Origin of the sequence: Aestuariivirga sp. (assembly GCF_044238155.1) — a bacterium.
In the GTDB taxonomy this organism is placed as follows: domain Bacteria; phylum Pseudomonadota; class Alphaproteobacteria; order Rhizobiales; family Aestuariivirgaceae; genus Aestuariivirga.
The window spans coordinates 1-42938 of sequence record NZ_JBIIDX010000007.1 but is presented as its reverse complement, the minus strand read 5'-3'; the positions used below and the strand labels follow the sequence as shown (position 1 = coordinate 42938).

The window sequence follows — 42938 nt, the reverse complement described above, 5'->3', positions numbered from 1 at the left end:
TCCGCGCCAGCTATGAGGCGCTGCGCGCCAGCCATGGCTTCCGGGTTGTCGACTACAAGGTCAACAGCGAGATCGCCCCGCCACGCGCCTGCTTCGAGATGTCGGAGCCGCTGTCGCGCACCCTCACAGACTTCACCGCCTATGTAACCCAGGAGCCCGGCCCCGTTGCCGCCGTCACCGCAGAGGGGACGCGCCTGTGTGTCGAGGGCCTGAAGTTCGGCGAGCGCTACCGCGTCGGCCTGCGCAAGGGCCTTCCCGCCGCCATCGACGACGTGACGGTGCAGGATGCCAGTTTCGAGTTCTATGTGCGTGATCGCAGCCCCGCCGTGCGCTTTGCAGGCAATGCCTATGTTCTCGCCCGCACCGGCCAGACCGGCATTCCGCTCGTCTCGGTGAACAGCAGCGCAGCCAGCCTCAAGCTTTACCGCATCGGCGACCGCAACCTGGTTGGCAGCGTCATGGGCAGCGATTTCCGCGCCCAGCTCAACGGCTACCGCGCCGAGGAAATCGCACGCAGCAGCGGCGCGCTGATCTGGCAGGGCTCGCTCGCCACCGCCTCGCCGCTGAACCAGGATGTCACCACCGCGGTTCCGGTTGAAGAGGCCGCCGGACGGCTGGAGCCGGGTCTTTATGTGCTGACGGCGCGGCCATCCTCGCGCCAGGCGGACGACTATGAGACCATCGCGACGCAGTGGTTCGTCGTTTCCGACCTTGGCCTGTCCACCATGAGCGGCAAGGACGGCCTGCATGTGCGCCTGCGTTCGCTGGCGACGGCCCAGCCGGTGACCGCGGCGCGCCTGCGGCTCATCGCCCGCAACAACGAGGTGCTGGCCGAGGCCACTCCCGATGCCGAGGGCCAGGTGCTGTTCGAACCGGGCCTGCTCAGGGGACAGGGCGGCGATGCGCCCGCGCTGCTGGTTGGCCAGTCGGATGTGGACGGCTACGGCTTCATCGATCTGCAGCAGCCCGGCTTCGACCTCACCGACCGCGGCGTCGACGGCCGCGCCGCTCCTGGCCCCGTCGATGCCTTCGTCTATGCCGAGCGCGGCGTCTACCGCCGCGGCGAAACCGTGCATGCCAGCGTGCTCCTGCGCAGCGACAGCGCCGTGGCAATGGCCGGCGCACCGCTCACGCTGCGGGTTGAGCGCCCCGACGGCGTTCGCTTTCTCGCGGCCAGCCTCACCGACCAGGGTGCAGGCGGCTACAGCCATGCCTTTGCCATTCCGCCAGGTGCGCAGGGCGGAACCTGGCGGATCAAGGCGCTCACCGATCCCAATGGCGATCCGGTGGGTGAAACATCCTTTCTCGTCGAGGACTATCTGCCCGATCGCATCGAGTTCGACCTGGTCTCGAAGCTCGCACGGCTGAGCGATGAGGCGCTGCTCGCCATTGATGGCCGTTATCTGTTCGGCGCACCCGGCGCAGGCCTCGCCATTGAGGCCAACGTTACGCTTGCGGCCGACGCCACCCCTTTTCCGGAATGGAAGGGGTATCGCTTCGGCCTCATGGATGAGCAGCCCGACCCCGTGCAGGTCGCAGTTGGCGATCTGCCGCTGACCGACATCAACGGTCACGCCGAACTCGCCCTGCCACTGCCCGCCCGGCCGGTCACCACGCGCCCGCTCAAGGCCGACATCGCCGTGCGCCTGCGTGAGCCCGGCGGCCGCGCCGTCGAGCGCAACCTCAGCCTTCCGGTCGCTGCCGGGCAGCCGATGATCGGCATCAGGCCAGAGTTTGGCGATGGCGCGGCGCCGGAAGGCCAGCCCGCCGGATTCCGCGTCATTGCCGTCGACGCCGAGGGCCGCCTGCTCGCCCGCACGGACGCAAGCTTCACCCTGAAGCGCCTCGAGCGTGACTGGCAGTGGTTCAACAGCAATGGCGAATGGCGCTGGGAAGCCGTCACCCGCAGTTCAAGGATCGCCAATGGCACCATCACATTGGAGGGCGACAAGCCGGGGACCCTGTCGCTCCCCGTATCCTGGGGCGAGTACCGCCTGGAACTCACCGCTGCCGGCATGACACCGGCGTCGATCGACTTTGCCTCGGGTTACTACACGCAGTCTTCCGCCCGGGCCGACACGCCCGACACGCTGAAGGTCGCACTTGATCGCACCGAGGCGCGCAGCGGCGAGACCCTCACCGTCAAGATCGAGTCGCGACAGCCCGGCAAGGCGGTGATCGATATCGTCGGCGAGCGTCGTCTCGCGACACGCACCGTTGATGTTCCAGCCGGCGGCATCTCAGTTCCCTTCACCGTCGGCGAAGACTGGGGCACTGGCGCCTATGTGCTGGCCACCCTCTATCGGCCGATGGACGTCGCTGCAAAGCGCATGCCCGCACGCGCCATGGGCGTGGCATGGTTCGGCATCGACCATGCCGCGCGCACCCTTGACGTACGGCTCGACCCGCCCGACCTCATCAAGCCGCGCAACCGCCTCACCGTGCCGGTCAGGATCGGCAATCTTCCGGCGGGTGAGGAGGCCTTCATCACCGTCGCGGCGGTCGATGTCGGCATCCTCAATCTCACCCGCTACGATCCGCCCGCACCAGAGAAATTCTACTTCGGCCAGAAGCGCCTCAGTGCCGAGCTGCGCGACATCTACGGCATGCTCATCGACGGCATGCAGGGCGAGCGCGGCGCATTGCGGTCTGGTGGCGATGGTGGTGCCCTGTTCAATGCGCCGCCCCCGGCGCAAAAGCCGCTGAGCCTGTACTCCGGCATCATCAGGGTGGCGTCCGATGGCACAGCTGCCGTCGACTTTGACATTCCCGCCTTCAACGGCACCATCCGCGTGATGGCCGTGGCCTGGACAAAGACCAGCCTTGGCCATGCCTCGGCAGACGTCCTCGCCCGCGATCCCGTCGTCGTCACGGGCAGCCTGCCACGCTTTCTGGCAGCTGGTGACATCTCGACCTTGCGCTTCGACATCGTCAATGCCGACGGTCCGGCCGGAGACTATACCCTCGGCCTGTCGCTTGACGGCCCGCTCAGCACCTCCCCGCAGGCAAAGATACAGACCTTCCAGCTCGGCGGCGCCGGGGCGCGCGCCAGTCTTTTGGTTCCGGTCACCGCCACTGCGCCGGGCGACGTCTCGATTGTTGCAACCCTCAAAGGGCCGGGCGATCTCCTGCTCGATCAACCCTTCACGCTTGGCGTGATGCCTGCCAATGCACCCCTCACGCGCCGCTTCACGCTGCCGCTCGCGGCAAAGGGTGGCGCACTCACGCTGAGCCGTGACCTGCTCGCCGAAATGCTGCCGGGAACCGGCGCGGTGGCGCTCTCGGTGAGCCCGCTGCCGCAAATCGATGCGGCGGGCCTCATCAAGGAACTCGACCGCTATCCCTATGGCTGCACCGAGCAGACAGTGAGCCGCGCCCTGCCGCTGCTGTATCTCTCTGACCTCGGCCTCGATCCGGCGGAGCTTGATGCCGACCTGGCGTCACGGCTGCAGCAGGCCATCGACCGGCTCGTCAACCGCCAGTCGGGCGCGGGCGCCTTCGGCCTCTGGTCCACCTATGGCGACGAGACCAGCCTGTGGCTGACCGCCTACGTGGCCGACTTCATGCTCAGGGCCCGCGAGAAGGGCTTCGCCGTGCCGGAGGACTCGCTGATCACGGCGCTCGACTACATCCGCAACATGGTGGGCAACGCACCCGACATTGCTCCCGGCGGCGGCCAGGACATGGCCTATGCGCTCTATGTGCTGGCGCGCGCTGGGCGAGCACCCGTGGGAGATCTCAAGTATCTCGCCGATACCCGCATCAATGACTTTGGCTCGCCGCTTGCGCGTGCACAGATCGGCGCCGCCCTCGCCATGCTGGGCGATACCGCACGCGCCGACAGCGCCTTCGCTGCCGCCGACACGGCGCTGGCGAACGACCTCGCCACTGGCGGCCCGACCGCCTGGCGCACTGACTATGGCAGTGTGCTGCGCGATGCCGCGGCCATCCTTGCACTTGCCACCGATGCCAGGGCGCAGCCGCAGGTGATCCGCGCGGCGATGACGGCAGTCGGGCGCGAACGCATGCGCTCACCCTATGCATCGACCCAGGACATGGCCTGGATGGTGCTCGCTGCGCGCTCAATCGCGCAGGAGGCGAAGTCGATCCGGCTGCAGGTCGGCAAGGACGCGCAGGAGGGCGCGCTCAACCGCGTGTGGAGCGAAGACGCACTCGGCAGCGAGGTGCGTATCGAGAATCTGGGGCCCGACGCGCTCACCGCTGCCGTGGCGGTGTCCGGCGCGCCGCGCGTGCCGGAGCCCGCCGCCAGCAATGGCCTGGTCATCGAACGCAGCTACTTCACGCCCGACGGCACCCCCGTCGACGTCGCAAGCATCAGGCAGAACACCAGGCTCGTCACCGTGCTCAGCGTGATGCGGACGGAAGGCGACATGCTGACCGGCAACTTCCTGCTGGTCGATCGCCTGCCCGCCGGCTTCGAAATCGAGAACCCCTCGCTCGTCGCCTCGGGGGGCCTTGCCAACATCGCCTGGCTGTCCGACACCACCTGGGCGCCCTATACCGAATTCCGCGACGATCGTTTCGTGGCCAGCTTCACGAGCTCCACCGCCAGGCTCGCCTATATGGTGCGGGCCGTCTCGCCGGGCACATATTCCCATCCAGGTGCCACCGTCGAGGACATGTATCGCCCCGCTCTCAATGCGCGGAGCGCGCCGGGCAGTGTCAATGTCACGCCACCCTGACCTGGCAAGTCGGCCCGGCATCTGGCCCCTGCGCTTCTATGCGGGTCTGCTCGCCATCCTGTTGCTGGTCAATGCAGCAGGCTTCACGGCAAGCGAGGTGCTGCGCCGCCTCGGTCCGGCCCCGCTCGGCGAGCGCCTCACCTATTCCACCCTCGTCACCGGACGCGATGGGCAGCTGCTCCGCCCCTTCCTGACGCGCGACGGCTACTGGCGTCTGCCGATGACAACCGCAGATGCCGATCAGCGCTACATCCGCATGCTCATCGCCTATGAAGACAAGCGCTTCTTCGACCATCACGGCGTCGACCCGCTGGCCCTGCTGCGCGCCGGCTGGCAGGCCCTGCGGCACGGGCAGGTTATCTCAGGCGGTTCGACTCTCACCATGCAGGTGGCGCGCCTGCTTGAACCGCGGCCCCGCCGCAGCCTCGCCGACAAGCTGGCCGAGATGATCCGGGCCGTGCAGATCGAGCAGCGCCTGGGCAAGGCGGAGATCCTCGATCTCTATCTGTCGCTTGCGCCTTACGGCGGCAATGTGGAAGGCCTGCGTGCAGCCACGCTCGCCTATTTCGGCAAGGAGCCCAGACGCCTGTCCACCGCCGAGAGCGCCCTTCTCGTGGCACTGCCACAAGCACCCGAGCAGCGCAGGCCGGACCGCCATGCCGCGGCAGCACAGGCTGCACGCAACCGCGTGATTGCACGGCTCGCACGGGCGGGCGTGGTCAACCGCGATCAGGCGGAAGCAGCGCTGCTCGAACCGGCTCCTGCGGGCCGCAAGCCCTTCCCTCTGCTTGCCGCGCACGTGGCGGAACGGCTGGCGGCGGGGGCCCCGCCCGGCCGTGTCATCCGCTCCACCATCGACGCCGCACTGCAGGCCTCGCTCGAACGTCTCGCGCGTGATCGTGCGCTCGCCATCGGCTCAGGTGTTGCCTCTGCCATTCTCGCGGTCGACAATGCCACCGGCGAGGTCATCGCCCATGTCGGGGGCACCGGCTATTTCGACCAGCAGCGCGCCGGCCAGCTTGATCTCGCCACCAGCCTGCGCTCTCCGGGCTCGACGCTGAAGCCCTTCATCTACGGCCTCGCCCTTGAAGACGGCATCGTCCACCCGGAGACGCTCATCGATGACCGCGCCATACGCTATGGCGCCTATGCGCCGGAAAATTTCGACGACAGTTTTCACGGCACGGTCACGGTCCGCACCGCTCTGCAGCAATCGCTCAACGTTCCCGCGCTTCAGGTGCTGAATGTGATCGGGCCGGACCGGCTGGTGGCGCGACTGGCCAACGCCGGCGTCCGGCTGGCCCTGCCGAAGGATGCCGCGCCGGGCCTCGCCGTGGGGCTTGGTGGCGCGGGCGTCCGCCTGACCGACCTCGCCGCTCTTTACCTTGCCCTCGCCCGCAATGGTCAGCCGCTGCGGCTTTCCTGGCAGGCTGATGCGCGGCAGGCGTCGCAGCCGCTGCGGCGCCTGTTCGAACCGCAGGCTGCATGGACGATCTCCGACGTCCTGAAAGGTGCGCCGGCGCCGCCCAATGCACTGGGCGGCCAGATCGCCTTCAAGACCGGCACCTCCTATGGCTATCGCGACGCCTGGGCGATTGGCTATGACGGCGCCACCACCATCGCTGTCTGGGCGGGCCGGCCCGATGGCGCGGCCGTGCCCGGCGTGGTTGGCCGCATGGCTGCTGCGCCGATCCTGTTCGAGGCCTTTCAACGGCTGGGCCGGGCCCGCACCCCGCTCGGCCCGCCACCGGCGGGAACGATCATCGCGCGCAGCGAGGACCTTCCTGCCGCGCTGCAGCGCTTCCGTCCCGACGGCCTGCCGGAAATGGCGAACACGGCCCGCGCCGACACACCGCCTGCCATTGCCTTTCCACCTGACGGCGCGCGCATCGACCTGGGCGATGAGACCTCCCCGGTGCTCAGCCTCAAGGTACTGGGCGGAACGCCTCCCTTCATCTGGCTTGCCGACGGAGTTCCGGTCGTGCCCGGGGAATTCCGCCGCGATGCGCTCTGGGAAGGTCCCAGCCACGGCTTTACCCGGCTGTCGGTGATCGATGCCCGCGGCAAGACGGCAAGCGCGCGAATCCGCATCGAATGAGGGCTTGCAGCCTCTGGCCACGTCGCGCAAAACTGCCACGCACACAGCAACGGACACGATCATGGCAGCCACGTCCTGGATAGACCGGCCCTATCATCGCAACTGGCTCATGCAAAGGGCGGATGCGCTGTTCGATCTGTTTCAGTCGAACGCCATCAATCCGAAGGGCGGCTTCTTCGATCTTGATGCCGCAGGCCGTCCGCTCGGCACGCTGCGCCAGATCCACGCCACTGGGCGCATGGTGCATTGCTTCGCGATCGGCGCGCGGCTCGGGCGGCCCGGCGCCGAGGACGTCGTCGACCACGGCATGCGCTATCTCTGGAACGCCCATCGCGACCAGCAGTATGGAGGCTACTGCTGGTCGTGTGACGATGCCGGCTACGTCGACACCAACAAGCAGGCCTATGGCCACGCCTTCGTGCTGCTGGCTGCGGCCGACGCCACCATGCTCGGCCACCCGCTCGGCGAGCAGCTGCTGGCCGACGTCACGGAGGTGCTCAACACCCGCTTCTGGGAGGAGCAGCACGGGGCCGTGTCAGAGGAATACGCGCGCGACTGGTCGCCCATCTCGGACTATCGCGGCCAGAACTCCAACATGCACCTCACGGAAGCCCTGATGGCGGCCTTCGAGGCAACCGGCGATGACGCTTATCTCGACAAGGCGCGGCACATCGCGCATCTGATCATCACCCGCCATGCCGCAGCGCTGGGCTATGTCGTGGGCGAGCATTTTGACAGCCACTGGAACCTCGACCGCAGCTACAAGGGCTCCGACATGTTCCGCCCGGCCGGCACCACGCCCGGCCATGCGCTGGAATGGTCCCGGCTGCTGGCCCAGCTCTGGGTTCTGGACGGCTATCGCGAGGGCCGCTTCCTCGATGCGGCGAAAAAGCTGTTTCAGGCTGCCGTGAAGCTGGGCTGGGATCATCAGTCGGGAGGCTTCTACTACACGCTGGACTTCGAAAACCGTCCGGCCATCACGCACAAGCTCTGGTGGCCAGCGGCAGAGGCCATCGCCGCAGCCGCTTTTCTGCATGCGCTGAAGCCCGACGACGTCTACGAACAGTGGTACCGCAAGGTGTGGAATTTCACCGCCAGCCACTTCATCGATCCGGCCAACGGGGGCTGGTTTCCGGAACTGGGCGATGACCTGCGCCCGGCCGACCGCTTCTTCACCGGCAAGCCGGACATCTACCACGCGCTCCAGGCCTGCCTCATTCCGCTCTATCCGGCGAAGGGCAGCCTGATGAAGGTTGTCGCCAGCTGAGCGCTGCCCGGTGGACCGGTCCCGAAGCGGGCGCGGCTGCACCTCATCTGTTGCAGGGATGAACGCCCGATGAACGCCGCCTTCTGACCGCGTTCAGCCAGCTTCCCCCAGTTTCACGGCCAACGAGACCGCCACCGGTTCGTTGCACTGGAACTCAATCAAGGGAGACCGCACATGTCCAGCACCACGCTTTCATTCGCCGCCGCAATTGCCGCCGTTGCCATGGCCGCCTTCGGGCCGGCGCCGGCCGAAGCGACGCCCCGCAGCTATCCGCTGATCTGCCAGGGCGCGGGCAACATGGTTGCCAGCATAAAGTCCAACGCCAGCATATCCCTGCGGTTTTCACCCGGGCGCGAAGCCAGCGTGGTCAGGGCTGGCGAATGCACCTGGATCGACCGCGGCTTTCGCGATGGCGAGCCCAATGTCCTGTCGCTGTCAGGCAACCGTCGCGGCGCAAACTACCTTCTTGACGGCATGCTGAGCGGCAACCGCTTCTATGTCCACGGCTACAATGACGGCAACGGCCGTCTGGTCATCACCCGCATCGGCCTGTGAGCGCGATGCGGTGCAGGCCGGCGCCGCCTCACCGGGCGGCGTTGGCCTTCATCCACCTGATGCCGCCGACGCCTGGGCACGCAGGTTTCAACTGAGATACATGCAGGTCTTGCAATGCAATTGAAAATTGCATGTGTTCGTCGCCAACCGACATCATGAGAGACCGGGCCTCGCATTTGCGAACTGTCAATTCCATGTTACACATCGCCAACTGACACGCCGCCGGATGGTTTCATGAGCGCCCGTTATCCGTTTTCTGCCATTGCCGGCCAGGAGGAGCTGAAGCAGGCGCTGCTCCTGACCGCCGTCGACCCTCTGATCGGGGGGCTGCTGGCCTTCGGCGACCGTGGCACCGGCAAGTCGACCGCCGTCCGCGCGCTTGCGGCGCTGCTCCCGGAGATTCGCGCCACGTCCTGCGCCTATCACTGCGACCCCGATACGCCTGCGGCCCAGTGCGATGCCTGCCGCAAGGCGGCCAGCCACAAGCTGCGCAAGATCCCGATCCCCGTCGTCGACCTGCCGCTCGGCGCCACCGAAGACAGGGTGCTCGGCGCCCTCAACCTCGAGCGCGCCCTGTCGCATGGCGAGAAGCACTTCGAGCCGGGCCTGCTCGCCCAGGCCAACCGCGGCTATCTCTATGTCGATGAGGTCAACCTGCTTGAGGATCACATCGTCGATCTGCTGCTCGACGTGGCAGCCTCGGGCGAGAACGTGGTGGAGCGCGAGGGGCTGAGTCTGCGCCACCCGGCGCGCCTCGTGCTGGTGGGCAGCGGCAATCCGGAGGAAGGCGAACTGAGGCCGCAGCTTCTCGACCGTTTCGGGCTGTCGGTGGAAGTCCGCACGCCCTCCGACGTGTCCGACTGGGTTGAGATCGTCAAGCGCCGTGATGCCTTCGAGCGCGATCCGGAGGGCTTCCGCGCGCAATGGGAAAAGGCCGAGGACCAGACCCGGCGCCGCATTCTCAAGGCACGCCGCGCGCTTGCCGCCGTGGTGGTGCCCGATGCCATTCTCGAGCGCGCCGCCGCGCTCTGCATCCATCTCAGGACAGACGGTCTGCGCGGCCAGCTGACCCTGATGCGCGCCGCCCGCGCCCTTGCCGCCTTCAACAGCGCCCGGCAGGTGACGCTCGATCATCTGCGCGCCATGGCCGCACCTGCGCTGCGGCACCGCCTGCGGCGCAACCCGCTTGATGAAACAGGCTCCACGGTGCGCATCGACCGCGGCGTTGCCGAGGTGCTGGGGGCCTGATGACAGCGGGCGATGCCGCCTTGGCCATGGCCCTGCTTGCGATCGACCCGCAACGGCTGGGCGGCGTCATACTGCGCGGTCGCGGCGGGCCCGCCCGCGACCAGTTGATTCACTCCCTGTGCAATTACTGCCCGGACCGGCGTCTGGTCCGCCTGCCGCCCCATACCGGCGAGGACCGTTTGTCGGGCAGCCTCGATGTTGCCGAAACCCTGCGCACCGGAAAGCCCGTCCATGACCGTGGTCTCCTTGCCCAGGCGCATGGCGCGTGGCTCCTGCTCGCCTCGGCCGAGCGGCTCTCGTCCGGCAAGGCGGCGCTGATTACCACGGCGCTCGACGAGGATGCCACGGCATTTGCGCTGATCATCTGCGATGAGGGCGGCGAGGACGAGCAGGCGCCGCCGGGGCTTGCCGAACGCACCGCCTTTCTGATCGACCTCGACACCGGTCATGACGATGAGCCTGTCACCCTCGATGCCGCCAACGATCTCGCTGGCGATATCGCCGTCGATGTCGCAGTCGATGTCACCGTCGATGTCACCGCCGCGCGCGCGCGGGTGTCCGGGGTCCGACTGCCCGATGCCATTCTCGAGGCCCTGTGCCGCACCGCGCTGGCGCTGGGGCTCGTGTCCCTGCGGCCCGCTGTGCTTGCAGCGGCTGCGGCATGCGCGGCAGCCGCGCTTGCCGGCCGCCAGACGGTGACCGACGCCGATGCCGCCTGTGCCGCGCGCCTCGTACTGGCGCCGCGCGCCCGTGTCATCCCCGCGGCCGAAACGGAGGAAGACGCCGCTCCGCCGCCGCCGCCCCCGCCACCCTCGAGCGAGGAGGCCGGCGACAGCGATGCCGCGCCATCCCCGGAGGAGATCAGCGAGCTGCTGCTGGCCGCCGTCAAGGCAGCGCTTCCGCCTGGCCTGCTCGCCGCGCTCGAGGCGGGGCTTCGCCAGGCATCGGGCAAGCCGGGCGCGGGCGCTGCTGCAACCAGGCTGGGGCTGCGCCGCGGCCGACCGCTCGGCTCGCGCCCCGGCCAGCCCCGCAACGGCGCTCGGCTGGCGCTGATCGACACGCTGCGTGCAGCCGCACCCTGGCAGCCCCTGCGCCGCCGCGAGCAGCCCGGCCGCAACGGGTTGATCGTGGCGCGCGGCGATCTCCGCATCCGGCGCTTCAAGCCGAAACAGGAGACGACGGCGATCTTCGTGGTCGATGCCTCCGGTTCGGCGGCCATGCGGCGCATGGCCGAGGCCAAGGGCGCCATCGAACTGCTGCTGGCCGACTGCTACGTCCGGCGCGACCGCACGGCACTGATCTCCTTTCGCGGCACGGGAGCAGACCTGCTGCTGCCGCCGACGCGCTCACTGCAGCGCGCCAAGAAGAGCCTCGCCGATCTTCCAGGCGGTGGCGGCACGCCGCTCGCTGCCGGGATCGAGCAGGCGATCAGCGTGGCCGATCAGGTTCGCCGCGCCGGCGGCACGCCCCTCGCCGTGTTCCTCACCGATGGCAAGGCCAACGTCACGCGCTCGGGCGGCGCTGGCCGCACCGAGGCGCTGCAGGATGCCGATGCGGCGGCGCGCGCCCTCCGGGCCAGCGGGCTCAGGGCCCTGATGATCGACCTCGCCGACGCGGGCCCTGGGCCTGCCCGCCGCATCGCCGAGGCGATGGGCGCGAGCTACCTGGCGCTCCCGCATGCCGATGCCGCGGGCATCTCGCGCAGCGTGTCGGCCGCCATGAAGGCCACACCCTGAGATGGGCTATTACCTCGACTGGGCAACCGACGGCGCCGACTGGCCCAACCGCGAGGCCAGCCGCTTCGTCTCGGCCGCAGGCATGCGCTGGCATGTCCAGGTGATGGGCAGCGGGCCGCCGCTGCTGCTGCTGCACGGCACCGGCGCCTCGACGCATTCCTGGCGCGATGTGATGCCGCGCCTTGCACCCTATTACACCGTGGTCGCGCCTGATCTTCCGGGCCACGCCTTCAGCGTGCCGGCAGCGCCGGCGAGCCTGTCGCTTCCCGGCATGGCGGCCGCGATCGCCGCCCTTCTGCGCAGCCTGCAACTCGATCCGGTGCGCGCTGCGGGTCATTCGGCGGGCGCTGCGGTGCTGGTGCGCATGGCGGTGGAGCGCCACATCGCACCGGCTGACCTGGTGAGTTTCAACGGCGCCTTCTTTCCGGTGGGCGGCGTGGCGGGCCAGTTCTTCTCCCCGCTCGCCCGCGCCTTCGCCAATGCCACGCTGGTGCAGAAACTGTTCGCGCGCATGGCCGACCGCAAGGCGGTTGAGCGCCTGCTGCGCGACACCGGCTCGTCGATCGATGCCGAGGGCGTCGCCCTCTACCAGCGCCTGTTCTCCAACGAGGGCCACGTCGCGGGCGCGCTCGGCATGATGGCCGCCTGGGACCTGCACTGGGTGCCGCAGGATCTGCGCAATCTTCCCCTGCCGATCACGCTGGTCGCCGCCGGCAATGACCGCACGGTGCCGCCGGCCAACGCCGCGGAAGCTGCGAGGCTCACCGCCCAGCCGCACCGGATCGACCTGCCCGGTCTCGGCCACCTCGCCCATGAAGAGGACCCTGCCACTGCGGCCGCCATCATCCTGGCGCCCGGGAGCTTCGCCCCCTTGCCAAAGCAGCCCTGACGGTTTCTACTGTCAGGAGATGTTTACAGAGACCGAACATCCCCCGCCGCCGGCCCGGACTGCGGACCAACGCCCGCATGCCGTGGTCATCGGCAGCGGCCTGGGCGGCCTTGCGGCGGCGATCCGGCTCGGCGCGCGCGGCTACCGGGTGAGCGTCCATGAGAAGCTGGAGCAGCCGGGCGGCCGCGCCTCGGTGTTCCGGCAGGATGGTTTCACCTTCGATGCCGGCCCCACCATCATCACCGCCCCCTTCATTCTGGAGGAACTCTGGTCACTCGCCGGAGCGAAATTCTCCGACGATGTCACCCTGAAAGCCCTCGACCCGTTCTATGACATCCGTTTCCATGACGGCACTGTGATGACCTGCTCGGGCGATCCGGCCCGCATGCGTGAGGAAGTGGCGCGCATCTCGCCCGGCGATGTGGCGGGCTATGAACGTTTCATGGCCGAGAGCGAAGCCATCTACCGCATCGGCTTCGAGCAGCTGGGCCATGTGCCGTTCGGGTCGCCCATGGACATGGTCCGCATCGCGCCGGACCTCGTGCGGCTCGGCGCCTGGCGCACCGTCTACCAGCATGTCTCGGCGCGCGTGAAGGACCCCAAGATCCGCATGGCGCTGAGTTTCCATCCGCTGTTCATCGGCGGCAATCCGTTCAAGGTCACGGCGATCTACAGCATGATCGCCTATCTCGAGCGCCAGTTCGGCGTGCATTGCGCCATCGGCGGCACCGGCGCGCTGGTCAGGGCCATGGCGCGGCTCATCGAACGCCAGGGCGGTACAATACACCTCAACAGCGAGGTGGCCGAGATCACGCTCGAAGGCCGCCGCGCCACCGGCATCCGGCTCGCCGATGGGCGCAGCGTGAAGGCATCGATCGTCGTTTCCAACGCCGAGACGGCGCACACCTACATGAAGCTCCTGGGCAAGGCGCCGCGCCAGCGCTGGTCGGATGCGAAGCTCGCCCGCGCCCGCTATTCGATGAGCCTGTTCGTCTGGTATTTCGGCACCAGCCGGCAATATCCCGCTGTGCGCCACCACACCATCATGATGGGCCCGCGCTACCGCGGCCTGCTCGATGACATCTTCACGAAGAAGCATCTGGCGGATGACTTCAGCCTCTACCTGCACCGGCCCACGGCGTCGGATCCGCAACTGGCGCCCGCGGGCTGCGACAGCTTCTACGTGCTCTCCCCGGTGCCGCACCAGGACTCAGAGATCGACTGGAAGGCCCGCGCGCCGTCCTACCGCGCCGCCATCGCCGCGCATCTCGAGGCCACGCTGCTCCCCGGCCTGTCCGGCAGCATCGTCACCGAGAAACTGATCACCCCGATAGATTTCCAGAACCGGCTCGGCTCCTACAAGGGCGCCGCCTTCGGGCTGGAGCCGGTGCTTTTGCAAAGCGCCTGGTTCCGGCCCAACAACAAGTCGGAGGACATCGACAACTTCTTCCTCGTGGGAGCAGGCACGCATCCCGGCGCCGGCCTTCCCGGGGTCATTTCCTCTGCCCGCATTCTTGATACCGTGGTGCCCGATGTCTCCGCCTTCGCCTGATCCCTTCATCGTGAGCCCGGCGGATCTGGCGCAATGCCGCCAGATGATCCGTGAGGGCTCGAAGACCTTCTACACCGCCTCGCTGCTGCTGCCGCAAAGGGTATGCGATGCCGCGCGTTCGCTTTATGCCTTCTGCCGCGTGGCCGATGACCTGGTCGACCGCACGCCCGACAGCCGTGCCGCCGTCGATGCGCTGCTGGCCCGGCTCGACCGCATCTATCGCGGCGCGCCCGATGACCAGCCGGCCGACCGCGCCTTCGCCGATGTCGCCCTGCGCTTCGCCATCCCGCGCGAGATCCCGGAGGCCCTGATCGAGGGCTTCGCCTGGGATGCGAGCGGACGCCGCTACCAAACCCTCGATGATCTCCACGCCTATGCGGTGCGCGTGGCGGGCACGGTGGGCGCCATGATGTCGCTCATCATGCAGGTGCGCGAACCCTACGCCATCGCCCGCGCCTGTGATCTGGGCGTGGCGATGCAACTCACCAACATCGCCCGCGATGTCGGCGAGGATGCGCGCAACGGCAGGCTCTATCTGCCGCTCGACTGGATGCAGGCCGAAGAGGTGGACGCCGAGGCATTTCTCCACACGCCCCGCCACTCTTCAGCCGTGGGCCGTGTGATTGCCAGAATCCTCGCCCAGGCTGACGTGCTGTATGCCCGCAGCCTCACCGGCATCGCCATGCTGCCCGCGGGCTGCCGCCCATCGATCCATGCCGCCCGGCTGCTCTACGCCGGCATTGGCCGGGCGGTGGAAAGCAATGGCCACGACAGCGTCGCAACGCGCGCCGTCGTCCCGGCGCGCCGCAAGCTGCAGCTTCTCGTCTCGGCCCTGTCCGCAAGCCTCGGCCGCCCGCCGCAGAGCGGCCTTGCGGCCTTGCCCGAGGCGCAGTTTCTCGTCGATGCCGTGGGCCGCGCCGGGGAGGCGCAACGCCCGCCCCGCACGCTCGATGAACGCGCGCAGTGGCTCACCGAGCTCTTCACCAGGCTGGAGAAGCAGGGCTCATGAGCAGCGGCGCCATCGCCTTTGTGGAAATGCTGCTGGTGGTGGGGCTGGTGGTGGGCTTCGGCGTCTGGGAATTGTGGAACCTGCGGCGGGATAAACGGAAGTAACCAATTCCGGTGAGGTTGCGCTTTATTGGGGTGGTCCAACGTCAAGCGCATCCAAGGCAGTTCCGGAAAAAGGTGCGCTGTCACCGAAATCTCGAAACCCTCAGAACCCCTCCGGATTGCCCTCCACGATCACGCCCGTGCCCTGCTCCTCTCCGTCATTGAGCCAGGTCACCTCGCCGCCATCAATCTTCACCTGCCAGCAGGATTCGGGATCATCCTCGTACTGGATGCACATGCTGTCGCCATCAATGCGCCATGTGCCGCTGAAGTTCTCGCCCTTGACCGCACCATCGGGGCCATAGAACTCCTCATAGGCGCCACTTTCGTTCATGCTGCCCTTCACCGTGTTGCCGGCGAGCGCCGCGGCGATCTCCTCGCCGCTGGAAATGGCGCTGCCGGCGGCAGCGCCGTCCGCCCCCGGCTCCGGCCCGCCGACGATCTCGAGATCAATGCCGTAGTTGCGCGCCTCCTGAAGCGGCAGCCACTGCATGTCATGCGGCGGCGCCGAGGTAAGATACACAATGGCCGACTGCGGCAAGGACAGCTGGTTCAGATAGGCCCCCACCAGGGCGTTTCCCGCCCCGGTCTCGGTGGCCTGTCCGTTGTTTTCGATATAGGCGGCGTGAAAGCCGATGCGGGCATCGGGATGCGCGTAACGCTTGATGCCGCCGAGCCAGGCAAGCCCGCAGGCCGAGGCGCATTCCACGCCAGCATCCACGGCGGTGGCGAATTCCTTCAGCCTGATGGCCCGGCCGATGTTGAGCCCGGCCAGCAGGTCGCCGCCCGGGCTTTCGAACAGCACCATGGCATTGTCCATGTCTAGGACGAGTGCCGTGAATTTCTTGTCATCGCCGTCCTCGAACACGCCGGAGATCAGGATCGCCGGAAACTCCTTGGGGCTTGCCGGATCGACCGTGATCTCGGCGCCAAGGGATGGCCCGCCGGAAAATGCCAGCCACGCCGCCGCGAGGGCCATGCCGGCCTGCAACCGGCCTCCAAAACCATCAACTTTCATCACTGCCTCTCTCGACCACCACCTGCACGGCGTCATCGCCATCATGAGCTTCACCCATTTAGCGCCCGGTTTCCAGTGCGCTTCGCCATCCCGCGCGAGATTCCGGAGGCCCTGATCCGGAGGGGGTGCCTGGGATGCAAGCGCACGAGACCCAAGTCATTGCCCGCAATGTCGGCGTGGATGCCCGCAGCCGCAGCCTCAGCCGCTCGCCTGCTGATCGAGCAGCCGGTCGACCACCAGCGCCATCCTGGCATCGATCACATGCAGATAGGCCGTCCAGTCGCTGATGTGCGTGAGCTCCGCCGCGCCATCCGATATGCCGCGCAGGCCGACGAGCGGCAGATCATGGCGCATGCAGGCCCTGGCGATCGAGAAAGTCTCCATGTCCACCATGTCGCTGTCGATCCTGTCATAGGCAGCGCCACTGACGATGTTGGCGCCGGTGGACAGCCGCTTGGCCGGAACATCCGGCAGGGGGGCCAACAGTTCAAGCTCGGCAGGAATGTCCAGAAACGGGGTGAGCCCGGGGGCAAAGCCCAGCGCCGAGGCATCCATGTCGCGATAGCTGACCCTCGCCACCTGATAGACCTCCGCCTGCTGCAGCCTGGCCGAACCCGCCGATCCGAGGCTCACCACCAGGTCCGGCAGGCGGCTCTCTGCGGCGAGACGGGCGAGCGCGGCAGAGGCCACCACGGCGGCCTCGACCGGCCCGACGCCGGTGAACAGCGGCTCGAAGCGCCGGGCCAGTTCCGGCCCGTATTCAGCCTCCACCGCCATGACGAACAACACGCGCCGTCTGCCCGCCTCAACGATCTTCATGCAGCAATCCCCCGCCTCTTCGATGTGCGCTCACTTAGACCAATATTCTCTCGGCTGGAAACTCGCTCAGATCAGCCCCGCCGCGGCATGCGGAACGGCAGCATGCACTGCACGATGGGATTGCGGAAGCGCGCAAGCGACAGGCTCTCGTGAAAGGCGTCGGCGCCGCCATCGCCGGTTCGCATCCGCAGCAGCGTGCGCGCATAGAAGGGCGAGTCCTCAAGCAGCGAGACCGCCTCGAAGGGCACGCCGGACCGCGTGTGCCGCGCCATGCGCCAGAAGGTCTGCGGCATCTCTGCGCGTGGTGGCACGGCGTCCTCGCGCACAGTGCCGTCCGCTCCGATGTCGAGCGCGAAGGCCGCGGCTGACCCGTCGCGCAGCACCGTATCGTAGATGATTGAGGCGCCGGACGGCTTGGCCGCGCGCGACCAAACCCAGCTCTCGAAACTCTCCTCCAGGGGAACGCTGCCCCAGTTCATGTCATGATAGCCGGTGCCTGACCAGGACAGGCCCGGACGCTCGAACTCGGCGACGATCGAGGAAAACGGCGCCACCGGGCGCCAGTGATGAAGTCCTGCGGGGTCGAGCGCCACCTCATGCGCGCAGATCGCGGACGGCGTGAGGCGAACCCGGCCCCTGACCCGGCGCGGCACCGGCACGGTGATCTCGTCGATGTCGATCACCAGCGCATCGCCATCCCAATGCATGGCGCTTGGCCCGATGGCGAAGCTGGTCTCGTTGCGCGCAACCCAGCGCTTGCCGCGCTCGGTCATCGCCCAGCGGTGGCCCGCCCCGCCATACAGCGCCACATTGAGCGCGCAGAAATTCTCCGGGTCAGCCGCACCCCTGCGCCGCGCGCGGGCGTAATAGGGCGAGAACACGCTGCCCACGAAACCGATGATGGTGAGGCCGTGGCGGCCATCATCGCTCAGGCCGTCGAGATACCACCAACGGTAGCCCCCGGGTGGAACCTCCGTTGCGAAGCCCGGAACGCCAGCAGGCTTTGTGCCGCCAGCCTCCCGGACAGCGCTGCCATCGGCACGCCGGGGCCCGGGTGCACGCTGCCCCCTGCCAGAAACAGGCCCGGCACCGCCGTTCTGGCGGCCGGGCGCTGGAATGATGCCATCCATCCGTGCGAGGCCCTCCCGTAGAGTGCCCCGCCCGTGGCCGGAAACAGCTGTCCGAAACGGGCGGGGTCTGTCATCATGACGTGATCCTCAGTCCATGCAAGCTCGAGTCCGCAGGCTTCAAGCCTGGCGCGCATGGCGCGTTCGACAGCGGCTGCGGCCTGCGGTGCGTGGTCGCCGTTGGCCGGCGAATTGACCAGCATCAGCAGGCGCTCCGGCCCATCGACATTGCCCTCGCGGTCCTGGGCGCAGACATAGACCGTGGGTTCGGCCGGATAGCCACGTTCAAGTTCGCGGAACTCCTGCGCATAGTCCTTCGAGAAGAACACATTGTGCCGCGACAGCGGAAAGCCGCGCGTGGCAATGGCCGCCGCCCAGGTGATCGCCGACAGCGAACGCTGCGGCGCGCCGACAGGCCGCGCTGCACGCTGCACAGCCTTTCCCAGCAATCCGCTTGCCACGGCATTGGCATCGGCATTGACGATCGCGGCATCGCAGGCCAGCCGCTCCTCGGCCGTGCATACCGCGCTGACCCGGCCCGCCGCGGTTTCGATCGCGGTCACCTCCTGCCGGTAGCGAAACGCCACACCCTTGCGCCGCGCCAGTGCCTCGAGCGCCAGCGCCAGCTCATGCATGCCGCCCTGCACGGTCCACACCCCGGCCTGCTCGACATGCGCGACCAGCATCAGCGTGGCAGGGGCGAGAAACGGCGAAGAGCCGCAATAGGTCGCATAGCGCCCGAACAGCTGGCGCAGGCGAGGATCGCGGAAGTGGCGGCCCAGCCCTGCCCACATCGTCTCGAAGGGATTGATGCGCGCCATCGCCACCACGCCCGAAAGCCCATTGGCCATGGCGAGGCTCAGCGGATTGGGCCGCTGCGAGCGGATGAAGGGCATTTCCAGGGTGTCATAGATGCGGCGCGCCTCGGCGCTGAACGCAACAAAGCGCCGCGCCTCCGCCGCGCCCGCAAAGTCGCCGATCGCATCGGCCGAAGCCGCCGCATCGGCGTGAAGGTCGAGCCGCTCCGTTCCGCTCCAGGCGTGACGCGCCAGAATGCTGAGCGGCTCGAGCCGTACATGATCGCCAAGCTCCTCGCCGGCCTCGGCGAACAACTCCTCGAACACCGCGCGCATGGTCAGCACCGTCGGCCCGCCATCGATCGGCTGGCCGTTCACGGCAAGCCGCCGCATCTTGCCGCCCGGCGTGGCCGCCCGTTCGAGCACCGTCACCTCCTCGCCGCTGCTGGCGAGCGCCACCGCAGCCGCAAGGCCGCCAATGCCGGCGCCGATGATGACTGTCCTGGACACGGGGCAGATCGCTTCCCTGTTGCGGATCCCGTCCAACTATGTCAATGTTTCGTGACAGTCGCAAGTGACGTGCGTATCTGACGTTGTTTCGGATAGGGAACAAATACGCCATGGATGTCGGAATTCGCCTTGAGCAGGAACTTGACCTCGCGGTGGGAAGAGCTGCCGCAACCGATTGCCCGCCTCTTCTTGCCACGGCGCTGCGCGACGCAGTCTTCCCCGGCGGGGCGCGCATCCGGCCACGGTTATGCCTGGCCGTAGCCAACGCATGCGGCAACCGGAACGCAACCGCGGCGCTGGTTTCAGCAACATCCATCGAGCTTCTGCACTGCGCCTCGCTGGTGCATGACGACCTGCCCTGCTTCGACAATTCGGCCCTGCGCCGCGGCAAGCCCTCCATTCACGCCGCCTTCGGAGAGCGGATTGCGGTGCTGACCGGCGACGCGCTGATCGTGCTGGCCTTCGAGTGGCCGGCGCTGCGACTGGCAACCGCGCCGGAAGCCCTCGCGCCACTCATCCGAATCGTCGGGTCCTGTGTTGGCGGGCCTTCTGGAATCTGCGCCGGGCAGGCATGGGAATGCGAGGAAACAATCGATATTGTACGTTATCAGCGGGCCAAGACCGGCGCCCTGTTTGCCGCCTGCACCATGGCGGGCGCGGCAGCCTCCGGCCATGAGCCGCTTGCCTGGCAGCGTTTGGGCTTTGCCATTGGCGAGGCCTTTCAGGTTGCCGATGATCTGCGCGACGTGGCCGGTTCGGCGGAGAGCCTTGGCAAGCCGGTGCATCAGGACGAGGCCAACCAGCGGCCGAATTTCGTTCAGAAACTTGGCTTTGACGGCGCCATGGCCCACTTCGAGGGCCTGCTGGCGGAGGCCATGGACGCGATCCCGCCTTGCCCGGGGGCGGAGCAGCTTGGCCAGCAGATCACCGGTGTCTCGCGCAGCCTTGTGACCGGCCTCTCGGCGCACACAGCCGCCGCCTGACATGAGCCTCTGGGGCCGCGCCCGCGACCAGTGGCGGCAGCTCCGCAACAGCCTGCTCGCCGACCCGCGGTTTCAGAAGTTTGCTGTTGATTTTCCGCTATTTAGACCCATTGCACAACGCCGGTCGCGGGCCTTGTTCGACCTGCTGGCGGGCTTTGCCTATTCGCAGGTCCTCTACACCACGGTGAAGCTGGGCCTGATCGACATGCTGCAGGCGCGGCCGCTCTCCCCCGCCGATCTCGCGGCCCGACTCGGCTGGCCCCCGTCACGCTGCGACCGGCTGGTCAAGGCTGCGGTGTCGCTGGACATCCTCGAACTCACCGACGGCGGTCTGGTCACTCTCGGCCAGCATGGCGCTGCCCTCGCGGGCAATCCGTGGATCGCCCGTTTCATTCTCCACCACGATCTTCTCTACGATGATCTCGCAGACCCCGTCGCACTGCTGTCGGGCGCTAAAAAAGATTGCAAGGTCAAGGACTTCTGGAGCTACGGCGACCAGCACAACGCCACCGCCTACACCGCCCTGATGGCCGCCTCGCAGCAGGCGGTGGCCGCCGAGGTGCTTGCCGCCTACGACTTTGGCCGTCACCGCCACCTGATCGATGTCGGCGGCAGCAACGGCACCTTCCTCGCCGCCGCCGCAACCCGTCACCCGGACCTGCGCCTGAGCCTGTTCGATCTTCCAGCGGTTGCTGAGCTAGCGCGCACAAACCTTGGTGATCGCGTGCAAATTCATGGCGGGTCTTTCCTCACCGATGATCTGCCCGCGGGCCCGGACGTTGCCACCCTCATTCGCATTGCGCATGACCACGACGACGAGGCCGTGCTGAGGATCTTCGCCGCCATCCGCCGCATGCTCCCGGCCGGCGGAGTGCTGATTCTGGCCGAGCCTCTCTCCGGCCGCGCCGCCACCGCCCCCATCACCGACGCCTATTTCGAACTTTATTTTGCCGCCATGGGCCAGGGCCGCACCCGCACGCCGCAGCAGCTTGCGGCAATGGCCGCAACGGCCGATTTGTCGCTGCACACCGTGGCAAAAACCAAGCGGCCGGTGGTCGCCTCGGTGCTGCAGTTCACCGCCATCTGACTATACACATCTGACTGTACAGCGCTCTTGACACTTTAAAGTGTAAGAGTAATCTGACAATCAGGAGTCTCCGGCCCTTCGTGCAAACGCGCCGGACCTCATGGGAGAGAGACCGAGGATGGACACGGTCGCGGTCGTTCTGGACAAGCCAGGCAAACTGGCGCTCAGGACGGTGGAACTCGAAGACGCAGGGGCGGACGACATCGTCGTCGATGCCGCATGGACGGGAATCTCCTCTGGCACCGAACGCCTGCTGTGGGCCGGACGCATGCCGCACTTCCCCGGCATGGGATATCCTCTGGTACCCGGCTATGAGACCATCGGCAGGGTGAGCCGCGCCGGCCACGGTTTTTCCGAGGGTGACCTCGTCTTCGTCCCGGGCGCCAATTGCTACAAGGGCCTGAAGGGCCTGTTCGGCGGCGCTGCGGCGCGCCTCGTGCTGCCGGCCCAGCGCGCCGTGCCGCTCCCTGCCCTTCAGGACTCAACCGGAACCCTCATCGCGCTCGCCGCCACCGCCCATCACGCAGTGGCTGGCCCGCGGGCCGCGTTGCCGCAGTTGGTGATCGGCCACGGCATTCTGGGCAGGCTGATCGCCCGCATGACCCTGGCGCTCGGCGGCCCGGCCCCCACCGTATGGGAAATCCAGACTGCACGTCGCGACGGCGCCGCTGGCTATTCCGTTATCGACCCTGCAGGCGACTCGCGCCGCGACTACGAGACGATCTGTGATGCAAGCGGCGCTTCGGATCTTCTCGACACCATCATTCCCCGGCTCGCCAAGGGCGGTGAAATCACGCTCGCGGGCTTTTACGAACAGCCCCTCTCCTTCGCCTTCCCGCCGGCCTTCATGCGTGAGGCGCGCATCCGGATCGCGGCGGAATTCACCCGCGCCGACATCGATGCCGTCAACGCGCTCCTCTCCGCCGGCCACCTGAACCTTGATGGGCTCGTCAGCCATCACGCACCCGCCCGGCACGCGCGCTCGGCTTACGCTCAAGCCTTTACCGACCCGACCTGCATCAAGATGGCCCTCGACTGGAGCACACTCTCATGAACAGCATCGATCTCAACCTGGTGCGTGACGCGAAGCTCCGCGAGGAGGCCAGTCAGCCGCTTGATCCCGTGCACACCGGCCCGGTCAAGAAGGAAACGCAGATCATCGCCATCTACGGCAAGGGCGGCATCGGCAAGAGCTTCACCCTTGCCAACCTCTCCTACATGATGGCCCAGCAGGGCAAGCGCGTGCTGCTGATCGGCTGCGACCCCAAGAGCGACACCACTTCGCTGCTGTTCGGCGGCAAGGCCTGCCCCACCATCATCGAGACATCCGCCAAGAAGAAGCTTGCCGGCGAAGAAGTGAAGATCGGCGACGTGTGCTTCAAGCGCGACGGCGTGTTCGCCATGGAACTCGGCGGCCCGGAAGTTGGCCGCGGCTGCGGCGGGCGCGGCATCATCCACGGCTTCGAGCTTCTGGAGAAGCTGGGCTTCCACGAGTGGGGCTTCGACTATGTGCTGCTCGACTTCCTGGGTGACGTGGTCTGCGGCGGCTTCGGCCTGCCGATCGCGCGCGACATGTGCCAGAAGGTGATCATCGTCGGCTCGAACGACCTGCAGTCGCTCTATGTGGCCAACAATGTCTGCTCGGCGGTGGAATACTTCCGCAAGCTCGGCGGCAATGTAGGTGTCGCAGGCATCGTCATCAACAAGGATGACGGCACGGGCGAGGCAGCAGCCTTCGCCGAGGCGGTGGGCATTCCGGTGCTGGCCTCGATCCCGGCCCATGAAGACATCCGCCGCAAGAGCGCCAATTACGAGATCATCGGCAAGCCCGATGGCGAATGGGGCCCTCTGTTTGCAGGCCTCGCCGTCAATGTGGCGGAAGCGCCGCCGCAACGCCCCTCGCCGCTCGACCAGGATGGGCTTCTCGGCCTGTTCAAGGGTGACACGGTGGGCCGCGATGTGGTGCTGCAGCCCGCCTCCGCCGAGGACATGTGTGGCGGCACCATCACCGCCAAGCCTTCACTCGAAGTCATCTACGACACGGTGTAGCACGATGGCAACCACCCTCATCGACAGAACCGGGCCCGTGACGGAGCCGCCAAAGGCGGATGTCTCCGGCCTGTCCTGCCATGCGGGCAAGGAAGAACTTGCAAAGGCCGCGCAGGCCGCGGGCAAGTCCGAGGCGCTCGAGCAATACGCGAAGGACTATCCGCTTGGCCCGCACGACCAGCCGCAGAGCATGTGCCCGGCCTTCGGCTCGTTGCGCGTTGGCCTGCGGATGAAGCGGACCGCGACGATCCTCTCGGGCTCCGCCTGCTGTGTCTATGGCCTGACTTTCACCTCGCACTTCTACGGTGCGCGGCGCTCGGTGGGCTATGTTCCCTTCAATTCCGAGACGCTCGTGACAGGCAAGCTGTTCGAGGACATCCGCGATGCGGTCTTCGCGCTTGCCAGGCCCGAGGACTATGACGCCATCGTCATCACCAATCTCTGCGTTCCCACGGCCTCCGGCGTACCGCTGCAATTGCTGCCCAAGGAGATCAACGGCGTGCGAATCATCGGCATCGACGTGCCGGGCTTCGGCGTGCCGACCCATGCCGAGGCGAAGGATGTGCTCGCCGGCGCGATGCTGAAATATGCGGCCTCTGAAATCCGGCAGGGTCCGGTGGCGGCGCCGCGCACGGCGCGCAGCGCCCTTCCGGTTGTCACGCTGCTGGGCGAGATGTTCCCTGCCGATCCGGTCGGCATCGGCCGCATGCTGGAGCCCATGGGGCTTGCTGCCGGGCCGGTGGTGCCCACCCGCGAATGGCGCGAACTGTTCGCCGCCTTCGATTGCGCGGCGGTGGCCGCCATCCATCCCTTCTATACCGCATCGATCCGTGAATTCGAAACGGCTGGCCGCAGCGTCGTGGGCTCGGCGCCGGTGGGCCATGACGGAACGGCGGACTGGCTCGCCGCCATCGGTCAGGCCTGCAACATCAGCCCCGACAAGATCGCCACGGCGCAGAACGCCATCCTTCCCGCCATCAAGGCGGCGCTGGCGGCGAAGCCGATCAGGGGCCGCATCACCGTGTCGGGCTATGAAGGCTCGGAGCTTCTGGTCGCGCGCCTGCTGATCGAGAGCGGCGCCGAGGTCCCCTATGTGGGCAGCGCCTGCCCGCGCACCCGCTGGTCCGACGCCGACCGCGCCTGGCTGGAAGCGCGTGGCGTCACCGTGCAGTTCCGCGCCTCGCTCGAGAACGACATCGCGGCGGTGCTCGATCACCGGCCCGACCTCGCCATCGGCACCACGCCGGTGGTGCAGAAGGCCAAGCAGATGTCCATTCCCTCGCTCTATTTCACCAATCTGATCTCGGCGCGGCCGCTGATGGGCCCGGCGGGGGCCGGCTCGCTCGCCCAGGTGATCAACGCGGCAATGTCCAACAAGCAGCGCTTCGACGTGATGAAGGACTTCTTCGCAGGCGTGGGCGAAGGCCATGCGGCGGGAGTCTGGGAAGAAACCCCGGTGGACCGGCCCGAGTTCCGCAAGAAATACGCCGGCATGCTGGCCGCAAAGGCCAAGGCCGAGGAGGCCGTTGGAACATGATGGGCGCGGTGACGCACACCTTCAAGCCAGGCGCGGAGGCACCCTCATGCTGGTGCTAGATCACGACCGCGCCGGGGGCTATTGGGGCTCCGTCTATGTGTTCACCGCGATCAAGGGATTGCAGGTGATCATCGACGGACCGGTGGGTTGTGAAAATCTTCCTGTGACGTCGGTGCTCCATTACACCGATGCGCTGCCGCCGCATGAGCTGCCCATCGTGGTGACCGGACTTTCCGAGGAGGAGCTCGGCCAGCACGGCACCGAAGGCGCCATGCGCCGCGCCCACAAGACGCTCGATCCCACCATGCCGAGCGTCGTGGTTACCGGTTCGATCGCCGAGATGATCGGCGGCGGCGTGACCCCGCAGGGCACCGGCATCCAGCGCTTCCTGCCACGCACCATCGACGAGGATCAGTGGCAGAGTGCGGACCGCGCCCTGAACTGGCTGTGGACGGAATTCGGCATCAAGAAGAAGCAGGTTCCGACCCTGAAGCCGCGCGCTGCAGGCGAGAAGCCGCGCGTCAACATAATCGGAACGATCTACGGCACCTTCAACAGCTGGTCGGATCTGGCGGAAATCCGCCGCCTCGTCGAGGGCATCGGCGCCGAAGTCAACATGTGCTTCCCGCTGGGCTCGCATCTGGCCGACGTGCCGAAGCTCGCCAATGCCGAAGCCAATATCTGCATGTATCGCGAGTTCGGACGCAAGCTGTGCGAAAATCTCGATCGTCCCTATCTGCAGGCGCCCATCGGCCTGCACTCCACCACCAAGTTCCTGCGCGCGCTGGGTGAAATTCTGGGCCTTGATCCTGAACCCTTCATCGCCAGGGAAAAGCACACCACCATCAAGCCGCTGTGGGACCTGTGGCGCTCGGTGACCCAGGACTTCTTCGCCACTGCCAGCTTCGGCGTGGTGGCAAGCGAAACCTATGCCCGCGGCCTCGAGCACTTCCTGGGCGAGGAGATGGGCCTTCCCTGCCATTTTGCCGTCGCCCGCAAGCCCGGCGACAAGACTGACAATGCTGCGGTGCGCCAGCTGGTGCGCGAGAAGACCCCGCTCATCCTGTTCGGCAGCTACAATGAGCGCATGTATCTCGCCGAAGCTGGCGGACGCGGCATCTATATTCCAGCCTCCTTCCCCGGCGCCATCATCCGCCGCCATACCGGCACGCCCTTCATGGGCTATGCGGGGGCAACCTATCTCATCCAGGAAGTGTGCAACGCGCTGTTTGACGCGTTGTTCAACATTCTGCCGCTCGCTACCGACATGGACAAGGTGGAAGCAACGCCTGCCAGGCGCGAGCATGAGCTGATCTGGGACGATGCCGCCAAGGCCGCCCTCGACGAACTGGTTGAACGCCAGCCCATCCTGGTTCGGATTTCTGCCGCCAAGCGGCTGCGCGACGGGGCCGAGGCCCGCGCCCGCAGGGCGCAATCCGAAACGGTTGCCGAAGCCGACGTTCGCTCAGCCATCGCGGAGCTTGTGTGATGCACATGCTCCATCATCATCAACACGTCACTGACATCGGGAGGACAATAGCATGTCAATGATCAATGCCTCGCGCCACGACGAGGGCAAGTTCGAATTCAGCCTGTTGATGTGGCTTGCCTTCGCCATCTTCTTCGTGGCGATCGCACTCTCGCGGCTGATCCCGCGTGCCGCCAGGCCGCGCATGGCCGGCCACGACGAGGGGAAGTCGATCTTCGCAGCAGCCAAGGCGGCAACGCACAATTCGATCCCCTTCGCCTTCATGTGAGGCGACAGGGCAGACTTTCACGCGTGCCCTTCAGGGCACGGGTGAAGCGCCGAGGGCTTTCCACCAGCCCGGAGCACCCGGTCCGCGCGGGACTTCAGCGGTAACAGGCCCCTCACCGGGCCTCAGACGGAGGTCAGTCAAATGGCCGATAACAAAGGGTCAGGCATTTCCGGCCTGACCGAAGCCGAAGCCAAGGAGTTCCATGGGATCTTCGTCACGAGCTTCATTGCCTTCACGTTGGTGGCAGTCGTCGCCCACTTCCTTGCCTGGCAATGGCGCCCGTGGATTCCCGGACCCAATGGCTATGAGAGCACCGACCTGACGCCGGTTCTGAACCAGCTCACGTCGATGTTCACATAAGGAGGATTGATCATGTGGCGCATGTGGCTTCTCTTCGATCCCCGCAGGACCCTGGTGGCGATGGCCACCTTCCTGTTCGTGCTTGCTCTCGTCATCCACTTCATCCTGCTCTCCACCGACCGGTTCAACTGGCTGGAAGGCGGCGTGAAGAAGGCTGCAAGCCTGGATGTCACAGTCAGCGAGATGATCGGCTGAGGCCGGTCATCCCGCACCCCCCTGTGGACGGAACCGGCTGTACCGCCTGTTCCGTCCACGAACAGATTTCGAACCGAAAGGCCGGCCGCAGAGGCTGGAGGAGTGGCTGAGATGGCAATGCTGAGTTTCGAAAAGAAGTATCGCGTCCGCGGCGGAACGCTGATCGGCGGCGACCTGTTCGATTTCTGGGTTGGCCCCTTCTACGTCGGCTTCTTTGGCGTCACCACCGCATTTTTCTCTCTGCTCGGCACCGCGCTCATCGTCTATGGCGCTGCGATCGGGCCAACCTGGAACCTCTGGCAGATCAACATCGCGCCGCCCGACCTGAGCTACGGCCTGGCGCTGGCGCCCCTCAAGCAGGGCGGCCTCTGGCAGATCATCACCGTCTGCGCCACCGGCGCTTTTGTCAGCTGGGCGCTGCGCGAGGTCGAGATCTGCCGCAAACTCGGCATCGGCCTGCATGTGCCGGTGGCCTTCTCCTTCGCAATCCTCGCCTACGTCACGCTTGAGATCGTGCGCCCGGTGCTGCTCGGCGCCTGGGGACATGCCTTCCCCTATGGCATCATCAGCCATCTCGATTGGGTCTCGAACGTCGGCTACCAGTTCCTGCACTTCCATTACAATCCGGCGCACATGATCGCCATCACGCTGTTCTTCACGACGACGCTGGCGCTGGCCATGCATGGCGGCCTGGTGCTGTCGGCAACCAACCCGCCCAAGGGCGAAGCAGTCAAGACGGCCGAACACGAGAACAGTTTCTTCCGCGACCACATCGGCTACTCGATCGGCACGCTGGGCATTCATCGCCTCGGCCTGTTCCTGGCGCTGGGAGCCGTGTTCTTCAGCGCGGTGTGCATCGTGATCAGCGGCCCGTTCTGGACGCGCGGCTGGCCGGAGTGGTGGAACTGGTGGCTTGACCTGCCGATCTGGCCTCAGAACCCGGGAGCCTGACATGATGTACGAATACCAGAACATCTTCACCCGCGTTCAGGTGCATGGCCCCGCCGACATGGGCGTGCCGATGAAGCCAGGCAACTGGCGGCGCGAACCGGGCACCACCACCAACTGGCTCCTCGGGTTGATCGGTGACGCCCAGGTTGGGCCGATCTACCTCGGCGGGCTTGGCATTGCCTCGCTGCTCTGCGGCTTCATCGCCATCGAGATCATCGGTCTCAACATGCTGGCCTCGGTCAACTGGAGCCCCACCGAATTCGTGCGCCAGCTGTTCTGGCTGGGTCTGGAGCCGCCGCCTGCCAAATACGGCCTCGGCCTCGCGCCGCTGCGCGAAGGCGGCTGGTGGCAGATGGCGGGCTTCTTCCTCACCGCGTCGATCCTGCTGTGGTGGCTGCGCACCTACCGTCGCGCCCGCGCGCTTGGCATGGGCACCCACATCGCCTGGGCATTTGCCGCGGCAATCTGGCTCTATCTGGTGCTGGGTTTCATCAGGCCGCTGCTGCTCGGCAATTTCTCGGAAGCCGTGCCCTTCGGCATCTTCCCGCATCTCGACTGGACTGCCGCTTTCTCGATCCGCTACGGCAATCTCTTCTACAACCCCTTCCACATGCTCTCGATCGCCTTCCTCTATGGTTCGGCATTGCTGTTCGCCATGCACGGCGCAACCATTCTCGCGGTGTCGCGGCTGGGCGGCGAGCGCGAAATCGAACAGATCATCGACCGCGGCACGGCCTCCGAGCGCGCCGCCCTGTTCTGGCGCTGGACCATGGGCTTCAACGCCACGATGGAATCGATCCACCGCTGGGCCTGGTGGTTTGCGGTGCTCTGCCCGCTGGTCGGCGGCATCGGCATCCTGCTCACCGGCACGGTGGTCGACAACTGGTACCTGTGGGCGGTCAAGCACGGCGTGGCGCCGGTTTACCCGCTCGACCTGACGGCGCCGGTTCTCGATCCCACAGGCGTGTCGCAATAATAGGAGGCATGATCAGATGAAACTCTCCGCCTCCACCCTCACCGCCGCCCTGCTCGGCGCTGTCGTCATCGTTCTGCTGATGATCCCGATGATGCTGCAGTGGGAACGCCCGCCGATGGACTCCGAGCAACTGGGCTACCGCGGCGTCGGCATGGAACAGATCACCAACCCGCGCAGTGCCGAAATACTCGCGGCGCTGAACAAGGCGCCAGTTCCCGACGACCCCGTCGAGAATGACGGCGTGCTCGTCAAGAACGATTCTGAAAACTACAAGAACGTCCAGGTGCTGGGCGATCTCGACACCGCGCAGTTCAACCGCCTGATGAACTCGATCACCACATGGGTGGCCCCGCAGGAGGGCGACAATGCCGGCTGCGCTTATTGCCACAACGTCGAGAACATGGCCTCAGATGAAATCTACACCAAGGTCGTGGCGCGGCGCATGCTGCAGATGACCAAGGCCATCAACAGCGAATACAAGAGCCACGTGCAGGCCACTGGCGTGACCTGCTACACCTGCCACCGCGGGCAGCCCGTGCCCGCCAACGTCTGGTCGATCAACCCCGGACCCAAGCAGGCCAGCGGCATGGCGGCCAGCCGCGATGGTCAGAACCAGGGCGGCATGAAGGTGCCGGCTTACGCCTCCCTGCCCTATGATCCGTTCACCACGCTGCTGAAGCCCGGCGCCAACATCCGTGTCATTGCGTCCACTGCACTGCCCGGAGGCACCGGCGGCTCGATCCAGAGCACCGAGAAGACCTATGCGCTGATGATGCACATGTCCACGGGGCTCGGCGTCAACTGCACCTTCTGCCACAACTCGCGGATATTCAGCAGCTGGGAACAGAGCCGGCCGCAGCGCGTCACGGCCTGGCACGGCATCAAGATGGCCGGTGAGGTCAATCAAACCTACATGGACTCGCTCACCGATGTGTTCCCTGCCAACCGCAAGGGTCCAATGGGCGATGTTCTCAAGATCAACTGCGCCACCTGCCACCAGGGGGTGAACAAGCCGCTCTACGGCTTCAGCATGGCGAAGGAGTATCCGGAATTGTCGGTTCCCAACCCGTGAGGGGAAGGAAGGTGCTCTGCACCTAAAACGAGTCTTGTTGTTGATGAAATGACGAGAAACCTGCGTGCGGGTCCAGCACGGAACTAGTCTAAGTCTGGAGGTACAAGCTAGATGTCAGACGATCCAAACAGGGTGTGGCCTACCGGCCTCACCATCAAGGAGTCTGAAGAGCTGCACAAGCACGTCATCGACGGCTCGCGCGTGTTCTTCGTGATCGCCCTTTTCGCCCACCTGCTGGCGTATATTTATTCGCCGTGGCTGCACTAGGAGGTCCATGACATGAACCAAGGAAGAATCTGGTGCGTCGTGAACCCCACCGTTGGCCTGCCGCTGTTCATCGGCGGCGTCGCGGTGACGTCTCTCGTGGTGCATGCGTCGGTCATGACGCATTCCACCTGGGTGGGGAAATTCTTCGAGGGCAGCGGGGCGGCAGCAGCCGCTTCGGCCGAGACCACGGTTGCTCCCGTGGCCTCGAATGTCCTGAAGACCGATCAGGGCTACGTCATCACCGTGACCGTGGCGCCCGAAGCGGACGCCAAACTGGCCTCGCTCGAGGACAGCACGGCGATCGTCGTGAAGTAGATGGCCATGCCGAACCGGCAGCGCTGGTCCCGCGTCCTCGCGGCCCGGGGTTGGCGCTGCGGTCCGGGTGGCGACGACATGGCGGGAGGCGTGCGGGATCATCGGTTCTGCCCGCCTCCTGCGCAGATCATGCGCCAGTGGTTTCACAGCATGACACAACACAGACCGCATGATGGACTGATCCTGCCATGAACCGCCTCAGCCAATCCCTGATGCGCAGCTGGATCGGCCTTGGCACGCGCTATCTGCCATTCGCCGATGCCGCCACCGATGACGTGCCCCTGAGCCGCCTCTTGCGCCTGTCGCTGTTCCAGGTGGCCGCCGGCATGATGCTGGTGCTGCTGGTTGGCACGCTCAACCGGGTTATGATCGTCGAGCTTCGCGTTCCGGCATCGCTGGTGGCCGTGATGCTGGCGATGCCGCTGGTCTTTGCACCGTTTCGCGCGCTGATCGGCCACAAGTCCGACACCCATCGCTCAGCCCTTGGCTGGAAACGTGTGCCGTATATCTACAAGGGCACGATGGTGCAGTTCGCGGGCCTTGCCATCATGCCCTTCGCACTCCTCGTTCTTGCCCGCCAGGGCCATGCTGCCGAAGTGCCGGCCTGGATCGGCCAGGTCGCCGCGGCCCTCGCCTTTCTGCTGGCTGGTGCGGGCCTGCACATCACCCAGACAGTTGGCCTCGCGCTCGCAACCGATCTGACGCCGCCTGAAAAGCAGCCCAATGTGGTCGGGCTCATGTATGTGGCGCTGCTCCTCGGCTCGGTTGTCAGTGCACTGATTTTCGGCGCCCTGCTCTCGGATTTCTCCCATGGCCGCCTCGTCCAGGTCATTCAGGGTGCGGGGGTCGCAACGCTGGTGCTCAACGCCATTGCCGTCTGGAAGCAGGAGGCGCGCGGCAGTGCGCGCCTGTCGGGCAGCGCGGGCGGCGATCCGGGTTTTCAGGAGTCATGGGCCTGCTTCATCGCCGGCGACAAGGCCCGCACCCGCCTCGTGGCGGTGGGGCTTGGAACGCTGGCCTTCAGCATGCAGGACGTGATGCTCGAGCCCTATGGCGGGCAGGTGCTGGGCCTTGCCGTATCGAAGACGACCATTCTAACCGCGGCCATGGCCGGCGGTGGCCTTCTCGGTTTCGGCCTGGCGTCCTACGTGCTCAGCCGCGGCTTCGAACCGTTCCGCATGGCAGCTCTGGGCGCGCTCGCCGGTGTTCCGGCCTTCTTGCTGGTCATCGCTGCAGCGCCGCTGGCCTCGCCCGTGCTGTTTGGCTTGGGCACGCTGCTCATCGGCTTTGGCGGCGGCCTGTTTGGCCACGGCACGCTGACCGCAACCATGAACCAAGCGCCACATGATCAGCGCGGCCTGGCGCTTGGGGCGTGGGGGGCGGTGCAGGCCACGGCGGCAGGCATTGGCGTGGCGCTGGGCGCAGTCATCAGGGATGGCGTCGCACTCTGGGATAGCCACAACGCAGTCACACCCTATCTGACGGTCTACGGGCTGGAAATGATCCTGCTCCTGGGGGCCGTCGTAATCATGTTTCAACTCATCAGAAGCCCCGGCGCGGCGTCGCGCGGCCAAGCGGCTCAGGCGCGATGAGGGGAACGGAAACACTTTCGAGAGGAGATTGCCATGAGCCACGAGATCAGCCGGATGTATGCCTCGCCGGATACGGCGCGAAAGGCTGCAGATGAATTGAAGGAGGAAGGCTTCGGCGACGTGTTCGTCGTAACGCCGCCCGCCTCGGGCGACACGCCCGCATCGGCGATCGCGGCCCAGATTGCCCAGGGCCGCGTGCTGCTGGCCGATGCCCGCATCTACGCCAAGGGCGTTGCCGCCGGCGGGTCTCTGGTCACCGTCCACGCCCCGTTCGGCTCGGGCATGCTGGCCACCAGCATCCTCGAGAGCCATGGCCCGATTGCCTCCGGAATGCCAGAACCCGAACCTGAGACGATCTGGGACGAGGCGACCCCCCTGTCCAGCGCCATGATGATTCCGGTTCTGTTGCCAGATGCCACACCCATGTCCAAGGTGATCGGCTTTTCCCCGCTCATGTCGAACGACTGCGGCGCATCGGAGGCCATCGGCCTTCCGTTGCTGACCGACGGCAAGGCGCCGGAAGGCCGCTGGGGCATGCCCTTCCTGATCAATAACCCGGCGCCGCTGTCTTCGCTCGTCGGCCTGCCACTGTTGAAGCCGTTCCGTCCCATGGGTTGGTAGCGTAGCCGAGCGTAGGCGTGCCTTGCGCCGGCGGGTTCCGTCGGCGCAGCGGGACAGGCGCCGAAACACGATCCTGGTGTGATCTTCTTCCCTAACGCCACGGCGACCGAGGGCAGCAGCCACCGGGCCTCCACGGTCCTCAACTGACACACGCCCGGATTGCTCCGGGCGTTTTTTTGGCTGGCCTCCTCCCGCCCCGACTTCTGATGTCAACTCAGATTGACAAGTTGAGTTGTCACGGTTACCGTCCAGTCATGGCCAGAACCATGCCGATAGGGGCCTTGCCGTCTGATCTGTCCGCGCGCCGGAGCGCGAGGTGACGGCCGTGGCATCCACCGGACTCAGTTGGGTTGGCATTGTGCGGCTGGGGCTGGTTCAGGCTGCGCTGGGCGGCATCGTGGTGCTCACCACCTCCACCATCAACCGGGTGATGATCGTCGAGTTGGCGCTCCCCGCCATGGTGCCGGGGCTGCTGGTGAGTCTGCACTATGCCCTGCAGGTCCTGCGGCCACGCTGGGGCCATGGCTCGGACAGCGGCGGCCGGCGCACGCCGTGGATCATCGCCGGCATGGCGGCACTCGCCCTCGGCGGTTTCGGCGCTGCGCTCTCGGTTGGCGTCATGGCCGCGCACTTCTCGGCCGGTCTGGCGCTGGCGATCGTGTCCTTCACGCTGATCGGCGGCGGCGTGGGCGCAGCCGGCACATCCCTTCTGGTTTTGCTGGCGCAATCTGTCGCGGCCGAGCGGCGCGCAGCTGCCGCTACCATCGTCTGGATCCTGATGATCATCGGTTTCATTCTGACAGCGGCAATCGCCGGACGCTTCCTCGATCCCTTCTCGCCACAGCGGCTGGTCACCGTGGCAGGCGTCATCTGCACGGCTGCCTTCGTGATCACGCTGGCTGCGGTGCTTGGCGTCGAGCGCCACGCAGGCCATCGCCTGAGGGCGACGGCGGCATCGGCCGCATCGGCCGCGCCTGCCTTCCGCACCGCGCTGGCCAGCGTCTGGGCCGACAGGCCGGCGCGGCGCTTCGCGATTTTTATCTTCGTCTCGATGCTGGCCTACAGCGCCCAGGACCTGATTCTCGAACCCTTCGCCGGCCTCGTCTTCGGGCTGACGCCGGGCCAGTCAACCTCCCTGTCCGGCGTCCAGAACTCCGGCGTGCTTCTCGGCATGGTGCTGGTTGGCGCGCTGTCGGCGCGCTGGCCGGGCCTTCTGTCACTGCGCGGCTGGACGGTGCTCGGCTGTCTTGGATCGGCACTCGCGCTCATCGGGTTGGTGCTGGCAGGACGTGCCGGACCGGACTGGCCCCTGCAACACTCCGTATTTGCACTGGGCTTCTGCAACGGCGTGTTTGCCGTCGCGGCGATCGGCTCGATGTTCAGCATGGCGCAGAGCGGCACCTCGCGCGAGGGCGTGCGCATGGGCCTGTTCGGTGCCTCGCAGGCGATTGCATTCGGGATCGGTGGTTTTGCCGGCACGGTCCTCGCCGATGCCGTGCGCCTGATGACCGGCTCGCCGGTCCTCGCCTATGGCGGGGTCTTTGCGCTGGAGGCGGTGCTGTTCGTTGCAGCTGCGGTTCTGGCGGCGGGGCTTTCAGGGCGTGAAGCGAATTACGGGGAAGCGGCCAACCCGTTGGTCATGGCCGCACGACAACAGGCAAGCGGGAGCTGAGCATATGGCTTCGGACGTCATTCATGATCTCGTGGTGGTTGGCGGCGGGCCGGCCGGGGCAACGGCCGCCCATGATGCGGCGCGGGCGGGCATGAACGTGGTGCTGCTCGACCGCGCGGGCCGCATCAAACCCTGCGGCGGGGCCATTCCGCCACGCTGCGTGCGTGACTTTGATATTCCGGCCGAGCAGCTGGTGGCGCGCGTATTCTCGGCGCGCATTCTCTCGCCGACAGGCCGCAAGGTCGACATGCCGATCCCCAATTCCTATGTCGGCATGGTCGACCGCGAACATTTCGACGAATGGCTCAGGCATCGCGCCGCTGAAGCCGGCGCCCATCGCATCAGCGGCACCTATGAAAGCTTCTCGCGTGATGGCTATGGCACGGCCACCCTCCACTATCGCGGCAAGGACGGCGCCCCGGGCACTCTCCGCGCGCGCTGCGTGATTGCCGCGGACGGGGCGATCTCGAAGCTGGCGCGCGACACGGTGCGGGGCGCGGAGAAGATGCCCTATGTGTTTGCCTATCACGAGATCGTGCGTTCGCCCAAGACGCCGCAGGACAGCTTCGGCCCTGACCGCTGCGATGTCTATTACCGCGGCACGCTCTCGCCGGACTTCTACGCCTGGGTTTTCCCGCATGGCGAAACCACCAGCGTGGGTACGGGCAGCGCCAACAAGGGCTTCTCGCTCAAGGGATCGGTCGCCGATCTGCGCCGCGAGGCGGGCCTTGATGGCGAAACCATCCGGCGCGAAGGTGCGCCCATCCCGCTGAAACCGCTCAAGCGCTGGGACAATGGCCGCGATGTCGTGCTCGCCGGTGACGCGGCAGGTGTAGTGGCGCCCGCCTCGGGCGAAGGCATCTATTATGCCATGCTGGGCGGGCGGCTGGCTGCCGATGCGGCCCTTGCCTTCCTCAAGACAGGCGATGCCCGGGAACTGGCCGGCGCCCGCAAGCGCTTCATGAAGGAGCACGGCCGCGTGTTCTGGGTGCTCGGCATCATGCAGTATTTCTGGTACCGCAACGACAAGCGCCGCGAGAGCTTCGTGAAAATGTGCGAAGACAAGGATGTCCAGCGCCTGACCTGGGAGTCCTACACCAACAAGAAGCTGGTGCGTCAAAGCCCGATGGCGCATCTGCGCATCTTCGTGAAGGACATGGCCCACCTCCTCGGCATCGCCCGTCCGACATGAACCTGTCGGGAAGCTTTCTCTGGGCGCTCGGCGGGGCCGCCCTGGCCGGCGTCATCGTGGCGCTCGCGGGTGGCCTGCTGACCGAGACCGGCGCATGGTACCACAGCCTGCGCAAGCCCGCCTGGAAGCCGCCGGACTGGGCATTCGGACCGGTATGGACGGTCATCATCATCCTCGCGGTCATTGCCGCCGCCCTGGCATGGGAACAGTCGGATACGGCGGGCATGCGCGCCGCAGTGCTGTTGGCCCTGCTCGTCAACAGCGTGCTCAACATTGCCTGGAGCGGCGTGTTCTTCAAGATGCGACGGCCAGACTGGGCTCTGATCGAAGTCGGTCTGCTGTGGCTCTCGATCCTGGCTCTGATCATCGTTCTGGGCTCGGTCTCGACAACGGCGGGCTGGCTGTTGCTGCCATATCTCGCCTGGGTGTCGGTGGCGGCTTTCCTGAATTACCGGATCGTTCGGATGAACGGGCCTTTCGGCTGAGGGTCCATGGCCGATTTCATCCAGAGCGGGATGTTTGTTTCGGCCGTGCTGGTGGCCCTTGCGGCCGAGATCGCGCTGGCCAGCCTCTATTTCTGGCGGCGGCGGCAAGTCACGCTGATGCTCTCCTTCATTGCCAACGGGCTGGCCGGGGCAGCGCTCATCCTGGCCTTGCGCAGCGCGATAGGCGAAGCGGGATGGCGGATTGTCGCAATCTATCTTGTGGCAGCCCTCCTTGCGCATGTTGCCGATGCGGTTCTAAGATTGTCGCTGGCGCGGAGATTGGCGGGCCCATCCGGAGCCGACTGACTGAAGGATTAAGACTGCCCCCTCGGAGGAACCCATGTACAAGATGACTGCATTCGCCGCTGCTGCGGCGCTGATGATGTTTGCCGGTGCCGCGCATGCCGATGGCGATGCCGCGGCGGGCGAGAAGGTGTTTGCCAAGTGCAAGGCCTGCCACGAGGTCGAGAAGGGCGTGAACAAGGTTGGTCCGACGCTCAAGGGTGTCGTTGGCCGCCCCGCAGCCTCAGTCGCTGACTACAAGTACTCCGAGGCGATGCTTGCCAAGGGTGCGGAAGGCCTCATCTGGACCGAGGAGAATCTGGCAGCCTATCTGCCGGATCCGAAGGCCTATGTACCGAAGACGAAGATGGCCTTCGCCGGGCTGAAGAAGCCCGAGGACGTCGCCAATGTCATCGCCTATCTCAAGGCCCATCCCTGAGCTCAGCGCTCTGAGCCGATTGCCGAATACGTGATCCCGGGGCGTTGCTTGACCGTAACGCTTCGGGTCATATCGAGTGGAGACGACGAATGTTCAGGACGATCGGATTTACCGCCCTCGCCGCGATTGCGCTGCTGGCAGTGCCCGCCCATGCCGAGGGCGATGCGGCGGCCGGTGAAAAGGTCTTCGCCAAGTGCAAGGCCTGCCATGAAGTCGAAAAGGGCGTGAACAAGGTGGGCCCGACGCTGAAGGGCGTCGTGGGCCGCGCTGCAGGCGCCGTGCCTGACTACAAATACTCCGAGGCGATGCTTGCCAAGGGCGCCGAAGGCCTGGTGTGGGACGAGGCGAGCCTGACAGGCTATCTTGCCGATCCCAAGGGGTTCATCCCGAAGAACAAGATGGCGTTTGCCGGCCTCAAGAAGCCGGACGAGATCGCCAACGTCATCGCCTATCTCAAGGGCCACCCCTGAGTAGGCGCTGCATGACGGGCTCTGCGGTATGAGGTCCGCATGAGCGACATCGGTCAGCGCAAGCGGGAGCATATCGACATCGTCCTGTCTGGCAGCGCGCGCCATTCCGCGCCTGCCGGCTTCGATGCGGTCCACTTCCAGCACAATGCCCTGCCGGAGGCGGACCTCGGGTCGATCGACCTGTCCACCTCGTTTCTTGGCCGCAAGCTGCGGCTTCCCTATCTCGCCTCCTCGATGACCGGCGGGCCGGATGTGGCCGAACGCATCAACCGCGCCATCGCCGAGGCAGCCCAGCAGCTGGGGTTTGCCATGGCGGTGGGCTCGCAGCGAATCTCGCTCACCACCGCCGACCGGTCCGGGCTGGGGCCCGAACTCCGCCGCCTCGCGCCGGACGTCCCGATCTATGGCAATCTCGGCGCAGTTCAGCTCGTGCACGGCATGGGGCTTGCCGAGGCGCGCCGTGCCGTCGACGAACTTGGCGCCGACGCGCTCATCCTCCACCTCAACCCGCTGCAGGAGGCGTTGCAGCAGGGCGGCGACTGGAACTGGACCGGCGTCGAGCCCGCCATCAGCGCGCTCACCCGCGCGCTGCCGGTACCGGTCATCGTCAAGGAAGTGGGCAGTGGCATTTCGGCCGCCGTGGCCCGCCGCCTGGCCGATTGCGGGGTCGCAGCGATCGATGTTGCGGGGGCCGGCGGCACCAGCTGGGCCGCGGTCGAGGGCCGCCGCTCTGCCAGCCCCGCAGCTGAAGACCTTGGCGATATCTTCCGCGACTGGGGCATTCCAACGGCGCGCTGCCTGAGCGATGTCCACGCCGCGCTGCCGCTCATGCCGCTCATCGCCTCGGGCGGCATCCGCCACGGCCTCGATGCCGCGAAGGCGATCAGGCTCGGCGCCACCCTCACCGGCCAGGCGGCCGCCCTCCTGCCTGCGGCGATGAACGGGCCGGAGGCCGTCATCGCCCATGTCGGGGCAGTGGCCCGCGCCCTGCGCATTGCCTGTTTCGCCACGGGCTCGCGCAACCTCGCGGCGTTGCGCACGGCGCAGCTGCAATAGCTCATCCCGGGGTGACGGCGGCGTGATTGCGGGTCCGGCTCTTGCTGGCGGCCGCGTCCACGGCTACACCCGCAGCAAGCACGCTGACCCGTCGCAACAGGACATGATTGGAGCATGGCTCTGAAACATCTGCGCCACGCTCCGGAATATGCAAACCTTGCAAGCACGATACGTGCCTACAGCTTTGGCCGGCGGCTTTTCTATGCACCCAACATCGGCAACTGGGGTGATGCGCTGATCCATCATGGCACCCTGCAATTCCTGCACCACCACCAGATTGACTGCCAGCAGCTGCCACGCCTGGCCTTTGCCCACATCCGGAACAGCCTCGCCTGCACTGGCATGCGGCTGTCGGGTGCGGTCCTGCTCGCGGGCGGAGGCGGCGCATGGTGCAGGAACTACGAAGACTCCCGCCAGTTCCTGTCCATCTGCGGGGCTCTCTTCGACCATGTCATCGTGCTGCCGACGACCTTTGAGCTGCCCGCACTTGATCTGCACCACAGCCAGGTCACTTATTTCAGGCGCGACCAGTTCCGCAGTGCCGAGAGCATTCCACATAGTCAGTTCTGCCACGACATGGCGTTCTTCCTCGATCTCGCCGTGTCCGGTCCGGCACACGGCAAGGAGGTCGGCAACTTCTTCCGAATTGACCGGGAGCGCAGCGCAGCCTCCTCCATTCCCGAGGACAATCTCGACCTCAGCCTCAACGGAACAGACGAAACCGATCCTGCCGGCTTCTTTCAGGCCTTGGCGGGCCATGGCAGGATCAGGACGGATCGTCTCCACGTCGCGATCGCAAGCTGCCTGCTTGGATTGCCCTGTGATCTCTATCCGGGCAACTACTTCAAGTCTGCCGATCTCTTCCGGTCCTCGATCGAAACCAACTACAGCAGTTGCAGCCTGATATCCTGGTAGCAACGCGCGCGTGATGCCCAGCGCCGGAGGCCGCAAGACCAGCCCTGCTCAGCCGGGCGGGTCTGCACTGCGAATTTTTTCCATGACGGCATCCAACCACGGAGCCTCGACGCCATTCCTGCGCGCATACTCGGAAATCCGGTGCAGTTCCTTCAGCGCGGGCCTAGTCAAGCGCATGGTCCTGACTGCGTTGAGATCGAGCGCGCCCTTGAAGCAATCGGGCTCAGCGATGCCCGCCGCCAGAAAGTTCAAGCGCGTGCGGATGCATTTCTCGCAACTGCCGCAGTTTCCGCTCGAGGTCAGCCCCTCCCAGCACACGTTGAGGCCGGATGTGGCGGCCGGTGAGGTCGCCAGATGCCTGATCTTCTCCGTGCGGGAATAGCCCGCCCCTTCATGCACGATCTCCAGATCATCTCCGGAGAGCAGGTAATCGGTGGCGGGAGTGGATCCCCAGGGAGTGATCATCGAATCATAGGGCGAGCCGCTGCCAATAAGGCCATAATCGAATTCATGCGAGAACTGGTGCAGTGCACAGGCGATATGCGCCCCAAAGGCGGCCTCCCAGTGCTGAAGCCCGGGACTGCGCACATTGGTGCGGATCACCCTGCGCTCCAGGCCCAGTTCGGCCAACAAGGGGTCGGTTCGTCTCAGAATGCCCGAGAACACCGCCTGATCGCCGATGGGAACGTCGAAACCATGCACGGAGACGACGGTATCGAGATTGTAGGAGCTTGGCCCGAGTTCGCGACGGCCGTGGCGCAGGGCGAGGAAGGTCGCATCGACACCGCCCGAGAAGGCGGCAATCGCGCGGCTGGTCTGCGGTGCCGCAAACTCGCGTTCATGGATGATCGTATCCGGTATGATCTCGACGATCCTGAACGTGTCGGGCAGCCAGTTGTGCCAGGCTTCCTGCAGGATCCTCGAATTGCGCATGCAGCGCGCGCTGAGCGGACCCCTGACGATGTAGCGCCGTGCATATTGCATGGCAAACAGCAGGAAGCAGAGCATGAAGCCGTCCAGCACCCTGGGTTCGGGAAGCCGGCTCTGCCCGGCAAACTCGAAGAAATATCCTTCCGACGCGGCCACCTCGGGCATGCTGGGGAGCTCAAGCTTGACGAAGCGAACCGCGTTGCCCCGCACGGTCTTCTGTTCAAAATCCAGCAGCAGGTCCATCATCACCCGCGCCCCGAATGCCCGGGCTTCGCCCGGACCGGCCTAGAACCCGAGCTGCATGCCACCGAGAAGCCTCCTGGCAATTTCCCGCTCGCGGTCGGTCAACGCCTTCATCGTCGCGAGGATGGGCCGTGGATCAAGCGCCTTGTCGGGGTCGATCCCCGCAGGGACGGCCTCGCCGATTGAGAGATAGAGCCTCGGCCAGGTGCAGAGGTAGTTGACGGTCGCGAAGCGCGTCGTTGCGCCTTGCAGCTTCACGGAATCGAGCAGCTTCAGGAAGATCCTGTCTCCGAACAGCGCCACGGCCTTCGGCATGGTGATCCACAGCGGCAGCAGGTGGAACGAACCGCGCAGAAAGAAGAAGCAGTTCGTATCGACATGGCCCGGATCCTCGCCCAGCGGCATGACGGTTTCATCGGGGCGGCGAAACGCTCTCTTGGCAATCACGTAGTCACACAGGCTTGCATCGGTGAAGGCCTGTCTGGCTGCAAGCAGGCACTCCTCGACGTGAGTGTGTTCCAGCCAGTTGTCGGCGTCGAGGAAGAACAGCGCGTCATATTCCTCGGCCAGGGCAAGCATCGCGCCGAGGCCGCGTGGCGTGTTGCCATAGTCGCCATGGCTCCGGTCGAGCCGCAGGTGACGGACGCCCGCCTCGTCAAGCCAGTCCTGCGGATGGCCATCTGCGATCATCAGCTGCTCGCAGGCAAGGCTCTGGGCCTTGACGCTGTTGATGCAGCGCTCGAGGGTTTTGCGGTGCTCCTTGTAGTAGGGCGTGATCGCGATGCATCTGAAGTTGCTCAAGGTCGGTTTGTCCTGGTGGTCTTCGAATCAAGACTGTTTATAGGGCACGCCTCTGCCGGGGGCGAGGCCGGTGACGTGCATGGCCCTCTCACGGCGCGGAACCCTCAAGAACCTCGCGCCAATCCTTCCTTATGCTGATGATCTGCCAGCCATCCCGCAGGGCCCGGTCATGGAGGGCCTGGCCGAACCTGCCCACGTGGCTGTCTGGAAGGCCCTGTGCGGGGCCATAGGCATATTCGCGCTCAGCGTCATCATGCAGCACCAGCATGGCAAGGCTGCGGCCCCTGCGTCCGGACACATAGTCGAGCATCTCGGCATCCCCGCCGGAATTGCCGAAGGCCGCGATCGGCCGCCGCCCGATGCGCAGCTGGATGGCTTCGGGCTTTCCCTCCCCCACCGTCAGCAGCGCGACATCGCTGTTGACGTTCAGCACTGCCCGGCCGTCTGGATCGGTGCCGAAGCTCATGTCGTGCGTGGTTCCAACCACCTGCTCGGGCGGCACGCCGTAGATCTCCTCTGCGAAGCTGCGCACAAAATCCTGGCCGCTGCCGGTGACGATGTAGGTCTTGAAACCATGGCTGCGCAAATAGGCCAGCAGCTCCAGCATCGGCTTGTAGGCGAGCGCGGTGTAGGGCAGCTTCCAGCGCGGCTGGCGTGACTCGCGGATCCATTGCCGATAGGCGGCATCGAACGCCTCAACGCTCATGCCCGACATTGCGGCATCGACCATGGCGCCCATGTCCTCCGCGCTGAGGCTGTCCAGTGCGGCGCGGCCGCGCGCCAGCACGCCATGCACCTGCTCCGGCAAGCCCTTCCCGCCGGCGCTGGCGCGTGCACTGAGGTGATCGAAGGCGAAGACCACCTCCGGGTACATCGGCTGCTCCACCCACAGCGTGCCATCCATGTCGAAAGTGGCGATGCGCTCCGCCTCGGGAACGAAGTCCGGATTGCTGGGCGATGTCACGGCCGACACGAAGGCGATGATGGCGCGCCGCGCCGGCCCGTCGTTCCAGGACGGCAAGTGCGCCGTCTGCGCGAAGGCGGCGGGCGACGCCAGCAGGATCAGAAGGCCGATGACGGCAAGCATCACCTGCCGGCGGACGTCACGGTTCACCTTGTCATCTCCCCACTGCGAAGGCGCTGACCAGCATGCCACTCACATAGAGCGTCACCCCGAGGCCGCTGTACCACAGGGCGCGGCGCCGGGGATCGCCGAGAAAGCGCGCCATCATGGCCAGCTGCAGCACGAGCAGCCCCGCCAC

The 42938-nt window shown here is 66.2% G+C and carries 40 protein-coding genes; 33 read left to right on the top strand and 7 right to left on the bottom strand.

What is annotated here, in order from left to right; all coding sequences use genetic code 11:
- The 9 genes from ACILRN_RS01675 to ACILRN_RS01635 all read left to right on the top strand — a co-directional run.
- Window positions 1-4703, top strand: a 4703-nt coding sequence (locus ACILRN_RS01675) for an alpha-2-macroglobulin family protein (RefSeq protein ID WP_395684928.1), incomplete at its 5' end; no start/stop codon positions are given.
- Entirely contained in the window at window positions 4687-6801 is a 2115-nt protein-coding gene (gene pbpC / locus ACILRN_RS01670; RefSeq protein WP_395684926.1) for a penicillin-binding protein 1C, read from the top strand. The genes ACILRN_RS01675 and pbpC, both read left to right, overlap by 17 nt.
- Before the next feature lie 61 nt (window positions 6802-6862).
- Complete coding sequence (locus tag ACILRN_RS01665; RefSeq protein WP_395684924.1) at window positions 6863-8068, top strand: AGE family epimerase/isomerase; 1206 nt, start codon at window positions 6863-6865, stop codon at window positions 8066-8068.
- 174 nt (window positions 8069-8242) lie between these two features.
- Window positions 8243-8623 carry a hypothetical protein gene (locus ACILRN_RS01660; protein WP_395684923.1) on the top strand — a complete coding sequence of 127 codons (381 nt, stop codon included), beginning with the start codon at window positions 8243-8245 and terminating at the stop codon, window positions 8621-8623.
- 234 nt (window positions 8624-8857) lie between these two features.
- Window positions 8858-9871 (top strand): magnesium chelatase ATPase subunit I, encoded by a 1014-nt coding sequence (gene bchI, locus ACILRN_RS01655; protein ID WP_395684921.1) that lies wholly within the window; start codon window positions 8858-8860, stop codon window positions 9869-9871.
- The gene (locus ACILRN_RS01650) at window positions 9871-11607 is read left to right on the top strand and encodes a magnesium chelatase subunit D (protein WP_395684919.1); all 1737 of its coding nucleotides are present in this window, start codon (window positions 9871-9873) and stop codon (window positions 11605-11607) included. Before bchI ends, ACILRN_RS01650 begins: the two co-directional genes overlap by 1 nt.
- A 1-nt stretch (window position 11608) precedes the next feature.
- Window positions 11609-12496, top strand: coding sequence for an alpha/beta fold hydrolase BchO (gene bchO / locus ACILRN_RS01645; protein ID WP_395684917.1), 888 nt, complete (start codon window positions 11609-11611; stop codon window positions 12494-12496).
- A gap of 19 nt (window positions 12497-12515) precedes the next feature.
- Window positions 12516-14048, top strand: coding sequence for a phytoene desaturase (locus tag ACILRN_RS01640; RefSeq protein WP_395684915.1), 1533 nt, complete (start codon window positions 12516-12518; stop codon window positions 14046-14048).
- Window positions 14029-15057, top strand: coding sequence for a phytoene/squalene synthase family protein (locus ACILRN_RS01635; RefSeq protein ID WP_395684914.1), 1029 nt, complete (start codon window positions 14029-14031; stop codon window positions 15055-15057). Before ACILRN_RS01640 ends, ACILRN_RS01635 begins: the two co-directional genes overlap by 20 nt.
- Before the next feature lie 204 nt (window positions 15058-15261).
- Here ACILRN_RS01635 and ACILRN_RS01630 read toward each other — a convergent pair whose 3' ends face one another.
- The 4 genes from ACILRN_RS01630 to crtD all read right to left on the bottom strand — a co-directional run bounded on the left by ACILRN_RS01630 (window position 15262) and on the right by crtD (window position 19429).
- A complete protein-coding gene (locus tag ACILRN_RS01630) occupies window positions 15262-16176 on the bottom strand; it encodes a hypothetical protein (protein ID WP_395684912.1) in 915 nt (304 codons plus the stop codon).
- 198 nt (window positions 16177-16374) lie between these two features.
- The gene (locus ACILRN_RS01625; protein WP_395684910.1) at window positions 16375-16995 is read right to left on the bottom strand and encodes a 5'-methylthioadenosine/S-adenosylhomocysteine nucleosidase; all 621 of its coding nucleotides are present in this window, start codon (window positions 16993-16995) and stop codon (window positions 16375-16377) included.
- A 71-nt stretch (window positions 16996-17066) separates the two neighbouring features.
- On the bottom strand, window positions 17067-17885 hold the full coding sequence (locus ACILRN_RS01620) for a hydratase (RefSeq protein WP_395684908.1): 819 nt from the start codon (window positions 17883-17885) through the stop codon (window positions 17067-17069).
- Window positions 17886-17923: 38 nt separating this feature from the next.
- Window positions 17924-19429, bottom strand: coding sequence for a 1-hydroxycarotenoid 3,4-desaturase CrtD (crtD, locus tag ACILRN_RS01615; RefSeq protein WP_395684906.1), 1506 nt, complete (start codon window positions 19427-19429; stop codon window positions 17924-17926).
- 110 nt (window positions 19430-19539) lie between these two features.
- Here crtD and ACILRN_RS01610 point away from each other — a divergent pair, with 110 nt between their 5' ends.
- The 24 genes from ACILRN_RS01610 to ACILRN_RS01495 all read left to right on the top strand — a co-directional run bounded on the left by ACILRN_RS01610 (window position 19540) and on the right by ACILRN_RS01495 (window position 39702).
- Window positions 19540-20412: a polyprenyl synthetase family protein gene (locus ACILRN_RS01610; protein WP_395684904.1), complete on the top strand. Its 873-nt coding sequence runs from the start codon at window positions 19540-19542 to the stop codon at window positions 20410-20412.
- 1 nt (window position 20413) lies between these two features.
- A complete protein-coding gene (locus tag ACILRN_RS01605) occupies window positions 20414-21499 on the top strand; it encodes a methyltransferase (protein WP_395684902.1) in 1086 nt (361 codons plus the stop codon).
- A 118-nt stretch (window positions 21500-21617) separates the two neighbouring features.
- Window positions 21618-22553, top strand: coding sequence for a chlorophyll synthesis pathway protein BchC (gene bchC / locus ACILRN_RS01600; RefSeq protein ID WP_395684900.1), 936 nt, complete (start codon window positions 21618-21620; stop codon window positions 22551-22553).
- On the top strand, window positions 22550-23548 hold the full coding sequence (locus ACILRN_RS01595; protein WP_395684898.1) for a chlorophyllide a reductase iron protein subunit X: 999 nt from the start codon (window positions 22550-22552) through the stop codon (window positions 23546-23548). The genes bchC and ACILRN_RS01595 overlap by 4 nt, the downstream gene beginning before the upstream one ends.
- Window positions 23549-23552: 4 nt before the next feature.
- Entirely contained in the window at window positions 23553-25085 is a 1533-nt protein-coding gene (gene bchY, locus ACILRN_RS01590) for a chlorophyllide a reductase subunit Y (protein WP_395684896.1), read from the top strand.
- A 46-nt stretch (window positions 25086-25131) separates the two neighbouring features.
- Window positions 25132-26574: a chlorophyllide a reductase subunit Z gene (gene bchZ / locus ACILRN_RS01585; protein ID WP_395684894.1), complete on the top strand. Its 1443-nt coding sequence runs from the start codon at window positions 25132-25134 to the stop codon at window positions 26572-26574.
- 52 nt (window positions 26575-26626) lie between these two features.
- Window positions 26627-26842: a hypothetical protein gene (locus tag ACILRN_RS01580; RefSeq protein ID WP_395684892.1), complete on the top strand. Its 216-nt coding sequence runs from the start codon at window positions 26627-26629 to the stop codon at window positions 26840-26842.
- A gap of 141 nt (window positions 26843-26983) precedes the next feature.
- The gene (gene pufB, locus ACILRN_RS01575) at window positions 26984-27202 is read left to right on the top strand and encodes a light-harvesting antenna LH1, beta subunit (protein ID WP_395684890.1); all 219 of its coding nucleotides are present in this window, start codon (window positions 26984-26986) and stop codon (window positions 27200-27202) included.
- Window positions 27203-27214: 12 nt separating this feature from the next.
- On the top strand, window positions 27215-27397 hold the full coding sequence (gene pufA, locus ACILRN_RS01570) for a light-harvesting antenna LH1, alpha subunit (protein WP_395684888.1): 183 nt from the start codon (window positions 27215-27217) through the stop codon (window positions 27395-27397).
- A 111-nt stretch (window positions 27398-27508) separates the two neighbouring features.
- Window positions 27509-28348, top strand: coding sequence for a photosynthetic reaction center subunit L (pufL, locus tag ACILRN_RS01565; protein ID WP_395684886.1), 840 nt, complete (start codon window positions 27509-27511; stop codon window positions 28346-28348).
- Between the two features lie 4 nt (window positions 28349-28352).
- Window positions 28353-29324 carry a photosynthetic reaction center subunit M gene (pufM, locus tag ACILRN_RS01560; protein ID WP_395684930.1) on the top strand — a complete coding sequence of 324 codons (972 nt, stop codon included), beginning with the start codon at window positions 28353-28355 and terminating at the stop codon, window positions 29322-29324.
- 16 nt (window positions 29325-29340) lie between these two features.
- Window positions 29341-30396 carry a photosynthetic reaction center cytochrome PufC gene (gene pufC / locus ACILRN_RS01555; RefSeq protein WP_395684885.1) on the top strand — a complete coding sequence of 352 codons (1056 nt, stop codon included), beginning with the start codon at window positions 29341-29343 and terminating at the stop codon, window positions 30394-30396.
- 111 nt (window positions 30397-30507) lie between these two features.
- Window positions 30508-30663 (top strand): light-harvesting antenna LH1, beta subunit, encoded by a 156-nt coding sequence (gene pufB / locus ACILRN_RS01550; RefSeq protein WP_395684883.1) that lies wholly within the window; start codon window positions 30508-30510, stop codon window positions 30661-30663.
- Between the two features lie 12 nt (window positions 30664-30675).
- On the top strand, window positions 30676-30978 hold the full coding sequence (locus tag ACILRN_RS01545) for a light-harvesting protein (protein WP_395684881.1): 303 nt from the start codon (window positions 30676-30678) through the stop codon (window positions 30976-30978).
- A 188-nt stretch (window positions 30979-31166) separates the two neighbouring features.
- Window positions 31167-32570: an MFS transporter gene (locus tag ACILRN_RS01540; protein WP_395684879.1), complete on the top strand. Its 1404-nt coding sequence runs from the start codon at window positions 31167-31169 to the stop codon at window positions 32568-32570.
- A 33-nt stretch (window positions 32571-32603) separates the two neighbouring features.
- Window positions 32604-33191, top strand: a complete 588-nt coding sequence (locus tag ACILRN_RS01535) for a hypothetical protein (RefSeq protein ID WP_395684877.1) — start codon at window positions 32604-32606, stop codon at window positions 33189-33191.
- 325 nt (window positions 33192-33516) lie between these two features.
- Window positions 33517-34863, top strand: a complete 1347-nt coding sequence (locus ACILRN_RS01530; protein WP_395684875.1) for a BCD family MFS transporter — start codon at window positions 33517-33519, stop codon at window positions 34861-34863.
- A 4-nt stretch (window positions 34864-34867) separates the two neighbouring features.
- A complete protein-coding gene (locus tag ACILRN_RS01525) occupies window positions 34868-36055 on the top strand; it encodes a geranylgeranyl diphosphate reductase (RefSeq protein WP_395684873.1) in 1188 nt (395 codons plus the stop codon).
- The gene (locus ACILRN_RS01520; RefSeq protein ID WP_395684870.1) at window positions 36052-36540 is read left to right on the top strand and encodes a TspO/MBR family protein; all 489 of its coding nucleotides are present in this window, start codon (window positions 36052-36054) and stop codon (window positions 36538-36540) included. The genes ACILRN_RS01525 and ACILRN_RS01520 overlap by 4 nt, the downstream gene beginning before the upstream one ends.
- Window positions 36541-36546: 6 nt before the next feature.
- Window positions 36547-36846 carry a hypothetical protein gene (locus ACILRN_RS01515; RefSeq protein ID WP_395684868.1) on the top strand — a complete coding sequence of 100 codons (300 nt, stop codon included), beginning with the start codon at window positions 36547-36549 and terminating at the stop codon, window positions 36844-36846.
- Window positions 36847-36880: 34 nt separating this feature from the next.
- A complete protein-coding gene (locus ACILRN_RS01510; protein ID WP_395684866.1) occupies window positions 36881-37261 on the top strand; it encodes a c-type cytochrome in 381 nt (126 codons plus the stop codon).
- Between the two features lie 89 nt (window positions 37262-37350).
- On the top strand, window positions 37351-37731 hold the full coding sequence (locus ACILRN_RS01505; RefSeq protein ID WP_395684865.1) for a c-type cytochrome: 381 nt from the start codon (window positions 37351-37353) through the stop codon (window positions 37729-37731).
- A gap of 39 nt (window positions 37732-37770) precedes the next feature.
- Window positions 37771-38787: a type 2 isopentenyl-diphosphate Delta-isomerase gene (fni, locus tag ACILRN_RS01500; RefSeq protein WP_395684864.1), complete on the top strand. Its 1017-nt coding sequence runs from the start codon at window positions 37771-37773 to the stop codon at window positions 38785-38787.
- 114 nt (window positions 38788-38901) lie between these two features.
- Window positions 38902-39702, top strand: a complete 801-nt coding sequence (locus tag ACILRN_RS01495; RefSeq protein WP_395684862.1) for a hypothetical protein — start codon at window positions 38902-38904, stop codon at window positions 39700-39702.
- A 48-nt stretch (window positions 39703-39750) separates the two neighbouring features.
- Here the strand turns inward: ACILRN_RS01495 and ACILRN_RS01490 are convergent, their stop codons facing one another.
- The 3 genes from ACILRN_RS01490 to ACILRN_RS01480 form a co-directional block, all read right to left on the bottom strand.
- The gene (locus ACILRN_RS01490; protein WP_395684860.1) at window positions 39751-40878 is read right to left on the bottom strand and encodes a hypothetical protein; all 1128 of its coding nucleotides are present in this window, start codon (window positions 40876-40878) and stop codon (window positions 39751-39753) included.
- A gap of 39 nt (window positions 40879-40917) precedes the next feature.
- On the bottom strand, window positions 40918-41676 hold the full coding sequence (locus tag ACILRN_RS01485) for a glycosyltransferase (protein WP_395684859.1): 759 nt from the start codon (window positions 41674-41676) through the stop codon (window positions 40918-40920).
- Between the two features lie 88 nt (window positions 41677-41764).
- Window positions 41765-42790 carry an HAD family hydrolase gene (locus ACILRN_RS01480; RefSeq protein WP_395684857.1) on the bottom strand — a complete coding sequence of 342 codons (1026 nt, stop codon included), beginning with the start codon at window positions 42788-42790 and terminating at the stop codon, window positions 41765-41767.
- Between the last annotated feature and the right edge of the window lie 148 nt (window positions 42791-42938).

Bases quoted from the DNA above. Each gene is read 5' to 3' on its own strand.
- pbpC (WP_395684926.1), top strand. From the start codon at position 4,687: ATGTCACGCCACCCTGACCTGGCAAGTCGGCCCGGCATCTGGCCCCTG.
- ACILRN_RS01545 (WP_395684881.1), top strand. From the start codon at position 30,676: ATGAACCAAGGAAGAATCTGGTGCGTCGTGAACCCCACCGTTGGCCTG.
- ACILRN_RS01630 (WP_395684912.1), bottom strand. From the start codon at position 16,176: ATGAAAGTTGATGGTTTTGGAGGCCGGTTGCAGGCCGGCATGGCCCTC.
- ACILRN_RS01595 (WP_395684898.1), top strand. From the start codon at position 22,550: ATGAACAGCATCGATCTCAACCTGGTGCGTGACGCGAAGCTCCGCGAG.
- ACILRN_RS01660 (WP_395684923.1), top strand. From the start codon at position 8,243: ATGTCCAGCACCACGCTTTCATTCGCCGCCGCAATTGCCGCCGTTGCC.
- bchY (WP_395684896.1), top strand. From the start codon at position 23,553: ATGGCAACCACCCTCATCGACAGAACCGGGCCCGTGACGGAGCCGCCA.
- ACILRN_RS01580 (WP_395684892.1), top strand. From the start codon at position 26,627: ATGTCAATGATCAATGCCTCGCGCCACGACGAGGGCAAGTTCGAATTC.
- fni (WP_395684864.1), top strand. From the start codon at position 37,771: ATGAGCGACATCGGTCAGCGCAAGCGGGAGCATATCGACATCGTCCTG.
- ACILRN_RS01625 (WP_395684910.1), bottom strand. From the start codon at position 16,995: ATGAAGATCGTTGAGGCGGGCAGACGGCGCGTGTTGTTCGTCATGGCG.
- ACILRN_RS01665 (WP_395684924.1), top strand. From the start codon at position 6,863: ATGGCAGCCACGTCCTGGATAGACCGGCCCTATCATCGCAACTGGCTC.
- ACILRN_RS01490 (WP_395684860.1), bottom strand. From the start codon at position 40,878: ATGATGGACCTGCTGCTGGATTTTGAACAGAAGACCGTGCGGGGCAAC.
- pufA (WP_395684888.1), top strand. From the start codon at position 27,215: ATGTGGCGCATGTGGCTTCTCTTCGATCCCCGCAGGACCCTGGTGGCG.
- ACILRN_RS01520 (WP_395684870.1), top strand. From the start codon at position 36,052: ATGAACCTGTCGGGAAGCTTTCTCTGGGCGCTCGGCGGGGCCGCCCTG.
- ACILRN_RS01605 (WP_395684902.1), top strand. From the start codon at position 20,414: ATGAGCCTCTGGGGCCGCGCCCGCGACCAGTGGCGGCAGCTCCGCAAC.
- pufM (WP_395684930.1), top strand. From the start codon at position 28,353: ATGTACGAATACCAGAACATCTTCACCCGCGTTCAGGTGCATGGCCCC.
- pufB (WP_395684883.1), top strand. From the start codon at position 30,508: ATGTCAGACGATCCAAACAGGGTGTGGCCTACCGGCCTCACCATCAAG.
- ACILRN_RS01610 (WP_395684904.1), top strand. From the start codon at position 19,540: ATGGATGTCGGAATTCGCCTTGAGCAGGAACTTGACCTCGCGGTGGGA.
- pufL (WP_395684886.1), top strand. From the start codon at position 27,509: ATGGCAATGCTGAGTTTCGAAAAGAAGTATCGCGTCCGCGGCGGAACG.
- bchI (WP_395684921.1), top strand. From the start codon at position 8,858: ATGAGCGCCCGTTATCCGTTTTCTGCCATTGCCGGCCAGGAGGAGCTG.
- ACILRN_RS01650 (WP_395684919.1), top strand. From the start codon at position 9,871: ATGACAGCGGGCGATGCCGCCTTGGCCATGGCCCTGCTTGCGATCGAC.
- ACILRN_RS01515 (WP_395684868.1), top strand. From the start codon at position 36,547: ATGGCCGATTTCATCCAGAGCGGGATGTTTGTTTCGGCCGTGCTGGTG.
- bchO (WP_395684917.1), top strand. From the start codon at position 11,609: ATGGGCTATTACCTCGACTGGGCAACCGACGGCGCCGACTGGCCCAAC.
- bchC (WP_395684900.1), top strand. From the start codon at position 21,618: ATGGACACGGTCGCGGTCGTTCTGGACAAGCCAGGCAAACTGGCGCTC.
- ACILRN_RS01640 (WP_395684915.1), top strand. From the start codon at position 12,516: ATGTTTACAGAGACCGAACATCCCCCGCCGCCGGCCCGGACTGCGGAC.
- ACILRN_RS01505 (WP_395684865.1), top strand. From the start codon at position 37,351: ATGTTCAGGACGATCGGATTTACCGCCCTCGCCGCGATTGCGCTGCTG.
- ACILRN_RS01525 (WP_395684873.1), top strand. From the start codon at position 34,868: ATGGCTTCGGACGTCATTCATGATCTCGTGGTGGTTGGCGGCGGGCCG.
- ACILRN_RS01540 (WP_395684879.1), top strand. From the start codon at position 31,167: ATGAACCGCCTCAGCCAATCCCTGATGCGCAGCTGGATCGGCCTTGGC.
- pufB (WP_395684890.1), top strand. From the start codon at position 26,984: ATGGCCGATAACAAAGGGTCAGGCATTTCCGGCCTGACCGAAGCCGAA.
- bchZ (WP_395684894.1), top strand. From the start codon at position 25,132: ATGCTGGTGCTAGATCACGACCGCGCCGGGGGCTATTGGGGCTCCGTC.
- ACILRN_RS01535 (WP_395684877.1), top strand. From the start codon at position 32,604: ATGAGCCACGAGATCAGCCGGATGTATGCCTCGCCGGATACGGCGCGA.
- pufC (WP_395684885.1), top strand. From the start codon at position 29,341: ATGAAACTCTCCGCCTCCACCCTCACCGCCGCCCTGCTCGGCGCTGTC.
- ACILRN_RS01635 (WP_395684914.1), top strand. From the start codon at position 14,029: ATGTCTCCGCCTTCGCCTGATCCCTTCATCGTGAGCCCGGCGGATCTG.
- ACILRN_RS01510 (WP_395684866.1), top strand. From the start codon at position 36,881: ATGTACAAGATGACTGCATTCGCCGCTGCTGCGGCGCTGATGATGTTT.
- ACILRN_RS01495 (WP_395684862.1), top strand. From the start codon at position 38,902: ATGGCTCTGAAACATCTGCGCCACGCTCCGGAATATGCAAACCTTGCA.